The organism is Pseudomonas sp. P116, from assembly GCF_020149425.1.
Classification (GTDB): domain Bacteria; phylum Pseudomonadota; class Gammaproteobacteria; order Pseudomonadales; family Pseudomonadaceae; genus Aquipseudomonas; species Aquipseudomonas anatoliensis.
In genome coordinates, this window is the sequence record NZ_JACVHB010000002.1 from 799,713 (window position 1) to 857,383 (window position 57,671).

Here is a 57,671-nt window from a genome sequence, read left to right on the forward strand (position 1 = left end):
CCCCGAATACCTGTGATCGAACCTCGACGCTCAATCACTGTCCCTCGGGGACGCGATGTATTTTTGCCAAGGATCGATATGACCAGCCTCAACCCCCAAGACACGTTCGTCCCCGGACGCTTGCAACAGATGTCCACGCGCATCGCTTTTTTCATCGCCGGCCTCGGTATTGCCGCGTGGGCGCCACTGGTGCCTTACGCCAAGGCGCGCGCCGGGCTCAATGAGGGCACGCTGGGATTGTTGCTGTTGTGCCTCGGGGTCGGTTCGATTCTGGCGATGCCATTGGCGGGGATTCTCGCCACGCGGTTCGGTTGCCGACGCGTGGCCACCGGCGGCACGTTGCTGATCTGCGCGGCGTTGCCGTTGCTGGCCACGGTGTCTTCGGTTCCGGCGCTGATCGCCACGCTGTTCATGTTCGGCGCCGGGCTGGGCACGGTGGATTCGACGGTGAACCTGCAAGCGGTGATCGTCGAGCGCGCCAGCGGCAAGAACATGATGTCGGGTTTTCACGGCTTGTTCAGCCTCGGCGGGATTGTCGGCGCGGCGGGCGTCAGCGCCCTGCTCGGTCTCGGTCTGTCGCCGCTGGGTGCGATGCTGGTAGTGGTTGCGGTGCTGATCGGCGCATTGTTCAAATGCGTCCCGCACATGTTGCCGTATGGCAGCGAAAGCTCGGGCCCGGCATTCGCGGTGCCTCACGGCATCGTGCTGTTTATCGGCGGGATGTGCTTCATCGTGTTCCTCACCGAAGGCGCGGCGCTGGACTGGAGTGCGGTGTTCCTCGCTCAGGAACGCGGGATCGACACGGCGTATGCGGGTTTGGGTTACGCGGCATTTGCCCTGACCATGACCGCCGGCCGCTTGATGGGTGACCGGATTGTGCGCAGTGTCGGGGCGACGCGGATCATTCTGTTTGGTGGTTTGTTGGCGGCGGCAGGCTTGTTCCTGGCGACGTTCGCGCCAAGCTGGCAACTCGCTCTGGTCGGTTATGCGCTGGTCGGTGCCGGTTGTTCGAACATTGTGCCGGTGCTGTACACGGCGGTGGGCAAGCAGACGGTGATGCCGGAAAGCATTGCGGTGCCGGCGATCACTACGTTGGGTTATGCGGGGATTCTGGCGGGGCCGGCGGTGATCGGGTTTGTCGCGCACGCCAGCAGTTTGAGTTTTGCGTTTGGGCTGATGGCGGTGTTGTTGGTGGCGGTGGCGATTGGCGGGAAGGTGTTGAAAGTCTGAACCGAGTGCACCTGCCAGATCCCGAACTGTGTGGGGGTTGCTGAAGGCTGCGGTCTTTTGATTTTGTTTTTTGGGGGTTGGGTTTGGGGTTTGGGGGCATATCCGTTGGTGCGGGTGCTGCCGCTGGCGGTTTCGCCCTTACGGCGAGTCACCTTTTCCAAACGCCGAAAAGGTAACCCAAAAGGCTTTGCCCCGGCGTACGGCACTTCGCTTAGGCTCAGTGTTCCCTCGCTACGGTGTCCATCCAGGGGCAGTCGCCTGCGGTTTGCTTCGCTGCACCTCCTCTCGATGTATGCGGCTACGCCGCACGGCGCTACGCGCCTACCCCCCGGATGAACACCTTCGCTCGGCCTGCCGAAGGGGCAGAAGATCAAAAACACAAGCCAAAGCCAAAGCCAAAGCCAAAGCCAAAGCCAAAGCCAAAGCCAAGCAGATCAAAAGATCGCAGCCTTCGGCAGCTCCTACAGGTGAGTTGATTACATCTGCCTGAGATTGGTCGGCTGTCAGGCCGCCTTCGCGAGCAGGCTCGCTCCCATAATGGGATCGAGTACACCCGCCAGAGCCTGGTCGGCTGGCTGGCCGCTATCGCTGGCAAGACAGCTCCCACAATTTTGATTTGCGAACACCCCATGCGGCGAAGTCCGCCCCACTCAACACAATGAGCGTTAGCTCGAGTGCAGCTCTTGATCTCAGAGCCCGTCGGCAGGCTGAGTGGAGGGATTGATCCGGGGGTGGGAGCGCAGCGACCGTTTGGCGCAGCCAAACACATCGAGAGGAGGTGCAGCGCAGCAAACCGGAGGCGATGCCCCCGGATCAATTCCGCAGCGAAGGAACCCGAGCCACAGCGAGGGCCGAACGTCAGGGCGCAGACCTTTTGGTTACTTTTGGGGCGTTTGCCAAAAGTGACCCGCCGTAAGGGCGGAACCCTACTCAGCCATCACCCCAAAAACGGATCCGCCCCCCCAAAAACAGCCTCAAAACCCCAAACTAGCCTGCACAAAAAACGTCCGCGGCGCCCCCACATACATCCCCGAATTGTTATCACTGGAACGCGTGAAATACTGCTTGTCAAAGACGTTCTTCACCCCGGCGCCCAGCTTCAGATTCGACACCTGCGGCCCGAAGTCATAACCACCGCGCACGTTCCAGGTCACATAACCCGGAATATCACCGTACTGCCCATCCGCCGTGCCGTCAGTGATGTAGTTACCGTTAAAACTACCATCGGCATTCACACCAGTACCCGGCGAACGCTGTTTCGACTGGGCAAAACCGTCGAGATTGTAGGTCCAGCGATTAACCTCATAGCGCAAACCAACGGTCGCCACCTGACGCGAATAGAACGGCAGATCACGCCCCTTGAACCCCGGAATCTCACCTTCATAGGTCGCACGGGTATACGTAAAACCGGCATTCGCGGTCAGACCATCAAGGCGCGGGTCCAATGCCGCCATGTCGTAGTGCACCGACGCTTCAATGCCCTGATGCTTGGTCGCACCGAGGTTGGTCCAGCCCACGTCGTTGCTGATGTATTGCAGTTCGTCGTCGAAGTCGATGTAGAACAGCGTCACCTCCCCGCCCCACACGTCATCGTTGTAACGCGTACCGATCTCGTAGGTCTTGGCCTTTTCCGGTTGCAGACCGTTGGCGGTGCTATCGCCCGAGCCGCCCTGCCCCAGCTGGAAATATTGCAGGCTGCCGAACGAGGTTTCGTAGTTGGCAAACAGCTTCCACGCATCCGACAGGTGATACATCACGCTCAGTGCCGGCAGCGGTTCATTGCTTTCGATGCTGCGGTTTTTCTCTGGCACCGGTCTGCCGGCCGTGTCGAGCACGGCGCGATCGTGCCAATCCGTGCTGATGTGTTCGAAGCGAATGCCCGGCGTGATGGTCCAGTTGCCGACGTCGATTTTGTTGTCGATGTAAACCGAGTTGGCCTCGGTGCCGCCGGTACGATCCTGGAACACGTGGCCGTCGGAAGTCGGCGTGACGACAGGCTGGTTGTTGACCAGCGCCAGTCGGCTCGACTGCTCGTGCATCGCCTCTTTCAGATAGCGATAACCGACGCTGACTTCCTGGGTGGTCGGGCCGACGTCGAACACGCGCGACACACGCGGCTCGATGCCCAAGGTGTAGTAAGAGCGCGGATACGAACTGAGGGTTTTCTGGTCGCGAGCGGCGATGGTGCTGCCACGGAAACTGTCGGTGTAGTAGGTCAGCACTTCAGCCTGGGTGCGCTCGTCGATCTGGCGAATCCACTTGAACGACACGTCCTTGCGCCGACCGCTGAAGCTGTCGTAATCACGCACTGAATCGTAAGGATTGTCGTCGTACTGCTTCTGCGTAAGGCCGCCGGGCATGTCGGCGCTGGCGTCGTAGTAATGGAAATTGAGACTGAAATCGTCCTGATCGGTCGGCGCCCAGTGCGTCTTCAGGATCACGTCGTCAATGTCGTTGCCGTTGTTGCGCTCGCGGTAGCCGTGGCCGTTGACGCCCGAGTACAACAGCGCAACGCCCATGCCGTTGTCGGCGGTACCGCCGAGGAACGCCGTGTCGATGTGCTTCCAGCCACCGTACTGAGTGGTTTCCAGCGTGGTGCCGATCTCGCCAGTGGTTTTTTCCGGGATCGCGCGGGTGACGAAGTTGATTACGCCGCCGACGTTTTGCGGCCCGTAACGCACTGAACCGGCGCCACGCACCACGTCGATGCTGTCGAGGTTGCCCGAGGAGATCGGCGCCATCGACAGTTGTGGTTGACCGTACGGCGCGAACGCTGCCGGTATGCCGTCGATCAGCACGGTGGAGCGTGGCGACAGACGCGACGTCAGACCGCGCACGCCGACGTTCAGAGCAATGTCGCTGCCGCCGGTGCCGTTGGAGTCTTGCACCTGCACGCCGGGCACGCGTTTGAGCACGTCGCTGACGTTCATTGCGCCCTGCTCGACCATCGCTTCGCGGCGAATCACCGTGCGCGCGCCGGGGTGGTTTTGCACCACGGCCGCATTCGCGTCGCCGAGCCAGTCGCCGACCACTTTAATATCGGTCACGCCCAGTTCCAGCGGGCCGCCAGGGGCAGCGGAAGTCGCGGCGGGCGACAGCGTCACCGAGCCTTCGTTGATCTGATAATCCAGACCGCTGCCCTGCAGCAATTGGCGCAGCGCCTGTTCTGGCGAGAGATCACCGTCGACTGCCGGGGCTTGTTTGCCGGCGACCAGGTCCGGACTGAAAAACACTTGCAGCGAGGTTTGCTGGCCCAGTTCACTCAAGGCCTGACCCAGCGGCTGCGCGCGAATATGAATAGCTTCAGCAGCGAAAGCCAAAGGCACGGCAGCGTTGACCGCCAGCGCGAGGGCCAGCGGCAACCAAGGGGATTTTTTGTTATTGGCAATGGTGGTTTTCACGTCGAACGTAGTCCTGTGGATCGCAAGAGTGTGCGGCTGTTAATGCAAACCAGTTGCAGTTGAACAGGAAGACGATGAACTCGAAAAAAACCTGAATTTTATTTTGAAATTATTTCCTGACTGCCATCCGCGAGGGTGCGAATGGCCACCGGCAGAATGTTCGGCAAGGCCTTGAGCAAGGCGTCGGTGTTGTCGGATTTGAACACGCTGGTGAGGCGTAGATTGGCCACGCCGGGGTTGCTGACGGTCAGCGGCTTCTCGCGATAACGCGACACTTCGGCGGCCACTTCGCTGAGGCGGGCGTTGTTGAACACCAGCTTGCCGCCACGCCACGCCGTCAGCTCCGCCGGGTTGACGGCGTAGGCTGCCGCCACTTTGCCTTGCGCATCGACATGGGTGCCGAGGCCGGCGGTCAGGCTGATAAATTCGTTGTCCGGCGCATCGTGTCCCTGCACTTTCACTGTGCCCTGCTCCACCGCCACCCGTGTCTGCGTCACATCGCGGCGCACATCGAAGCGCGTACCGGTGACCGTGACCTTGCCGCTGCCGGCCTCGACTACGAACGGTCGCGAGGCGTCGTGCTCGACGCTGAACATCGCCTCGCCTTCACTCAACTCGATGAGCCGGCGATCCTTTTCATAATGCACCTGCAAGCGACTGCGGCTGTTGAGGTCGATCACCGAGCCGTCCGGCAATGCCACATGCTTGCGCTCACCGAGCACGGTAGAAAACTCGGCGCTGTAGCTTCCGGGGTGATTGAGGCCGCTGAACAGTCCCAATCCAAGCGCCACCGCCAGCACACTGGCTGCCACCGCATAACGCAGCAGCGGACGTCGCTCACGGCGCGCCGGTGGGGTTTCAGCGAGGGCTTTGAGGCGTGGCGCCGGCAGCAGGTCAGCCGCCGTCCACAGCCCTTGCAGCAGTTGGAATTCATCGCGGTGTTGCGGATGTTGATTCAGCCAGGCGTCGAAGCACTGCTGCTCGTCGGCACTCACGGCCGGCTCCTGCAAACGCACAAACCAGCGAGCCGCGTCATCGCGCACCGTCGTTTGCCCGCACGCGCAATCACGAGTATCCATCATGGAATGTCCTGTTTGGCCGGGGATGAAAAGTTGCTGCTCATGACTGCAACCCGTCCAGTCGATCACGCAGATGCCGCAGGGTGCGGATCATATACTTTTCGACCATGTTCTTGGACAGCCCCAGGCGTTCTGCGATTTCCGCCTGAGTCAGGCCTTCGATCTTCTGCCAGACAAAAATCTTCCGGCAATTGACCGGCAGCTCCGCGAGCGCTCGTTCGATGGAGTCAGCCAACTGGATCGCATGCATGTAATGCTCCGGGTCGCCGGATGACGACGCACTGTGATCGATCGCCTCCGACTCCATGGCGCCGCGCCGATCCTCCCGCCGATAGCCATCGACCGCGATATTGCGCGCGGTCTGGTGCAAATACGCCCGGGGTTGCTGCACCTCTGCCGAATCGGACTCAAGCACCCGCACAAAGGTGTCGTGCGCCAGATCCTCGGCCTGCGCGCGATTGCGCAGGCGACGAGTCCAGGTGCCGATCAACTCTTCGTAATGCTCGAAAAAGCCGGGTCTGCGGGGACGCATGGGGGTATGGATGTTGTGCTGAGGAAAGGGGCGTGAATAGTAATGGTTACTATTAAGACCGGCAAATCATTCCGATCATAAGCAAATCCCCTGTAGGAGCTGCGGCACGCTGCGATCTTTTGATCCTGGTTTTCCAAGAGCAAAAGATCGCAGCCTGCGGCAGCTCCTACACGGGAGTATGGGGATCAGCCTTTTTCGTCGATTCCGGCCTGCAGGGTTTGGGTATCGAGATGCCCGCTCAGGGTGATCGGGCCGACTTTGAGGTTGCCGTTTTCAAGGGAAACCTTTGGAGCGTTTTCCTCTGTTTTTTGTGGCAGATCGAGGCCAGCCTTGATGCCGTAATCGTGGTTGTTCAGATCGGTGCTGCTGACCTTCGAACCACCCAGCCCCACCGTGCCTTCACTCGCCGAAATCCGAGCGCCGGTCAGTTGTGTCGCGCCGCCCACATTCAGCTTTACACCTTGACTGGCGCTGATGCCGGACGCCTGCGCGACGCTGTCCTTGTGCGCGTATTCTCCCTGCGCTTTCAGCGTCGGTTTGTAGTCGGTGCCGGCGAGTTTCTCCTTGTCGTTCGGTGGGTTCTTCTTGGCGGTCAGGCCCAGATCCACGTCAACCTTGGCGCTTGTCTTCGAGTCTTGACGGCTGTCGACTGCCAGATCACCTGCGACATTCCCGCTGACCGTCTTCGCATCGATTTGCGCACCTGCCAGATGGGCATCACCCGCGCTGTTCAATACCACGCTGTCAGCCTTGATCTGGCTGTTCTGCTGCGTGGTGCCCTGCAGGTAATCCACGCCAACCTTGGCGCCGGCATTGAAACCGTGGTCGCTGCTGGCCTTCTCTTCGGCTGCTGTCGGCTTTTTGCTGCTCAGATTACCGCCGGCATTCAGCGCGACGTTCCAGTTGTTACGGCTTTCAGTGGACTGTGCCGACTCCTGAACATAGCCGCCCTTCTGTGCATCGACGTTGATGTTTGGTGCACTGACTTGCGTGCCTTGCAGATGAACAGCGTCACCGCTCAGGGTGATCCCGCTCTGGCTGTTGAGTTGGCCACCGGTCAGTGTTTGTGAGTGCTCGTTGACCCGACCGATGTTGAAATTGCCACTGAGATTGCCGCCCTGATCGCGGCTCTTCTCGCTGCTGGTTTTGCTGCCGCCGCCCTTCAAACCGCCGCCGAGTTTGCTGCCGGTGGCAGTGTGAGTGTTGGTCGCCGCTTGCAGATCGAGTTTGCCGTCAGCATGCAGATCGATGGCGCCAGCGCTGTCGATCGTCGTGCCTTGCTGGACCTGATTGCCGCCGCTGCTCAGTTGTACCGGGCCGTTGCCGGTGATGCTTGCGACGTGGGCCTGAGTGTCAGTGGTCTGCTTGGTGCTGTGATCGAGCTGGAAACCGGCGCCGAGATCGACGTTGGTGCCGTCGGTGCCCGGCAAGGTGCCAACCGTCAGCGAGCCATTGCCGCGCAGACTGGCGTCACTGCTGTTCTGGCGATCGTTGGCCTGATTCAGCGCAAGATCGCCGTCGGTTTTGACGCTGACGCCGCCGTGCCCGCCGTCGAAACGGCTGCCTTCGAACTGCGCGTCGCCACCGACCTTGATGTCCACACCCTGGCTGCCGGCATAAGTGCCGACCACCGCCGTGGAACTGTCCTTGCTCGACTGGCTGCTGCCACCCGCGCCGCTACCGGCGACATTCACGTCTTCGCCGGTTTTGGTGTAGACCCGCACGTCAACCTTGGCATCCACCGAACTGTCGGTGCTGACGTGGGAATTGCTCGCGGCATCGGCGACCAGTCTGTCGGCGCTGATGTTCACTTTACCGGCGCTGGCGTTGTACTGCGTGCCTTGGTCGTGCAGGGTTCCAGCGACGTTCACGTCCACAGTGCCGCCGTCAAAACGACTGACCACAGCGTTGCTGCCTTGCTCGGTTTTTTCGCCGCTGCCGTGACCGACCGCGACGTCGATACCGACGTTGGGCTGGCCGAGATTGGCCAGTGCATCCTTGTCCGGCACCTTGGCGTTCAGCACATCTTTAACCGCACCAGCGATAGGCCGGGCGATGTCTTTGTACTCGACGTTGGCGCCGATGTCCGCCGACCAGTTGCTTTGGTTGTGAGTGCTGCTTTCGGTGTTGCTGGCCGCGCGGTTATCGACTTCGTTGGCCGCGATGTTCAGACCGTTGCCAGCCTTCACTTGCGCGCCTTCGGTGGCGAGCTTGTCGGCGTTGATCGTCAGGCCGCCGCTGCTCTGCACGCTGGTGGTTTGCGCAGTGGTTTTGCTGCTGGTGTCTTGCGAAGTGCTGTGGGCGAAATCAACGCCGCTACCGGCGCGGTCAAGGCCGCCGGTGTAATAGAAACCGCCGCCGGTGCTGGACGTGTCGGTGGTAGTTTTGTGGCTGTCCTGTTCGGCCAGCAACGACACGTTTTTACCGCTCAACGTCGTATCGCCAGCGGTGGATTTAACGTCCGCGCCCTTGAGAGTCACGTCACCGCCCGCCTTCACTTGTACGCTGCCGCCGCTGAGGCTCGAACTTTGCTGCGTGACGTCGTTGCGGGTCACGGTTTGTTGCTTGTCTTCGTAATGAATGCCGGCGCGATATTGCTCCGGTGTTTGCTCTTTGGCGTAGGCGTCGAAGCCACGGGTTTCAGTCGTGGTGCTGCTGTCGTGGCTGTTCTGCGTGGAATGCACGTTTACATCCCCCGCCGCGTCCGCCGTCAGCGCGCCGCCCGCCTTGACGGTCGAGCCAGCCACTTCGATGTCCTTGGCGCTTTTGAGCTTGAGGTTGCTGTCGGACACCAGTTCGCTACGCACCGTGGTGCTGTCCTTGGCGTTCTGGCGCGACTCGTCTTTGCTGATACCGAAGAACTTGCTGTCCTTGTCATGATTGTTGCTGTGCGAGGTGTCCTGCACGCCGTCGACGATCAGCGAACCCTTGTCGCTGATCACGCTCGCGTCGGTGCCGCCACGGACCTGGCTGCCGCTGATACGGACGTCGTCAGCCTTGACGATCAATTTGCCCGCCGCATTGACCTTGCTGCCCTGATGCTGGGTCTGGCCCTTGTCGGCATCACCGGTTTTGCCAAAGAAACCACCGCCAACCAGATCGCCGGAATAGCGATTGTCGTTGCTGCGACTGGTTCGTGTGGCCGTGGTGATTTCCACTTGTTTGCCGGCCAGTTGCAGGTCGCCCGAGCTGTTCAACTCGGCGCCTTCGGAACGCAACAGCGCTGCGGTTTGCAGGGCGATGTTGCCAGCCTTCAACTGGCTGGTGACACTGCGCTGCTCTTCGCTGCTGGTGTTCCAGTTGGCTTTCCACAAGTGTTTGCGGTGATTGCCCTGATCGGTGTGGGTGTGGCTTTCGGTGGCGGCGGTCAGACGCAGGTCACCGCCACTTTGCACGCTGAGATTGTTCGCCGCTTCGACTTTTGCAGCGTGCAGTTGAGTGTCTTTGCCGGAGGACAATGTCGCGTCGCGGCTGGCAATGATCTGGCTGCCGTGCTGACGCGACTCGCTGTCGGTTTGGCTACGGTCGTAGGTTTCCCACGTGATGCCGATGGTGCTGTTACTCCAGTTTTCGCGCTTTTCCTGGAGCTTGCGGCTTTCTACCGTGCTCAGGGTCAGGTTGCGCTTGGCATCGACGCTAACGTCACGGCCACTGACATCGGTGGCGGCCAATGTCAGGTCCTTGCCGCTGTGCAGACCGACATCGCCCTGGCTGCTGCGGATGCCGGCGCGCGTCACGTCAAGACTGTTCGCCACGGCATCGCCGCTGACACTGAGGTCACCGGCAGAACGAATCTGCACGCCATCGCGCCCGGCCACTTGTACAGCGCCCACTCGCACACCAGCGCCTTCAGCGGTGCTGACGATATTGATGCGTCCGGCTTGCATCGCCCCGAAGAGGCTGGCGTCGATGCGTTGATCGGTGGTGTTGCCTGCCGGGTCCACAGTCTTCACCTGGCCGCTGGCGTAATCGACCTGATTGCGGCCGACGGTGAGGTTCAATTGGTCGCGGGCCTTGAGCGCGCCCTGGCTGTCGATACGCGGGGCGATCAGGTTGATCGAGCCCTCGCCGTTACGCAGGCCACCGCTCTGAATCTGCAACTGGCCGCTGGCGTCACGGGTGCTCAGGGCTTGCAGTTTGCCGTCGTTCAACTCCGGGCGACCGACCACCAGGTTGGCGTTCGGCGTGTTGATGAAACTGCCGCCATTCACCGAAATGCCGTTGGGGTTGGCCAGCACATAATCGGCGGCGCGACCGAAGATTTCTTGTGCGCCGTTGATGGCCGACGGGTTGCGGCTGATCACTTCGTTCAGGATCACGCTCGCCGCTTGCCCTTGCAATTGCGGGTTGGCTGCCAGTTGCCCAGCGAGTTGCGACTGTCCGGCCTGCAAGGCGTTGTTCAACACCAGACCCTGGCGGTCGACGTTGTAGTCGAGGAACTGGTTGTGCGACAGGCCCGAACCGTTGGGCGCGACGATATTGACGATGGGCACACCGCCCTGAGTCTGCAATTGCGCCGTGCCGCCCGGTCCGGGAGCGACGACTACACCACCGGCCAAAGCGCTCGGCAGGTGCACGGCGAAGAACAGGCTGGCGATCGCCCAGCGCAATTTGCCCCGTGGGGAAAGATGAAATGCAAAGGTATGTGCTGGCATAAAAACGTCTCCATGTAAGTACGGCATCACGTCGCGCGTTTTGGTGTTGGCCGTGGCTGTCGCGCTCAGATCCGACGGCTGTTTGTTCACTGCATTGTTCGTATCAGTCATATCTGCACCCCGACCCGCATCAGCCAGGTTTCGGGTTCATGTCGCAGACCGTTTGGGGTGTTGAGGGCGCGCTGGTAATCGACGTCCACTTGCAGGTTCTTCCAGCCCAGATTCAGGCCGACACTGGCGCCGCTCAGGCGTTGACCCTGGGCGCCGTGATCGGCCTTGATCCAGCCGTGGTCGAGGCCGACACGCGGGGTGATCTGCACCGGCCATTCGCTGCGCAGCGGCAGGCGCAAGGTGTTGCGCAAGATCGCACCGCTGGCACCGGAGGCACTGCTGACGCGATAACCGCGCACCGCCGAATCGTCGGTACCCAGCAGTTGCTCAATGGCCGGCAGCGGATCAGGGCTGTACTGCAAATTCAGTTGGCTCTGCCATTGCCAGGCTTGCGTGCCGAACTGGCCATTGCGCCATTGACTGAGGCCGGCGCGATATTTGCGAAACTGTGCTTTCGGCAGGTTGTTGATCGCCTGTCGGGAATCGTCATCGGCACCAAACCAGCGCAGGCCTTGTGCGTAGTTGACGTCGAGATTCCACACCGCGCGGTCGAGCCAGAACAGATTGAGCCCGGCTTCAGCCACGGTCAGGGTCGGGCTCTGGATGCCCAGGCGGACGTGTTGCAGGTAGCTGTCGACGTCCTTGTGCGCCAGTTGCAGGTTGGCGCTGAGCTGGCGGCTCTGGTCGCGCCACAACACGCGGTCGGCGCGCAGGCTGACCTGGTCAGTGATGCCGGTGCTGTGAAAGGTCGTGCTCGGCAATTTGAACGGCGCGCGATATTCGGCGTGGCTGGCGAACACGCTGTAGGTCCAGTAGCCGTAGGGGATCGCGTAATACAGGCTGGCGTTGCGGCTGTAGCGGTCGCCCTGATTCAACGTGTCACTGGCGCTGAGGCTCAACAGGTCGTTGAGTTCCAGCGGACTGTCGAGGCTCAGACTGAGGGTATCGCGGTCGCGCCCGGTGCTGGCGCTGCCGAGGTTGTCGATCCCTGCATTCAAGGCCCAGCGCGAGTGCCCGGTGGTGCGCGAGCGCAGGATGATCCGTGAGGCGCCGGGCTGGCTGCCGGGGGCGATGTCGGCGGTGAGGTCAACCGAGCGCAAGCGGTTCAACTGATCCAGCCCCTGCTCCAGATCGCGCAGGTTCAACGGCCCGCCGAGCATGCCCGGGAAAGCACCACCGAGGGAAACCGGCAGGCTTTGATCGGCCAGTTCGATGGACTCGATGTAGCCTTCGTCGATCCGGATATCCAGCGATTGCCCCGCCGCCGGTGCGCTCACCAGATAGGGACGGCTGGCGATGTAGCCCTTCTCGACGTAAATCGCGGTGATGGTCGCCAGCAGATGATTGATCTGGCCGACGCCCATGCACGGCGCGAGCAGCGGCTTGATGCGGGCATTGAGTTTGTCGCTGTCGATCAGCGTGACGCCGCCGATGCGCGTGCCGCTTAACGGCCAGCAGCGCTCATCGGGCGTAACGGTTTGGGGAATCGCCGGGGTGACCGGCGCCGGGCCGAACGCGCCGCGCTCCAGCTGACGTTTTCTCTGCTCAAGTTGCAGCTGTTGCAAGTCGCGCTGTTGCTGTTGCTGCTGGCGCAGCACTTCCTGGCCCGGCGCGACAGCTTCCGCCGCTTCAAGCGAGGAGGCACTTACGCTCAACACTACGACCGACCACAGCGGCCAACGCGTGACATGACGAGGAAAAACAGCGCGAATCGAATACGGCACGCAACTTCCTTGCGATCATTGAATGGCGTAATGCCACATCATCAATAATCGTGATAGTCGGAGCCCTCCTACACAAATGCAAGACGCTTCCTACAGCGCTTACACTTCTTAAACAATTGCTTTTGTTGCTCTTATTGTCAGCAGCAATGCCACGGCACTGCACCCTATCAGGGTTTCCCCGAGGGCCTGAGACCACCCGGCGAGCATCATGCCCGCGCCAATCAGCAGGTAATAAATCAGCCCCAATAACGCTCCGGCAGTGCCGAGACGATCCGAATAATCAACCAGCGCCATGCCGAGAATATTGGGAATGGCCATGCCGAACGCCAGCACGATCAGCAACATCGGCAGCACAAACGCGCCACTGTCCTGCAGCCACCAGACGCCAACGCCACCGAGCAAACCGGTGATGGCGGCGAGCCGGATCAACTGCATCGCGGCAAACCCTGCCTGCAATAAACGCTTGTTGGCCCATGCGCCAAAACCTGAGCCCAGCGCGAGGATCACGCCGCTGTAGCCAAACCATGTTGCGTCCAGGTTCAGGCGCTGAAAAATGAACGGGCCAAGGCTGTAATAACTGAACAGCGCCACATTGAACGCAGCAATCCATAACGCCGAGCGCCAGATGCCCAAGTCGCGCAACATGCGTGCGAGGGTTTCCCACAGATCGACATGGGGTGTTTGCTCAGGACGGGTTTCCGGCAAGGCGTAGCAACTCCAGAGCCACAGCGTCGCGGCCAGCAAAACCAGCGCGCCCAGCACCCCGCGATAACCGAATGCTTCGACCAGGCTGGCACCGCTGAACAAACCGATCGCCGGACTTGCCGCCAACGCGATGCCCACCAGGGAAAAAACCTGCGCCAGTTCTGCCCCTTTGAAACGGTCGCGCAGCAAAGTCTGCGTGACCACCGAGCCCACCGCCGCACCAAATGCTGCCACCCCCTGCGCCAGCAATAGACCGTTGAAACTGCTGACTCGCAAGGCGATAACCATGGCGACCGCGTAGATCGCCAATCCCACAAGCATGACCGGACGCCGGCCGATGCGATCACACAATCGCCCCCACACCACCACGCCCACGGCAAAGGCGAGGAAGTAAACCGACAAGGTCTGCGCTGCCGCCTCGGGACTGACCTTAAATACCCTGCCGATATCCCCCAGCGCCGGGCTGTACAGGGTCTGCGCAATCTGCGGAAACATCAGCAACGCAATCGCCAGCGGCAACAGATTTTTGTTGTTCATTGTTTATGACTCCTCAAGTAAACCGCCGAGGAGTTTAAGAACTGCTGATTGGCGTATTATCCGAATCCTGCCAATTTATCGCGCAAATCGGACAACCCATGGCTTGGATTGACGCCCACACACTCTTTGATGCGGACTGTTACTCGGCGCCGGTGATCGGCATCGCAGCAATACTGGGTGATCACGATTCCGGCCAACATCAGCACCTGCACGGGCAACTGCTCTACACCCGACAGGGCTGCACGCGTATCACCCTCGCGCAGCAATTGTGTCTGCTGCCACCGTCGCGAGCGGCGTGGATTCCGGCGGGTGTGAGCCATCGGGCACAGATGCAGCAAAGCGTTGATTACCGCTCCATTTACCTGGTCCCTGAATTGTGCTGCGAGTTGCCGCAACAGGTCTGTGTGATTGAAGTCAGCCCTCTGCTGCGCGCCGTGCTGGAGCCTATGGCTACGGCGGATTTCGACACTGATTGGCAACAAGGCAAATTCGCCCATTTACTGGGTTTGTGCCTGAGCGAAATTGTCGATGCGGCGCAACAACCGATGTTGTTGCCCTTGCCACGGGACAAGCGTTTGCTGCCACTGCTCGCAACCCCGGAACGATTGCCGCCGGAACTGCAAGTGCTGGAACGCCAAATAGGCGCCAGCAGCCGCACCATCGGCCGAATCTTCCAGCGCGAAACCGGCATGAGTTATCAGCAGTGGCGCCAGCAATGGCGGTTGATGCGCGCCATGGAGTTGCTCGCCACCGGACGCAGCCTCAGTTATTGCAGCTTCGAATTGGGCTTCGCCAGTGACAGCGCGTTCATCGCGTTCTTCAAAGCCATGACCGGCAGCACACCCGGTCAGTGGCTCAAATAAACATTTGAAGACCGGCTCACGCCTGCACGCAAATTGTGGTGTCGCCTCAGGCCTGAGGAGTTTTACGGAAGCCTACCGCCAAGCGGTTCCAGCTGTTGATGGTATTGATCGCGACGCTCAGATCGACCATTTCCTTCGGCGAAAACTGCTCGGCAACGACGTCGTAGTCTTCGTCCGGCGCGTGGGTCAGGCTCAGTTGGGTCAGCGATTCGGTCCACAGCAGCGCGGCGCGTTCACGGTCGCTGAAGAATGGCGCTTCACGCCATGCGGTCACCGCGAACAGGCGCCGCGGAGTTTCGCCACCCTTGATTGCATCGGCGGTGTGCATGTCGATACAGAAGGCACAGCCGTTGATCTGCGAGGCGCGCAGCTTGACCAGTTCGATCAGGTTTTTTTCCAGCGGCAGCTTGGAGACGGCTGTTTCCAGGGCGAGCATCGCTTTCAGGGCGTCCGGGGAAGCAGTGTAAAAATCGATACGAGGTTGCATGGTGGTTTTCCGGGGCAAGTGAATGTGTGACTACGTTAGTCCCGGTGCAGCGCTCGGCAAATAGCCAATATTCCTGAAGATCAGTAGGCCACTCCATCGACCGCTCGTCACTCGGTCGGCACCAAGCATGGGGCGCATCAGACCAATATCAGGTAAATCCCCTTTTTGGAGACGTACCATGATGACGCGCAAACTTACCTCGTTACTGCTCGCTGGCCTGCTGGCCACGGCATCGGCTGCCAGCTTCGCTGCCAACGACGGCGCCGATGCAACAGGCACCAAATCGGGCTCCACCAGCGGCTCGACCATGCCACCGGACAACACACCGGGCGCGCCATCGGGCGGTAACGGCTCCGACGGCACCGGCACCAACGGCGGCGCCAGCGGATCGGGCTCGGGCGCCGGCGGTGGCACCGGTTCGGCGGGTGGTGGTACCGGCGGTGCGGGCGGTGGCACGGGTGGCTGAACGAACAAGAGCCATCCGTGGTGAAAATCTTCCCACGTGCTCTCTAGGCATTCACACAATCTGTACTCACTGAAAATGCCTGTGGGAGCTGGATTACCAGCGATGGCGTCACTACAGTCAGCATCTTCTCAAGCTGACAGACCGCTATCGCTGGCAAGCCAGCTCCCACAGCTTTTTGAGGTGGTCTTTGGTTCAGCGGTCGTAGCGCATCAGCTCACCTATGCCGTCATCCGTCGACAGCACCGCCGCCCGATTGCGTCCGGCATTTTTGGCCTGATACAACGCCGCATCCGCGCGCTGGATAAACACTTCAATGCTGTCATTGCCGCTGGGGATAAACGAGTAGCAGCCCAGACTGACCGTCAGATAACCGGTGGGCGAACCACTGTGGGTGATGCGCTTGTCGATCACACCGCGCCGAATCTGCCCGGCAATCGCCAATGCGCCATTGATGTCTGTGTCGGGCAATAAAACCGCGAACTCCTCGCCTCCGTAGCGCACGACCAGATCGGACTTGCGCTGGCAGCAGGTCTTCAGCGCCTGGGCCACTTGCGTCAGGCAATGATCCCCCGCCACGTGCCCATAAGCGTCGTTGTAACGCTTGAAGAAATCGATATCGAGCATGATCAGGCTGACCGGACTGGCCTGCCGCGCGCCACGGGCAAACTCAATCTCCAGAGATCGCTCGAACAGGCGCCGATTGGTCAGCCCGGTGAGGCTGTCGTGAGTGGCGATCTGTTCCAGCGCCCGTTGCGCCTTGCGCAGGTTTTTCTCGATCCGCTCGCCGTCGCGCACTTGATGGATAAACACCCAGCCGAACAAACCGACACCCAGGATCACCAGCGCTACAATCACGCTCGACTGAAACGCGCGGTCATACCAACCCTTGAGAATCGTGTCCCGCGAAGTCGCGGCCGACACCACCAGTGGATAAGCCGACAGCTGCCGGTAGCCGTACAAACGGGTGACACCATCGACCACCGATTTGAACATCGCCGTTCCGGCAGCGGCATTGGGCAACAGCGATTGATAAATTTCGCCTTTGGCCAGTGACGTGCCAATCAGAGATTCATCGTACGGCCGGCGGGCGAGCAAAGTGCCGTCAGTCAGGCCGATAAACATGATCCCGTTATCATCGAGGCTGAAGCTTTTAAAGAACTGCTCGAAGTACGACATTTTGATCCCGGCGAGCAACACACCCTGAAAGTTGCCGGCACGATCGTTGACGCGTTTGGAGATCGGGATGATCCATTCGCCGTTCTCGCGGCTGCGAATCGCCGGGCCGATGTGCGCTACCTCCGAGACGTTCTTCTGATGAAACTTGAAATATTCGCGGTCAGCCACGCCGTTGCCACGGGGCAGATCAGGGAATGAGGTAACGACCCACTGTCCGTGGTCGTCGAACAGAAACATACCGTGCAACTGCTCCAGCTGCTGCACGCGTCGGGAGAGCGTTTTCTGCAATCGCGGCCTTAGCGCCGTACCGTAACCGTCGTCCTGAATCCAGTCGACCAGACTGGTCAGCACCAGGTCCGCCGCCAGAAACGTATCCTCTGCCTGCTGCGCCATCGCCCGGGTCAGGTTGCTCGAGGCCATTTGCGCCACCGTCAGATCCTGGCGCCGCGACTGCTCAAGTTGCAGGTACAGCAAACCAAACAGGCACAAACTCACCGCAACGATAAACAGCACCGCCGCTTTGCGCAGCGGCAGACGCTTTAGCGTGCCGGGAGCCTGATGCGGATCGTGAATGGGGATTGGCAAAAGCATGTCCTGGGCAGGTACGACAGGGGCGTTAGCCCGAAACCCTTATGAATTGTGAGCGTAGCCCACCGGGGTGCAAGGGGCAAACGCCCCGCTCCCGCCCCGTTGTATCGGCGTAATGCGCGATTGGATGACAGCCGTGGGTCGAATTATTTTTGCGGCGACTATTGCAGGTAGGGTTGGTGGAGTTTTTGCGCGGGGTGTCGAGGATGGATATGGAGAGATTCGTCTGACAGACCGAAACCTCCTGTGGTGAGGGGATTTATCCCCGATGGGCCGCGAAGAGGCCCCCAGAAATGGGACTGCTGCGCAGTCCATCGGGGATAAATCCCCTCGCCACAGGTTCAGTGCTCAGTGCTTATTGCAGGTAGGGTTGGTGGAGTTTTTGCGCGGGGTGTCGGGGATGGATATGGAGAGATTCGTCTGAGTAAACCGAAACCTCCTGTGGTGAGGGGATTTATCCCCGATGGGCCGCGAAGAGGCCCCCTGAAATGGGACCGCTGCGCAGTCCATCGGGGATAAATCCCCTCGCCACAGGTTCAGTGCTCAGTGCTCAGTGCTCAGTGCTCAGTGCTCAAACCGGATCACATCACCGCGCCGGAGGCACCCGAATATCCCCCGCCCGGCACTGTGTTTTCACACCCTTGCCACACGCGCCAAACTGCAGATCCTTGCCCATGCACACGCGCACTTCCGACAACTCCGGACCACTGCAAATCACCGCGATGCCATCAGCCGGAATCCCCGGATTGGCCTTGCGGAACAAGTCGGAAATTTCCTGCGCCTCGAAGTAATACGACGTGCTGAACGGCTGCAACTCCTGGGGAATTTTCACCGTGCCAACCGCTTTATCCGCCGCATCCAGATACCCCATCGCACCGAGGCCGCTGCAAGTGCCGTGCTTGGACCATTCGTGATCGAGCAGTTTTTTGGTTGGGAACAGCGTCATGCCCTTGCTGCTTTCCGCGGCCGACAGTGTAGTCAGCGGCGGACAGGATTGCGGCCAGCCGCCCTTGGCGTATTGCGGCCACAAGCCGTGCAGGACAAAGCCATAACCCTTGCCGGAACACTGCACGTCGTCCTTGTGCGTCAAACAGAAGGTCGGCGACCAGGACAGCGTCAGCAGGTAATAATCGAACACCCCCGCTACCGACTCCGCTTGCGCCTTGCTCGACTGCGATTGGCGCGCCGAACTCAGGCCGATGCTACCGGCCGTCAGCGCAATCACTGCCAAAATTGTAAACAGCTTTTTCATGTACCCGCTCCTTGGGACGCCTGCGTCCGTGGTTTTCGATCCTGACCAGACTGGTCAGCGCAGATTTCGACACGCTTGTGTTGCAAGCGCATGACGCACGGCAACGTTGTACCCCGTTGAAAGGTCTACGATTAATAAGCAGACACCACAAACAGGGAACCGAAATGAGTAAAGCAGACGAACTCGCCGCGAAGCTCAAGCAAACCCGGCACAGCCACGCGGACGACATCACCTGCGCCGAACTGGAGATCGATTGCTGGCCCGCTCAGGTGTACGACCTGTACCACCGCATCGAAACCTGGCTGCAACCGGTGACCGAAGTCGGGCTGAAAATTCGGCGCAATCCTACGCACATCTGCGAAACCTCTCCGGATGGCGAATCCCACGATTACGCTATCGATCAGTTGGTGATCGAAGCAAATAATCAAAGCCTGACCTTTGATCCCATCGCACGATTTACCGAAGACGGCGCGGGCCGCGTGCAAATCACCCTGCCGGACAGAAACACCTACCTGCTGCGCACCGTCGATGAACATCACGAAAGCCATTGGTGGATGCAGACCGTTGAAACCGGGCAGGAACTGGATGCCATCGCGCTGACGGAAAACAATTTGTTGTCGGTGGTTCAGGAAGGATTGGGGCTGTAGGCGCACTCTGCCGATAGGGATCAGCGCCCAGAACGTGGTTAACTTCTGGCTCCGATCCCTTTGAAGCCCGACAGCCATGATAAAAACCAAAATCTTGCTCGGTACCTTACTGGCCCTGCCCCTGACCTTCAGCGCTCAGGCAGCGGAACAACCGTCGCACCTGGACACCATCCAGCAACAAGGCCAACTGCGCGTCTGCACCACCGGCGACTACAAGCCTTACACCTTCAAACGCACCGACGGCGATTTCGAGGGCATCGACATCACCATGGCACGCTCGCTGGCCGACAGCCTCGGGGTCAAGGTCGAGTGGGTGCAGACCACCTGGAAAACCCTGATGCCGGACATGCAGGCCGGCAAATGCGACATCGGCATGGGCGGCATCTCGGTGACGCTGGAGCGGCAGAAAAAGGCCTTTTTCAGCAACACCCTCGACGTCGACGGCAAGATCCCGCTGGTGCGCTGCGCCGATCAATCCAGGTACCAGACTGTCGAGCAGATCAACCAGCCCAACGTGCGCCTGGTTGAACCGGCCGGCGGCACCAACGAAGCCTTCGTCCACGCCTTCCTGCCAAAAGCGCAACTGGCCCTGCACGACAACGTGACCATCTTCCAGCAACTGCTCGACAACAAGGCCGACGTGATGATCACCGACGCCTCGGAAGCGCTGTATCAGCAGAAGTTGAAACCGGGGTTGTGCGCGGTCAATCCGCAGCAGTTCATGCAGTACGGGGAAAAGGCCTACCTGTTGCCGCGTGATGACATCAGCTGGAAGCTGTACGTTGATCAGTGGTTGCACTTGAGCAAAGTAACCGGCAAATATCAGAAGGTCATTGGCGAGTGGCTGGCGGTTCCGCAGTAAGCATGCGGGATTGGCACTAACTGTGGAGAGAGTGGATTAATCACCTCTCCATCTGCCCAAAATTCACACTTTCAGTACCCGAGGTGCCCCATGCATGTCGACTGGCTCAACTTCACTCCGTGGTCATCCCTTGCCGGTGGCGCACTGATTGGCCTGGCGGCCAGCCTGTTGGTTGTCGGCAATGGTCGAATCGCCGGAATAAGCGGCCTGATCGGCAGTCTGCTGCAACGCAGCCGTGAAGGAGCAAGTGAGAAAGCACTGTTTCTCCTAGGCCTGCTCGTCGCGCCAGTACTTTGGGGATTGTTCACCACGTTGCCGCGCATCGAATTCCAAAGTGGCTGGTTGGGGCTGATCATCGCCGGGCTGCTGGTCGGCATTGGCACACGATACGGTTCAGGTTGCACGAGTGGTCATGGGGTTTGCGGCATATCGCGCCTTTCACCGCGATCAATGGCTGCCACTGCTTGTTTCATGTTCAGTGGGTTCATGACGGTGTTTGTCCTGCGCCATCTGCTGGGAGCATGAACATGATCAAGCTGAACGCTTTCATTGCCGGCCTTCTCTTCGGCCTGGGTCTGCTTCTGGCGGGCATGGCCAACCCGGAAAAAGTACTGGCATTTCTGGATTTGGCCGGTGCTTGGGATCCCTCTCTGGCATTGGTCATGGTGGGGGCAATTGCTGTCGCCATCGGCCCCTTGACCTGGGCCCGTCGGCAATCCCGATCCCTGCTGGGAAACCCCATGCAGTTACCCGTCAAACGTGAACTCGACCGACGATTGATTGGCGGCAGTCTGCTGTTCGGCGTTGGCTGGGGAGTTGCCGGTATCTGCCCCGGACCGGCAGTGACCATCCTGCTGACAGGCCATTGGCAAGTGATCGTGTTCGTCCTGGCGATGTTGGCGGGCATGTTGCTGTTTAGCGTACTGGAAGCCCGACGCAACGCCTGACTCTCGATCAATCGCATAGCCAGTTGTCGTGCAACATGCCGAAGCTGTACTGATTGAGACTGCTGCCGATACTGCACCGCATGCGGCGACATGCAACTTCCCTGATCAACAGCGCCGGTTCAGAATCGCTCACCCGCCAGACAAGGACATCCCCATGCAATTCCTCCCCCTCACCGACGTCAGCCCCGCCCTCCAGGCCCACGTCCGCACCCTGCGCAACCAGGAATACGTGCGCAAATTCATGTACACCTCCCATGAAATTACCGAACAGGAACATGCCAACTGGCTGGCCTCTTTGCAGGGCAATTCACGGCAGCAAGTGTTTGTGGTGATCAAGGATGAACAGGCGGTCGGGGTTGTTTCGCTGAATGCGATTAACCAACTTCACAAAACCGCTGATTGGGCTTTCTATCTGGACATCGGGTTGCAGGGTAAGGGCTTGGGTAGCGTGGTCGAGTTCTGGATGCTTGATTACGCATTTGATGTGGCGGGGTTGGAGAAGCTGAATTGCGAAGTACTGGCGATGAATTCGGCGGTGGTGAAGATGCATCAGAAGTTTGGGTTTGAGATTGAAGGTGTGAGGCGGCAGAACGTGGTCAAGGATGGGGTTCGGATTGACGTCGTTCTGTTGGGGATTACCAAGGAAGAATGGCTCAGCAAACGTCCGGCACTGGCCCCCGTAATCGAGCGGCTCAGTGCGAGCTGAGAGAGGTCATCTCTTCAGCCACGCACCCGTGGGTATCTGCGCCAGCGATTTGAAAGCAGGTTTGGCGAACCAATAACCCTGCATCAGATAAATGCCGCAATCGGCGAGAAAGTCTCTTTCCTGGGCATCTTCTATGCCCTCGGCGATTACCTCCACGCCCAACTCTCTGCACATGTTCACGACGTTACGCACGATGGTCTGGCGTACACGGTCAAGGTGAATATCGCGGACCAGCGCCATATCCAGCTTGATCAAATCCGGCTGAAAATCTGCCAACAGGTTAAGACCGGAATAGCCTGCGCCAAAGTCATCGATCGCTGTCTTGAAACCAAACTCGCGGTACTCACGCAAGATATTCGTCAGGTGGCTGTTCTTTTCAACGTACTCGCCCTCAACCGCTTCGAAGATCAAGCGATCCAGCGGAAACCCGTGAGCGCGCGCTGCTTCAAGTGTGCTGCGAATGCACAGTTCCGGACGGTAAACGGCATTCGGCAAAAAGTTGATCGACAGGTACTCGGTCATCCCTAGCTGAGCCGCCGTGGAAATCGCCCGAACTCGACACAGTTGATCGAATCGATAACGGTTTTGATCGTCCACCTGCTCCAGGACCGACAAGGCGCCCTCACCATTCACGCCGCGAACCAAGGCTTCATGGGCAAAAGTCGTTTGATCGCGCAGATCCACAATGGGCTGGAACGCGAAGGCGAAATTCATATCCGGCGCGCCTTTGTTTTTACAGCCCTGGCAGCCTCCGGGCGAGGCGGATGATTTTGAAAAGTCGGTCATGACACCCTCTGATAACGGGTTGTAACCCTCCATGGTGATAAATAAACAGCTGCTCGGGTTATGTGCCAACCAGCCATAACTGCAGCCCAACGGCGCCTGAATATTGTGAAGGTGCCGTGGGCTCATCGCTCACCGAATCAGGTGCGGAAATGCGCGGTCATTCGCTGCAGGTCCTGCCCCAGCGACGCCAGCTCAATTGTCGCGGCCGCACTCTCTTCGCTGGCAACCGCCGACTGGTCGGCCACATCACGCACGCTGACGATGCTGCGATTGATCTCGTCGGCCACTGCACTTTGCTGCTCGGCCGCGGCCGAGATCTGCAAGCTCATTTCCTGGATCGTGCCGATGGACTGATTGATCTCGGTAATCGCCAACTCGGCTTTCTGCGCCAACTCCACCGTATCGAGAGTGCGCTCGCGGCTGGAAGCCATCAGCGCAGAAGCCGCTTGCGTGCCCTGTTGCAGGGTGACGATCAGCGCTTCGATTTCCTTGGTCGAGTCCTGTGTCCGCTGGGCCAACGAACGCACTTCGTCTGCCACCACGGCGAAACCACGACCCTGCTCCCCCGCTCGCGCCGCTTCGATAGCGGCGTTCAACGCGAGCAGATTGGTCTGCTCCGCAACGGCTTTGATCACATCGATCACTTTGCCGATCTGCTCACTGTCCTGAGACAGCACGTTCATCGCACCGCCCAACTCTTCAATGGCCACCGCGAGCTCACTGATCTGCGCCGTCGCCTGCTTCACCACCGTACTGCCGTGACGCGCCTGTTGATCGGCCAAGGTCGCGGCAGCGGACGCATCGGTCGTGTTACGCGCAACTTCCTGCACGGTCGAGGCCATTTCATGCATCGCCGTGGCGACTTGATCCACTTCACTTTTCTGCTGACGCACACCCGCGCTGGTCTGCTCGCTCATGGCCGAGAGTTTTTCCGCAGAAGTGGAAATATGCGTCACACCATTGCCGATACCTTGAACCAGCGTGTTCAGGTTCTGCGCCATGTCCTGCATCGCATTTTGCAGATCGCCCAACTCATCTTTACGGTTTGATTTGGCCTGTACCGTCAGATCGCCTTTGGCAATACGCCGAGCCAGATCAACCGTCAGCGCCAGCGGCGAAGTGATCTGCCGCGAGATGACCACCGAAGCAAACAGTCCGATCACCAGCGCCAACACGGTCAATACAGCCATCTGGATAAAGGCTGAGCGCTGATCTTCACGCGCCAGGCGCTGCTGGGTGTCCATCAGGCCAGTCATGATCTTGTCCATCGCCTTGCTTTCCTGGTCGACCTGCTCGCGCATGTTCTGCTTCTGCTCAAACAGCCCGGCCACTTCCATCAATACTTCGCGATAACGACGGATGCCCGCGTGCGCTTCTTCCAGTTGACTCGACAGGGTCGCCGGCAGGCTGGAACGCGCTTTGGTGATATCGCTCAGGAACGTGTCGATGGTGTCCATCAGCACTTTTTTGTTCGCGTCGTTGGGCACCGCAATGTAACGGCGCAACATCAGGCGAAACGTGGTCATGCCGTAGCGCAAATCGGCCACCGTGCGCAGCTCCCGCACGCGTTCGCCATCGGCGGACGCCAAGGCACCGCTCGTAGTGCTTTCAAGCATGTCGCCAAAGGTCTGCGCGTACTTGTCCGACAGCGCACCCAACGGTTTCAGGGCATCCGTCGTCGACTTATCGGCATCGATCAGGCGCTTTACCTTCTGGTCATAGGTAACAATCGTGGCTTGCAACGCCTTCAAGGCTTGCTGGTTTTCAGCACGCGTCAACGTTTCCAGCGCCTTGCTCACAAGGCCCTGCAAAACATTCAGCTGCGCGTGATAAGAGTCGGCGAAAGCGGCGTCAGCGGCGGCTTCGTACTGTTTCTCGGACAGACGCATATCTTGCGTAGCGTCATTCAACGTGCCAATCAGACGCGTCGTACTCAAGCGATCAACCAGCACGCTGTTGCTGTTATAGCCAATGAAGGCAACCGCCAAAACGGCCAGCAACAGAATGCCAAAACCGGTTCCCAGCTTGCGGGAAACTTTGATGTCACCCAGGAAATTCGATGCTACTGCCATATTCAGCCTCAAACGCCCTGACGCGAAACGCCGGGCACAAAAAATAGATCTTTGGCAACCGCGGTCACCGTCCAGACATTCGGGGGGTCGTCATCCAAGGCGTAATACGGGACGCTCCAGCTGTCCCGGAAATGCAAAATGCGATGCTGTTGATGCGTCAAAGAGAAACCCGACGCGAGCATCGGCAGACAAACCCGTGACGTCGCAAACAGAGCGTCTGCACGCAAGATTTATCGATTCAGCAAAGTATCTGGAAGGGATGCTATAAACTTTAGGAAAACTTGTACAACTTTTTATTTTTGTACAGGAAGTGAACTTTTAGCCCGGCATGATGACGCATTGCCATCACGAATTGTGGCACATCGCTACTGGCGCAAAAAGACGCCGAAAATGCCAATTCAGAACCCCGCCCCTCTGCAGCAACGGCGTGCCGCATGCCACAGAGGGACACTGGTTTACGGCTTGATTTCAACCTTATCCAACGCCTGATTCACCGCCAACTCCGCCAACATCACCACCTGCGCAATGCCTAGCGCAGATTTGCGGCGCGAGTTATCCAGCGTCGCGGCAAAGTTGTTGAGCATCTCGGAGGCAGAACCCAGGGTTTCGCAGGCATTGGCCAACAGGGATTCCATGTCGTACTTCGGATTGGCGAGGTACATGCGTTCGGGCTCGTCGGTGCTGGCCATGATTTGGCTGGCGGGAAGGAGATAGTGATCGAGCGCGCGCTCGGCGGCTTCGTGGAGTTTTTTGGAATTGGGGGATTCGTAGGGGGATGCGGGATCGGTTTCTGGTGGGTTGGGTGTTGGTTTGAACATAGATGGAACTCCAGCACTTATAAAATGGGAGCCATCCACTCTCGCTACCAAACGAGGGGTGGTGGCCATACACAGGTTGGTAGACCGGAGCACTGGAACCGGCGCTTCCGAAGAAGCCCTGAGCATGGCCACCATAAATCCAGCCGCAAAAATGCAACTGCATGAGGTGACGCAATGCGTCAGTGCTGCGGGTCTACCAAACCCGATCACTGTTTTTCAGTGACCGTCAGACGATAGAACCCGCGAGCTAGACGTACAAGCCGGCGGATTCTGTCTTACGTGTAGGGGGTGGCGCAAGGTGGTGTAGGGCTCGGGTTGTGCCAGCGTGATTCATTTAAACAAGAGCAAGCATTGCTGTTTAAATTGACGAAAAATGACGCGTGCATTGTCGCCCGTCACTGACCAAAGCAAGTCTGATACAGTCGCCAGCGGTTAATTCGATGACAGGAAGTCAAACATGGCAAAGCCAGCCACGCGTATCACATTGAAACCCCGGCCCCTCATGTACGACCAGAATTCAAAGTCGTTGACGACGTTTTCGCGATGAAAACGATCAACGCTAATTTCAATCGCACAATGACTGCAAAAGATCGATATGACATCTACTGGGCATTGTCCGATGCGTTCGTCGACAATGAGGTGGACTACAAATCTATCGCCCGACAGACCGAAGATTACGACCCGCTAGAAATAAAACGAATGCTCTACGAGGAAGTCGCACCTGTCTGCCACACGAATCTTGAGACAGTGATTCCAACCATCTGGTCTGCATTTAACCGAGGGCAATTAAACTCTGACATAGCGCAAATGTTGGAAGCCCGAGCAAGTAGTCGCTTTCGACGTCAGATAGACAAACTGTTAATCCGCTGGCTTGAGTTCCGATACAAATACATTTGGAGAGAGATCTCCGCGCACTATCGAAAATGAGTAGTTTCAGGCACGATCTGGTGCAAATCACGATACTCAGCCGACCAGCGTCGGCGTGTCATCACCAAGCAATGCCACATCGATCAAAGTGCGTAAGGCTCTGCCGACCCCATTCCTGATAAACTCCCTCACCTTCGCCCCTCTGATCCAGATTCCCCCAATGCCTCTAAAACCCGCCCCACTCTCCCGCCGCTTCTCCGTCGCCCCGATGATGGATTGGACCGACCGCCATTGCCGTTTCTTCCTACGCCTCCTGTCGAAGAACGCCCTGCTCTACACCGAGATGGTCACCACCGGTGCGCTGCTCAATGGCGATCACGAACGCTTCCTCCGTCACAACGAAGCCGAACACCCGTTGGCCTTGCAGCTAGGCGGTAGCGTGCCACTCGATCTGGCCGCTTGCGCCCGCATGGCGCAGGAGCACGGTTACGACGAGGTGAATCTCAACGTCGGTTGCCCAAGCGATCGCGTGCAGAACAACATGATCGGCGCGTGCCTGATGGGTCACCCTCAATTGGTGGCGGATTGTGTGAAGGCGATGCGTGATGCGGTGTCGATTCCGGTGACGGTTAAGCATCGGATCGGGATTAATGGGCGGGACAGTTACGAGGAGCTGTGTGATTTCGTCGGGACGGTGCGGGATGCCGGGTGTACCAGTTTTACGGTGCATGCGCGGATTGCGATTCTGGAGGGGTTGTCGCCGAAGGAGAATCGCGACATTCCGCCGTTGCGCTATGACGTGGCGGCGCGGTTGAAGGCGGATTTTCCGGAGTTGGAGTTTGTGTTGAACGGCGGGATCAAGACGATGGAGGCCTGCCATGAGCATTTGCAGACGTTCGACGGTGTGATGTTGGGGCGTGAGGCTTATCACAATCCGTATCTGCTGGCGGAGGTGGATCAGCAGTTGTTCGGCAGTTCGGCGCCGGTGATCAGCCGCGCGGAAGCGCTGGCGCAGTTGCGACCTTATATAGCCGAGCATTTGCTGGCCGGTGGGTCGATGCATCACATCACGCGGCATGTGTTGGGCCTGGGCACCGGGTTTCCGGGGGCGCGCAAGTTTCGGCAGTTGTTGTCGGTGGATATCCACAAGGCCAAGGATCCGTTGGCGTTGCTGGATCAGGCCGCGGAGTTGTTGGCGGGTCGTTGATCGACGCGTTGAATGTGCGGGCAACGAATGAGCGTTGCTCGCGGTTTTGTTGTACCGACAGGATGTCTTTTGTTTATGCCCGCGTTTAGCCGTGTTTTATTCAAGCGATTCACCCTCCTCGCTTTACTCCTTACCGTCCCTGCCACCGCCTGCGCCAGTTGCGATTTTTTGAAAGGGTGCGGTGATGGGGAAGATGGCCCTTTTGAATCAACCCAAATGTCTGGCTTTCTGGTTTTCACGACGACGATGATCACGGTCGATGGGATGTCGGACATGTCCGGTCTGAAAAAACGTGTTTATTCGGTAGAGGAAATCGAAGCGTCGCGCTATTACCTCGCCAGCGACGGCATGCTGCAAGCCGCGTATTTCACCTCGGCACTGCAGCGTTTTCGTCAGGAATCCCCCGACAGCGAGTTAAACGACCTCGCCGTCGCCGCGCTGATCAGCAGCCAGTAATCAGCTCGCCGCAGCCGCCGTCCAGTTCACCCAGCCAAACATCCACGTGGCCAGAATCAACAAGCCAAACGCGATTCGATACCAGGCGAACGCGGCATAGCTGTGATTGGCGATGAACTTGAGCAAGCCGCGCACGGCGATCATGGCGAAGATGAATGCGGTGACGAAGCCCAAGGCGAAGACCGGCAGGTCGCTTTGCTGGAACAGGTCGCGGTATTTGTAGCCTGAGTACACCGCGGCACCGACCATGGTCGGCATGGCCAGGAAAAAGGAGAACTCTGTGGCTGCTTTGCGCGACAAACCGAACAACAGGCCACCGATGATGGTAGATCCGGAACGCGATGTGCCGGGAATCATCGCCAGGCACTGTACGAAACCTACCTTAAGCGCGTCAGACCAGCGCATGTCATCGACATGCTCGACGCGAATCACGTGGCTGCGCTGTTCGGCCCACAACATCACGATACCGCCGACAACCAAAGCGACGGCGACTGTGATCGGGTTAAACAGGTAGTGATGAATGGCGTCAGCGAAGAGCACACCCAGAACCACGGCCGGCAGAAAGGCGATCAACAGGTTGAGGGTGAAACGCTGAGCGTTGCGCTCGGTCGGCAGGCCTTTGACGATTTCGAAGATCTTCGGCCGGAATTCCCAGACGACGGCAAGAATGGCACCCAATTGAATAATGATGTTGAACGCCATGGCGCGTTCGCCACCGAACTCCAATAAGTCGGCAACGATAATCTGGTGACCAGTACTAGAGATCGGCAAGAACTCGGTGAGGCCTTCTACTGCACCCAAAATCAACACCTGGAAAAAGGTCCAGAAATCCATTAATCCTCCGTCAGAGCGCTCTTGGTGAGCGACTGGTCGATAACACTCAGGGATTGAGTATCTGAAATAATACAAAGATCAAAAGATCGCAGCCTTCGGCAGCGCCTACATTTGGAAAGCATTCACCTGTAGGAGCTGCCGAAGGCTGCGATCTTTTGCTCTTGTTAGCCAAGGAGATTACGTCTTATCAAAAGACACACTCAAGCCATGTTAATAAACGTCCGTGTACGAACTAATGTGAAATTATTTAGGCACTTAGTAGGAAAAATTTCATTGCGTCAATAAAATGTGATCTACCTCACATTATCGGCGGGTGGCCATACAGTGGCCAATGGACATAAACAAAGATGTCGCCATGAGTTCAAAATAGTGGCACAATTTCATATTGCCACCACTAACTCACTAGTTCACGATCCCGAGAAAATCAACTAAAAGCTTGAAAAGCTTATTTATTGTTAGAAAACTCGGGAGCCACGTCTAAAAACGGCGTAAATGTTACCAATTGTCAGTCACAGATGAGAACCGGTGCTTTAACATCCCGATGTCAGCACCTAATTTCGAGTCAATGCATGATGCTCTCAGGGAACTTGGCGACTAGAAGTCCGCGCCCGACAATCGACGTACCAGGTGTACTCACTCTGGGTCGAACCCGTGGCGTGGCGGAACATTTTAGTGCGCTACTCACAAAGCTTGTGCGAACCGATATGGCGCTTGAAGCCAACTCGTACACTGATGCCTATATGCAGAATGAAGATTCTGCCTTGTATCGAGCAATCTTCATTGTCATCGACAGCCCACAGGCACTCGAAGACAATCTTGCGCTGGTCGAAAACCTGCGCAACGACAACTTGAAACCGCTCATTTGTGCAGTAATCACAGGTCGCGGCGCTTTCAACAAGATCAAGTACTTCCTTGCCGGTGCCGACTTCTGTATCAAACTCAATACCCTCTCCGATGACGGCGCCGAGTCGCTGGGAGAGTTCTTCAGCAGTGAAGAATGGCAAAGAGACATCAATCTGACTCTTGATCCGACTCGGATCTGTCTGCTGAGCACTAACAAAAGGCTGGACATCTCGTTTGCCGAGATGAAAATCCTTGAAGCGTTTGCGCAAAGCAATAATCACATTCTCAGCCATGATGAAATCGCCAACATCATGGGGCTCAATCCCAATTTCTACGATCCTCGTGCGCTGGAGAAGTCCATCAGTCGCTTGCGTGGAAAAATCAAGGACGTGTATGGTACAAACGCGATTCAGAGCATCCGCGGCTATGGCTATCGCCTGATGCGGGGCCTGATATCGACTGCCTGAGTCTCGGGCAACCATCCCTTTTGCATACTCACGAAGGATCGTCTGATGCAACGATATATCTCTGGTTTCACTTCACGCCAACCTATAAAAAAGCGATCGAATGAGCGCAACAATATAACAATAAACCCAACAACATAGCAGCAGAACGAGTGGAACTTATCGAGGGCCAATTTCGGGCCCAGACCCTGCCTGTCGATTACTTCCAAGGAAGTCATTGCTCGCCTGCCGATTTACCTTTTAACCAATTTTGGTGCGCAGTTAAGGAGAGAGACATGGAAACTAGTACAACCCTCCCCAGAAAATATTTTGTTGTCGTGACCAACAGTACAGCGTCGCAACGTGAACTCGAGAACATCCTGTCCAGCGAGCGCTTCAATTCACTGGGCACGTCTCAGGCACAAATGTTTATTGAAGGTGCTACTTCGCCCTCTTCCGCTCCCATGTTGATGGAGTTCACTTACCCAAGCGGCACCCGAAAGCACGTTGCCCGCACGATTGAACATGACACCCAGCGTATATTGGCGACACTCGAATCCGAGTGGCGGGCAGCACAATCAAGCAATCCCTTTCGCAGCGCCCCGGCCATAACTGGCGAATCCGGCAAACTGTCTGCTGGTGTAGAAGGCGTCACGCCGTGTACCGAAACCTGGCATCTGGATAATGATCAAGGCGCATTGGTCAAAAACGATGTCGAGATCAGTCTTACCGGGCTGGAAACTGCACTGGTTAGAAAAATGCTCAATCACGAAGAGCGGGTTGTCAGTCGAGATGACTTGATCCTGAGCATCGGCCGAGAGCCGGAGCAGTATCGCGGACTGGAAATGTGCCTGAGTCGTCTGCAAGACAAATTCAAAAGCGCCAGCCAAGGTGAGCGACTGTTCCGTGCCGTAAGAAATCGCGGTTATTGCCTCATCCAGGACATCGTCGCGTAAACACAGGCGATATCTGCGAACACACAAACAGATAACAGTGCGATTACAAAAACAACAAGAGCACTCTGTTTGGTTCCATCTCCCTGATTAAAAAATCCCTGCCTCCACCGTCTAACAGTAACAAATACAACAACCACTATTCACCCCCTCCTCTGCGACCTTTTCTAACAACCGACTATTTAATTATTAAAAAGTTGGCATTGTGCCATCTTGTTAGAACTCGTCAGACACCATTCCCGACAATAAATTAGTCTATTGACTGACGACAGTTCGGCCTATCGACGTTGTTACTTTCAGAACACTCAATAGAACAAAAACAATAAATCTGACTAACAACTCGGCTTTCAACTGTTGAAACCTGAATGGACGTCTTTTGGGGATATCGTATGGATCTTTCTCTTAGTATCAATCGAAGCACGGGCCTCAAGGGACTTACCTTCTGGGGACAATGGGCGCTGGCGCAGGGCTTTATCGTAGCCCTGCTGTTTGTATTGGCGGAACAGCACACGGGAACCGTCGCGTTCTACTACCGGATGTGTGCAACGCTGGCGGTACTGGCATCAGTGCCGGCTTACACGTTCAGTGGCGTTTATCGTAAACGGGATAATTATCTGACGGGGCTGGGACGCTTGTTCATGGGCTGGTCCATGACCATGGCGGCGTTGGCTTTCATCGCGTTTTTGTGCAAGGCCGATGAGTTGTTTTCCCGACAGGTGATCCTCAGTTGGGCGGTGTACGGCTTCCTTGGCCAGGCATTGTTGTACGCGCCGTTACATGCGTTTTCGAAGTTCTACCAGCGTTCGCGTAAAAGCGAGCACAAGACCCTGATCGTCGGCACAGGTGAGCTGGCGCTGGGGCTGGCGAAGAAGCTGAGCCAAATTGAAAACCTGCCGCTGGTAGGGTTGATCAGTAACGGCGTGGTGCCTTCGCTTACGTCGGATGCACCTCGCGTGGTCGGCGCCCAGGAAGATCTGCTGGCGTTGATCGAAGCCCACGATATCCGCCGTTTGTACATCACCCTGCCGCTGTCGGAAGCGGCGAAAATCGAAGCCATGTATGTCGACTTGCTCGGCGCCAACGTGGATGTGGTCTGGGTGCCGGATCTGAACAGCCTGACGCTGCTCAATCATTCGGTGAAAGTCGTGGACGGCCTGCCGGCGATCTACCTGAACGAGAGCCCGCTGACCAGCCGCCCGACCGCTGCACTGAGCAAAAGCCTGATGGAGAAAAGCGTCGCGCTGCTGGCAATCATCATGTTGAGTCCGGTGCTGGCGATCATTGCCTTGGCCGTGAAGATCAACTCGCCGGGTCCGGTGTTCTTCAAGCAGGATCGCCACGGCTGGAATGGCAAGGTGATCAAGGTCTGGAAGTTCCGCTCAATGAGCGTGCACGATGACAAAGAGGTCAAACAGGCCAGCCGCAACGACTCGCGCATCACCGCTGTCGGACGCTTCATCCGCCGCACTTCGCTGGATGAATTGCCGCAATTGTTCAACGTGCTGCAAGGGCACATGGCGCTGGTCGGCCCACGTCCACATGCGGTTGCGCACAACAATTTCTACTCGGGAAAAATCCTCGCTTACATGGCGCGTCATCGGATTAAGCCAGGCATTACCGGCCTCGCCCAAATCAGCGGCTGCCGGGGTGAGACCGATACCATCGACAAGATGCAGCGACGCGTCGAGATTGACCTGCAGTACATCAACAGCTGGTCGCTGTGGCTGGACCTGAAGATCCTGGTGAAGACACCATTTACGTTGTTGTCGAAGGATATTTACTGAAGGTTGGCGTTACGCAATGCATGACCGCAGGGGGACGAAAGTCCCCTTTTTTGTGCCTGGGATTTTGGGGGCAGCCAACATTGCCGTTGAATGTGCCGCCGCCATCGCTGGCAAGCCAGCTCCCACAAAATCTCGGTGTGCCTGAGGTTTCGTGGTCGGGCACAGAACCCATGTAGGAGTGAGCCTGCTCGCGATGGCGGTGGGTCAGGCGACTGATGTCGGCTGATCTGACGCTATCGCGAGCAGGCTCACTCCTACAGGGGAAATAGGGTGGGAAGGGATTTGGTGGGGGACATATGACCCTGTAGGAGCTGTCGAGTAAAACGAGGTTGCGATCTTTTGATCGTAAAGATCAGGATCAAAAGATCGCAGCGTTCCGCAGCTCCTACAGGGGATTTGTGGTGGATCCGAGTTGGGGGCTGCGGCGAATGACCCTGTGGGGATGGCTTGCCAGCGATTGCGGTAGGTCAGTCAACATCAGTGCTGAATGTGCCGCCGCCATCGCTGGCAAGCCAGCCCCCACAAAATCTCGGTGTGCCTGAGGTTTCGTGGTCGGGCACAGAACCCATGTAGGAGTGAGCCTGCTCGCGATAGCGGTGGGTCAGGCGACTGATATCGGCTGGTCTGACGCTATTGCGAGCAGGCTCACTCCTACAGGGGAAATATGGCGGGACGGGATTTGGTGGGTGACATATGACCCCGTAGGAGCTGTCGAGTGAAACGAGGCTGCGATCTTTTGATCGTAAAGATCAGGATCAAAAGATCGCAGCGTTCCGCAGCTCCTACAGGGGATTTGTGGTGGATCCGAATTTGGGGCTGCGGCGAATGACCCTGTGGGGATGGCTTGCCAGCGATTGCGGTAGGTCAGTCAACATCAGTGCTGAATGTGCCGCCGCCATCGCTGGCAAGCCAGCTCCCACAAAATCTCGGCCTGCCTGAGGTTTCGTGGTCGGGCACAGAACCCATGTAGGAGTGAGCCTGCTCGCGATAGCGGTGGGTCAGGCGACTGATATCGGCTGGTCTGACGCTATCGCGAGCAGGCTCACTCCTACAGGGGAAATAGGGTGGACGGGATTTGGTGGGTGACATATGACCCCGTAGGAGCTGTCGAGTAAAACGAGGCTGCGATCTTTTGATCGTAAAGATCAGGATCAAAAGATCGCAGCGTTCCGCAGCTCCTACAGGGGATTTGTGGTGGATCCGAATCTGGGGCTGCGGCGAATGACCCTGTGGGGATGGCTTGCCAGCGATTGCGGTAGGTCAGTCAACATCAGTGCTGAATGTGCCGCTGTCATCGCTGGCAAGCCAGCTCCCACAAAATCTCGGTGTGCCTGAGGTTTCGTGGTCGGGCACAGAACCCATGTAGGAGTGAGCCTGCTCGCGATAGCGGTGGGTCAGGCGACTGATGTCGGCTGATCTGACGCTATCGCGAGCAGGCTCACTCCTACAGGGGAAATATGGCGGGACGGGATTTGGTGGGTGACATCTGATCCTGTAGCAGCTGTCGAGTGAAACGAGGCTGCGATCTTTTGATCGTAAAGATCAGGATCAAAAGATCGCAGCGTTCCGCAGCTCCTACAGGGATTTGTGGTGGATCCGAGTTGGGGGCCGCGGCGAATGACCCTGTGGGGATGGCTTGCCAGATTGCGGTAGGTCAGTCAGTCAACATCAGTGCTGAATGTGCCGCCGCCATCGCTGGCAAGCTCCCACAAAAAAGCAAAAACACACCCCCCACCGCCCTCGCTTCTAACCACTCAACACAATGAGCGTTAGCTCGAGTGCAGCTCTTGATCCAAAAGGCCCGTCGGGAGGCTGAGTGCAGGGATTCATCCGGGGAGTACATCGAAAGGAGGTGCAGCGAAGCAAACCGGAATCGATGCCCCGGATGGATCCCGGAGCGAAGGAACCCCGAGCTTTAGCGAGCGGGCCGGACGTCAGGGCAAAGCCTTTTGGGTTACCTTTTCGGCGTTTGGAAAAGGTGACCCGCCGTAAGGGCGGAACCCTGAGAAGCCGTTACCGCAGCAACGGATATGTACCCCAACCAACAAAAACATCATCAACCAAGCGGACGCCTTCGCGAGCAAGCTCGCTCCCACAGTTGAACTGAGCACACCTGCAAAAACTGGTCGGCTGGCAAGCCAGCCACACAGGTTGAGTCCTCGCAAGACCAGTCATTACTCAGTGATCTTCTCAAAGTTGCGATAGAACATATCGTCATCGCGGCTATCGGTCATCGAGTGCAGTTGATAACCGCGATTGAGCCGCGCGCCGCCGTCTCGGGTCAGCGGTGCCCAGACCAGGTTGGCGCGGCGCATGGTCGACATGCTCATCATTTCGTCGAACGGAATCGACAGATAGAGCCCCTTGTCGAAGCTACCTTCACCGTACTCGGCGCTGCTGGCCGTGGTAATGGTCGCCCAGCCTCCGAAGCGTACGCCATTGGAAAACTCGCGAGAGATGTCCAGCGTGCCGCCCCAGTCGCCAGCCAGGTAACGGCCGACACTGACAGCCGCCAGCATGTCGTACGGCAAGTCGGTATAACCGGTGACATGCCCGGTCACCACCGAGTAATCGCGCAGGCCAAAACCCTGGTCGTATTCACGCTGGCGCACGTAGTTGAGGTCCGCGCCCACCGACCAGCGCTCGCCAGTCGGGCGGAACAGCACCTCGCCCCCTACCCCGGCAAACATCGACTCCAGATAACCGCCATAAACCATGCCATACAGGTCCTTATCCAACTGCTCGGCATGGCTCACCTGGAACATCGGCATGGTCACTTCGGACTCGGTCAGGTACTGACGCATATCCGTACGCACACGCGGCAAACCGCTGGGTGCGTCGTAGGTGAATTTGTCGAAGTTGTTGATCAGGTTGGCGCTGAGCAAACCGTTCCACCAGGTGTTGCGGTTGAAGCGGTACTCGGCGTCCGCGTCGGCACTGATTTGATAGAGAAAACCATCCGGGCCGCCGACGTTTTGCTTGAAGCCCAGACCCACGCCATAACTGAAGTGCTGCGGCGCTTCGCTGTAGAGGGTTTTCTCGTTGTGCGGCATCGCCGGATTGATTTCGGTGGTGCGGTGCAACGACAGCAGCGGCTCCTCGTTGTTGATCACTTCACGGAAGGTTTCGCGCGGCACGCTGGTTTCTTCCAGCGGCAAGTCGTAGCGCTTGTTGACCACGGTGAACCAGTTGATGTCGTCGTTGACGCTGTTGTCGAGAATCCGGCTCGCCCGCCCGACCGCTTTGGACGAATGAAAATAACGCTGCTGCTCGCCATACACGATCAGCTCGGAATCACGCTGAGTGATGCGCTCGACCTTGTAGCCGGCGTTTTGCTGCAAACGTTGCGAGACGTTGGCCCAGTCGACCTGCTCCATCGACGTGGTCGGCATCTTCGCCGGCAGCGGTTCCGGGGTTGGGTCGTAGGTCTTGGCCGGAGCCTTGCGGCTGACGAAATTGGTGTGAAACGTCACGCCGAACATCGCCGTGTTGCCGCGCTCCCACGCCGCACTGATGTCGACCGAATCGGCGACCTTGAACACCGCGCCGAAGTTGATCGGCGAGTCCTGTTTGATCACGTTGTCCTTCGGCTCGTGCTTGTAGTCGTTGCCTTCGTATTCGAGTTTCAGGCTCAGGCGATCCCATGGCGTCTGATAACTCACGCCGCCGAAGAATGAAGGCTTGCCGCGAAAGTACGAACCCGAGTTGACGTCACCGGTACCTTCGAGCGCAGGCCTTGTATCGAAGCGATCACTCACATAGCCCAACGGGTTGTCGATGTCGCCGCGATTGCCCAGGTAACCCCAGGCAATGCCGGCGCTGAAATCGAAATTGTCGTAGCGCTTGTTGGCGACGAAATATTCACTGGAGAACAAACCGGTACCGCCGATATCTCGGAAGCCCAGCGCCACATCGGGCAGCCAATGGCTTTCCTGCCACAGCCGGACCTTGGCGTCGACCGCCTTATCCTTATAGCTTTGGCTGCCGCTGAGGGCCTCGGAGCCGTACGGCCGGTTGGTGATCGCGGTGTAGCGAAACGAGCCTTCGAGCCAATCCAGTGGCTGCAACGAAACGCTGTAACGGCTGTAAGGCTCGGTGCGGTTGGCGTTGACGCTCAACTCGCCGGCCGGGGCCATGCGCGCCGTCGGCGTCTGCAACAGGCCTGTGCCACCGAAGTCACTTTGAGTAATACGCGGCTCGGCATGAGCCAGACCAACGGGCAATAACAACACAGCTGCAAAACGAAAATTCAACGAACCACCTCAGCCAATTGCGTGGCAATCAATTCGGCCAACTGCTGATTCAGTTCAGGAAGAGGCGGATCAAGATCATCATTTTTGACCGGCACCAGAATCTTGCTACCGGCGACGGGAATGTGCCCGCTCTCGCGATTCCAGTGAGCGATACCGACGCGCCGCGTAACGCCGTTGGGCTGGATCAGCCACAGGTAATCGGCCTCGGCATCGCTCAGGATCGAGCAGCCTTGCAGGTAATCGCGGGCTTCCTGCAACGGCTGATAGGGCAAGTGGCACGGCTCGGCGACAGCACCGAGCACTTCAACTTCGTCGACGCGCTTGGGGTAGATCAGGCGATCACCATCGTCCAGACGAATGTTGCGCGCGAAGCCGACTTCGATCGCGACCGGATCAAGATCGGCAATCTGCCGGCCAGTCACCGGCATCTGCCGGACTTGCTCGGTCAGCCGCTGCGCCAGCGCCCCACGGCTCGGCATGTCAAAGAGCAACGCCATGCGCTGCAAGACATCCAGATCGAACAGCACGCCAGCCTTGAGCCGCGCCTGCTCCTCCAGCAACGACTGGCGCAGCAACACGCCCGCCAACCAATAACCTTCAGCATTGGGCACGGCTTCGCTGATCACATCGAACAAGCGCCCGCCCGCCGGCAATTCAATCGGCCCGGGATTGGCGACATCGCCCGTCACCGTGACAGCGGCCTGGCTCACACCGGCAATCAACATCAGGCACGCTGAAAAAAAGCCCAGACGCTTCACGGCAGATGCCTGCGATCAGGTGTCAGTTGCACGATTCTGACGCGCAGTTGCGAGGTCAGTTGCTGCTCACTCTTGAAGATGAAACCGTCACGCGGATCAACCCAATAACGATTGGTCGCACTCAGACCGATGGCCGGGGCGTCAATCTGCTCATCGACACGTAGCACGGTGTATTCCTTGTCAAGAATGTCGAGGGTTTCCGTCGAGCGGCGGGTGAAACGACTGTTGACGATCACCCCGACTTCCTGGCCCTTGTAGAGGTCGATCCAGCGCCGAGAGGTAAAGCCATCGGCGACTTGATGCAGGCCTGACTTGAACGGCGAATCATCCGCCAGACGCGTGCCGTCGAGATCGCCCTCAAGGCCCAGACCAATGCTGCGCACAGCGAGGCCATCGCGCAGCAGCAGCACTTGCTTGCCGGAGGCGACCCAGAACTGCAGGTCTTCACGCTCGCGCACCAACGCCAGCACCCCGGAGCCGGACGGCGTGGTCAATTTGAGTTGCGGGTAGTTGACCTCGGCCACCTGAGCCGGCGTCACGTCCACTTCGTCAGGGCCGATCACCGCCGATTTCAAGTTGTTCAGGGACGCGCTCATCAGCGGGTTACAGCCACACAACAACAGGGCCGCCATCAGGCAGACACCCACTTTCAACGTGTTCACAGTCGGCGGCCTTATTTGCTGTTGTTACTGTATTCGCTCCAGTTCTTCGCAGCGGAAGCCCCGGTCCCGACAATCGACGCCGACGGCACCAACTGGCTGATGAAGCGGTTCCAGCGCGTCACGTTCGCAGGCCCGACATACACGACGTCCTGCGGCTGCACTTGAAAGTGCGTGGCCAGCGCCATGGCTGTCGGCGACTCGGCGTTCAACTGGTAGATTTTCGCCGGCTCGACGTCGAGATTTTCCACGCCGCGAATGACGTAAACCGCGTTGCCGTTGGAGGTGGTCTGGCTCAAGCCGCCGACCGAACCGAGCACATCGGAGAGGTTCATCGTCGCCGTCTTGAAGCTCAATGCGCGCGGCTGGTTGACTTCACCCATGACGTAAATTCGCTTGTTGTCGTTGTACGGCAGGTACAACTGATCGCCGCCCTTGAGGTACACGCCTTGCAACTCGGAATCCTGTTGATTGAGCGAGTCGAGATTGAGCGGATACATCCGCCCGTTACGCGTCAGCAGCAGGCCGGACAAATCCGCATTGCTGGTATCGATGCCGGCCGAACCCAGCGCTTCGACCACGCTCAGCGGGTTGGTCGAAATCGCCTGCGGGCCGGCCTTCACCACCGCGCCGGTGACCACAACTTTCTGACTGGCGAAACGCAATACGGCGACGTCCACCTGCGGCTCGGCGATGAACGCCGACAGCCGTTGTTCGATGTCTGCGCGCAGTTGCTGGATGGTCCGGCCGGCGGCCTGGACTTCCTTGATGAACGGGTAATACAGCGTGCCATCCGAGCGCACCAGACGGCCGTTGGCATCGATCTGTTGCTGCGCACCTGACGGCGCTGTCAGCTCGGGGTGATCCCAGACCGTGATGTACAGGACATCGTTATTGCCGATGCGGTACTCGGCCGGGGTCGTCAACAACTCCGGCGGCAGCGACGTGCGCTTTTGCGTGGCGCGGGTTGTAGAGATCAGCTTGGGCGTGATCGGAATCAGCTCGACCCGGCTACTTTCACTGGCACCCTGGCGGGTGATGTCGCTGGTGCTCAGGTATTGGCCCGGGGAAAACATGCAACCTTGTAAAGCGAGACTTGCCAACATTAAAAGAGAAAAACTACGAGTCATAATGGCACTACGCTATTCAAGGGCGGATCTAAAAAAAGAAGTCACCCGACTTGCGTCGGGCGACCCTGTACTGCACTAACAAAAACTACTGTTAGTTATGCGTGCCGGTTGTACCGGTGGTACCCGTCGTACCGGTGGTACCGCCGTTGGCACTGCCACCGCTGTTGGACGCCGCTACTGCACTGGCGACAATTGCAGTACTGGCTGCAGGGGCTTGCGAAGCCGCTACACTACCGCCTACATTGGTCGCCGCAGTAAGCGGCGCTTCAGCTGCGGCAGCCCAGTTGCTCAACATCGTCAACAGGGCAACTGCCATCACTTTCTTCATATCAACTCCTTTCTAACATTCGACCTGTTAAAAACCGGCCGGTGCTAGAGGTGGTAGAGTTCAAGTCCGCGAAAAATGCGAACAAGATCCGTTGTTCTTTCACAGTCCTACGCAACTGATAAAAGTCGAACGGCAGGTTTATATCTACGGACTTGCAAAAGGCATTTCCAGCGTATTTTCCCGACGATATCTAACACCTGACCGAAACTAACATTGGGCATCAAAACGACATTATCGGAGATAGCCCTTCGGATGGTTCGATTGCCAGCGCCAGGTGTCGGTGACCATGTCCTGCAAGTTGCGCGTGGCTTTCCAGCCCAGCTCTTGCGCAGCTTTGGATGCGTCGGCCCAACTCTCGGCGATATCCCCCGAACGTCGCGGCATCACCCGATACGGCACGGGTTGTCCGCAGGCCTTTTCGAACGCGTGCAACACCTGCAACACGCTGTAGCCATCGCCGGTGCCGAGGTTCCAGGTATGAATGCCGCTGCGTCCGGAAATCGACTGCAAGGCTTTCAAATGCCCGTCCGCCAGGTCAACCACGTGGATGTAATCACGCACACCGGTGCCGTCGACCGTGGGGTAATCGTCGCCAAAAATCGACAACTCTTGCAGGCTACCCACCGCGACCTGGCTGATATAAGGCAGCAGGTTGTTGGGAATGCCGTTCGGGTCTTCACCCATCTGGCCGCTGTGATGCGCGCCGATCGGATTGAAGTAACGCAGCAAGGCGATGCTCCAGCGCGGCTCGGACTGGCACAGATCGCGCAAAACGTTTTCGACGATCAGCTTGGATTGCCCGTAGGGATTGGTCGGAGTACCGGTCGGAAAGTCTTCGCGGATCGGCATCTGCGCCGGCTCGCCGTAGACCGTGGCCGATGAGCTGAATACCAGGCGAAACACCCCCGCCGCCGCCATCGCCTGACACAACGTGATGCTGCCGCTGACGTTGGTCTCGTAATACTCAAGCGGCTTGCGCACGCTCTCGCCGACCGCTTTGAGACCGGCGAAATGCAGCACGCCGTCGATGGCATGCTCGTTGAATATCCGGTCAAGCAACGCCCGGTCGCAGACATCACCGCGAATCATCTGCGCACTTTTACCGCAGATGGCCTCCACCGCATGCAGTGCCGCATCGCTGCTGTTGCAAAGATTATCCAGCACGACAACTTCATAACCTGCTTCAAGCAGCGCAAGTGTGGTGTGCGAGCCGATATAGCCGGCGCCACCGGTTACCAGAATCTTCATAGCGCGGTCCGTGATTGGAGAAGTAACAAGTAGCGTGTCAAGCCTGTTGTTGTGGAGATGTGTCGCAATCCACACAAACCAGGCGACAACAACCGAAAACAAAACTAGTTCAATGACTGGCAATAAATATTTTTGCAGGTCACACTGTATTGCCCGCTACTTATTAGCACTGCAAGTGCGCTCATCACTATCAACAGATACCGACTAAAAATAACTAATAACGTGCCATCCGACATCTCATAACATTGTCGCGATTTACCGGCGCATTCAATTGCTATTAATAACCTGACTCAGGTATTAAAGCAGTCGTTCAATAACTATTGAAACTTGCACTCCTTCGTTAGTGCGCGCACCCGTTGGCTGTGTTCCATGACTGTCCAGGATACTTTTATGATTCGTAAATGTTTGTTCCCCGCTGCCGGATATGGCACGCGTTTCTTGCCAGCCACCAAAGCCATGCCGAAAGAGATGCTGCCGATCGTCAACAAGCCGTTGATCGAGTACGCCGTCGAAGAAGCACGCGATGCCGGCCTGCAACACATGGCCATCGTCACCGGCCGGGGCAAGCGTGCGCTGGAAGATCATTTCGACATCAGCTACGAACTCGAACACCAGATCCGCGGCACCGAGAAAGAGAAATTCCTTGCCGGCACCCGCGAGCTGATCGACACCTGCACCTTCTCCTACACCCGTCAGGTAGAAATGAAGGGCTTGGGCCACGCGATTCTCAGCGGTCGTCCGTTGATCGGCGACGAGCCATTCGCCGTGGTCCTGGCCGATGACCTGTGCCTGAACCTGGAAGGTGACGGCGTGCTCACGCAGATGATCCAGCTCTACAAGAAATTCCGTTGCTCGATCGTTGCGATCCAGGAAGTCCCGGCCGATCAGACGCACAAGTACGGCGTGATTGCCGGCGAGCTGATTTCCGATGGCATTTATCGGGTCAACAACATGGTCGAAAAACCGGCGCCGCAGGATGCGCCTTCGAACCTGGCGATCATCGGTCGTTACATCCTGACGCCAGACATTTTCGACCTGATCGCCGACACCCAACCGGGCAAGGGCGGCGAGATCCAGATCACCGACGCCTTGATGAAACAGGCGCAAAACGGTTGCGTGCTGGCCTACAAGTTCAAGGGGCTGCGCTTCGACTGCGGCGACGCCGAGGGTTACCTGCAAGCGACCAACTTCTGCTACGAAAACGTCTACCTCAAGGGCCGCTGAGACGGCCCACCCATCCACCGCCCACTTTTCATTTCAGGCAGGCCTCTATGAACATTGCACAACATTCGGCAGACATTGAACGTGAGGTGGGCAACCTCGGGGTAGTCAGTTGGTTGTCGCGCCATCAGCCGTTGCCCAGCGCCAACGAGTCCTGGCTGGGCAGCATTTTGCTGGTGGAGCGCATTGGCATGTTTCCGTCCTCCGGCGATATTCGCCGGCCACTGGCCGATCCCTATCCCCTGCTCGCTCACCTGAAAAAGCTCTACAGCGAGCAGGCGCTGGAAATCGATGACCGCGACGGCCTGAAAGTGATTTTCAGCGACTGGCGCTTCCGGTTGCGCATCTGCTGCAACGACCCGGCGATCATCATCAACGTGGAGACGCGTTGTGATACGCGGTTGATGCCGCAGAAGCTTGCGGAGTTGTTGAGTCAACTGGACGGCTTCGAAAAAGCGTAAGCCCCAACGCTCACCTGTTGATTTTATATCCCCGTTATCCCGGTTATCCCGGTTGCCCCGGTTTGCTCGGTTGGCTCGGTTGCCCCTGTAGGAGCTGCCGAAGGCTGCGATCTTTTGATCTTGGAAAACAAAGTCAAAAGATCGCAGCCTTCGGCAGCTCCTACAGAGGTATGCGTTTTCATGCCTTCACACGCGGGACAGAGGTATGCGTTTTCCTGCCTTCACACGCGGGACAGGGGAACGATCACAGTGGGGAAGCGGCGCAACCGTCCTTGGCGCCAGTGATCCAGCCGTAGAAATAATCGGCAATCACCTTGCCGCCCGTCGCCGGCACTGGATGAATCTTGTCCGGGCCGATCATCGCGGCCGCATAACGTTTGACGTCGCTGCCGAACGCGCATTGCAGATTGGCGTACCCCAGATGTTGGGACTGAGCCCAAGGCTGCAAAACCTGCGCATAAGCCGACATCGGATAAGCACTGGAGCGCGTGGTGTCCTGACGCATGATCAGGTTGATGCTCGCCGCTGGCTGAATCTCACGGATCATTGCCACCAGACCCTGCACGTTGTGCAAATACGTCTCGGGCTTCACGCCAAAGCCCTGATCGTTGCCACCGAGCATGATCAGATAAACGTCGGCAGGAATCTTCGACACGGCCGCTTTCCACTGTGTCTGCCACTTCGGATCGCTGTGATAGAAGTCAGCGGATGCCGCGCCTGACGCCGCCAGTTTGGACACCCGCACGCCACCCTGATCGTTGCTCATCCACAGGCCGAACAGGGTTGGCGCGCCTTTCACCACCTCCAGCCGAAACGCCCAATCCGCCGCTGTCGGCGTGTCCGGCAATGGCACCTCTTGTACGCCGGAACCGGCGAGCTTCAAAGGTTTCCAGTCTTGCGCTGGCGTCCAGCGATAGCGGACCTCACTGGACTCACCGTTGCCCAGATAAAGTAATTTCGCTTGGGTGACGGCTGTGTTGATCGCCGGTGTCGGGCTGGCATCGACCTGCAACCATGCGCCGGGCCGCCCCGTCACCGTTCGGCTATCGGGGCTGGCCTGGCCGAGGCCGGAGACCTTCCAGTCGCCGCCAAAATACTTCTCGCTGCTGCGGGTGTATTTGAAGTGTGTGCCGCCCAGCGCTGCGCCGTGGTTGAAACCGACGTAGCCAGGCCCGGCGAAACCCACCTCCCCGGCCACCCGCTGCACCAGTTTGTTCAGATAGAAATCCTGCCCGGCGCTGTAGCTGTCGCCGATCACCGAAACCGCCAGCACCTTGCCAGCCTTGCCTTCACGCCATTGCGCAAAACGCTCACGCGCGTCACCTACTTCGACCACCGACGCTGCAACGGGCTGAGCGTCATCAACTGCCAACATGCATAAATTCCTTCATTCAATAATGCCCCCTGTAGGAGCATTCGAGTGAAACGAGGCTGCGATCTTTTGATCTTGCTTTTGAAGATCAAGATCAAAAGATCGCAGCGTGCCGCAGCTCCTACAGGGATACCGCTCAGTGTGCTCGCGAAGCTTTCAGCTATTGATTGGCGCCACCGGAGTGATGATCGCTGGCGGTTTTTTCTTCGCCGCCCGCTCCCCCAGAAACAGCACCGAGGTGAAGTTGAACCGACTGAAAATCATCGACAACACCACTGGTCCAAGCAACCCGCACGCCACGCCGCCGAACACCAGCAAGCTCTCATCCTTAACGCCCAGACGTCCCAGCACAAACCGCGAAGTGGCGGCGAACAAAACATGGAACAGGAAAATCGCATAGGAATACCCGCCCAGCCACGTCAGCCCCTTCGAGCGCATATCGCTCGACAGCAGCGCGAAGCAGGACACGCACCCGACCGTCAGGCCAATCACACTACGGCGATCAACAATCAGCTCGCGATCCACTGCCGCGACATACAACAGCGTCAGCGAGATCAGCACAAACACCAACGGCCCGATCATCTTGAAGCGCTGTCTCAACGCGTCGACATTCTCTTGGCCGATCATCCCCGCCACGAAAAACGGCAGCAGGTAGATCGCGCCGTTGATGCCGAACGCATCGAAGGTGAACGGTGGCAGCAGAAATATCGCTGCGGCAAAGGCAAACAGCAGATACAGGCGCATTGGCGAGCGCAGCAGACCCCGCCACTCCAGCAAGCCGACGAACATGAAAATGATGAACACCGCCTGCAAGAACCAGAAGTGATTGATCGGCACCCAGAAAGACAACAACGCGTCGATCACACCGACATCCTTGTTCACCCCCGGGCCTACCGCCTGCAAGACCGAGAATGGCACACCCACGCAAAACAGCGGCACTATCAGGCGCCGAACCTTGCCGGTGAAGAACGTGGAAAAGTCATTCCCGCGGATTTTGTAAATCGAGTAGATGTAGCCGGAAATGAAGGTGAACAGCGGCATGCGCACGTACACCATCGAGTCGGCGAGCACTCGAAACGGTGAGCCCAGATCGATCTTCAAACCACCGCCCAGCGGGCCGATGACGTGATAGAGCACCAGCAGCAGGCACGCCAGGCCGCGCAGGGTTTCGATCTCCAGGGACTTTTTCTTGCTCGACATAAAGCACCTGCCTCAATTCAGAATTCTTGATTCGACCTGCACCGGTTTGTTCGCGCGCAGCATCAAGCCCAGGCCCACGAACAGCACTGGCACGACCATCGAGAAGTGCCGGGCGAAGGAGCCGAAGTCCGGTTCGAACAAACCCTGCACCAGCAAAAATGCCAGCGGAATCGCGATCAGTTCCTTGGGTTTGGTCTGGATCGGTGTGCCCTTGTAATCGGTTGACGTGATGACTTTGAACAGCAGCAGCGTGGTCATGATCATCAAGGCGACGAAGATCGCCTGGCCCGGACCGGACAGCAGAATCAGCTCCACGGGGAACGACAACCGGAAGAAGATGATCATCGAGTCCAGCGCTTGCGAGACGAAGTCACTGCCGCTGAGCCACGACACGATCAACGATTTCGAGCCCTCCTCCCCCGCCGTGCGCAACTCGTTGTTGCTCGCACGAATCGACGACACCGGAAACCCGAGCGCCAACTGAATCGCCGTGGCGACCGCCAGGTAGAACAGGAACAGCATGAGGAAAAAGGTCGTTCGCGAGACGTACTTTTTCATCACGCAGACTCCGACCCAGGACAGCGAAAACAGAATCCAGTACGGCCGGATCAATACGCCGTAGATCACCGCCGACAGGAAAAACCCGCCGCGATATTTGCGCGTCAACGAGCTGAGCAAAATGCTCAGCACCGCCACCGAGACGATGATTTCCTTGGTCAGGTTTTCCAGAAAAAACGAGCGGACGATGCCCCACAGACACAAGGTGCCGAAGATCGCCAGCGGCATGCGCCGGAACACTACGACCGGAATGGCCGTGAGGAAAAAATTGCAGAACATGCCGTAGGCCCAGGCGTTGGTCAGATCGATCCCGGTGGGCCGCAGCAGGAACGCCGAACACTCGTAGGACGAGCGATCCGGCGAGAACGGATTCCAGAAATTGCAGTTGTCGGCGCGTGCATAGGACGACCATAACGTCATGGCATCCGGCCCGGGCGCGCGAGGGACCAGCAGCGGCATGGCCACCGACAGAAACAGACCGGTGAAGAGGATCAGGAACGAGACGTACGAATCGAGTTTCTTGCCACGAAACTCGATGCACGGCAGCTTCAGGCCCATGACACAGCGGCCTTCTTCGCGCCGGTCACACGCGTCAACACGGCAATCACGCCAAGCTGCACGATGATCGCAAAGACGTTGCCCCACGCCGCGCCATAGATCGAATAGTGCTTGATCAGCATGTAGCTGACCGGCACCGAAACCAGCAAACAGATCGCCGCGCTGGCGAGTGACACGCGACTGTTTTTCGAGGCAATCAAACCACCCCAGACGATGTCGCCAATCGCGCGCAAGGCGAAGGAAAAGATCAGCACTGCGAGGATCGCGTTGTCCGGACGTGGCACGCTGGTCGCGACGTAATCGAGCACCACGTTGAAGAACAGATAAATCGCCACCGCCACTGCAGCGGACACCACCAGCGAGCGCATGACCCATTTGTTGACGAACAATTGCCTGACCGTGAACGCTTGCTGATCGGCCTGAAAACGCTTGGCCAGCACCGGAATGCCGACCACCGCCACCACCGCGTAGGACAACGCTTGCAGGGTGTTGGCCGCCGACCACGCGTACACGTATTTACCTAGGCTGGCGTAGGGTTCGAGGTCGATGATCAGAAAGCGTTCGGCGTACTGACTCAACGCGATCAGACCGGTGCCGAGGTAGAACGGCAATCCGGCCTTCCACACAGTCGCGGTGGCCAGCGTTCCGGCTTCTCGCCCGCGATGAACGTTCACCACAATCAGGTAGCCGGCGATGATCACCAGCACGTTGGCGACCACCCACAGCCACAACACGCTGGCAATGCCCGACACCCAGCCGAGCATCATCCCGCCCACCGCCAACAACGCCCACAGGCCGGTCTTGATGAAAAACAGCAGCGCGCCCGCTGTGGCTTTCTGCGCGGAAAACACGAACGAGTTGATTTCGAACGACAGGTGTTCGGTGAGCAACACCAGAGTCACGCAGAGGATCAGCGCCATCGGCGCCTCGACTGCCTGGAACAGTGAGTAAATCAGCACTGTCGCCACCGACAACACCAGCCCTACCGCCAGATACAGCAGCAAAACCTTTTCGACGACCCGGCGCGAACTGCCGCCGACACTGATCAGCCGATTGATTTCCGAACTGAAGCCGACGCTGTAGAACTTCGAGGCAATCAACGATGCCGCGACCACCACGCCGTAAAAGCCCAACGCCTCATAACCGAGGTAATGAGTGATAGCCAACACCAGCAAAAACTTCGCGCCCAAGGCTCCGCCGCGAAGCAGTAGCCGAAATATCATCGAACGATCCCTTTGATGATCTCGTCCATGGCCACGGTTTTTGCCTCGATCTCGCGGCAGGTGTCGGTCAGGCGTTTGCCGAAATTCGACAGCGCGTTCGGCGCGTAAACCGTGTTGATGATGGTATCGACATTGATGTCGCCGCCGTTGATCACCCAGTCCTCGACGCCCATGTCCTGATAAGCGCCGAAGCCCTTGCGCTCGTAGCTGATGTGGTACGCCGGAACACCCGAGAGCAGCGATTCGATCGCGCCGTGCAAGCGCACGGAAATCACCAGATCCGGCTGATACTTGGCAATTGTCGCCTTCAGTGACAGCAAGTCTTCGCTGATGCCCAGTTCGCGATAGAACGCGCCGTCATCGTTGCCGCGCACGGCACTTTGCACGGCGCAGACCACTTTGCTTTTGTTCTTCAGGCGTTGCAGCAACACCTTCAGATTGGCGACGTAGGCGACCTTCTTTTCCTTGCTCCACTCTGGAGGCTTGCGCAGCACGACGCACACCGTGGCCGGCGACGCGGCGCAACGGGTGAACTTGGGTTGCTGCAGAATTTTGCTGGCCAACGATTGCACCGCCAGATCCGGCGCGCGGTAGACGTTTTCACAGGCATCGAAGATCGCCGACGAACGATTGTCACGCACGAACACCGCATCGGCACTGGCGTAATGCTCGACGATTTTGCTGCTCTCGCCATGGAACGGGCCGATGCTTTGCGGCAGGTACACCGACGGCACTTTGCTGAGGATCGCGGTTTCCAGTTGCTTGGCGTGGCCGAGTTTCAACTTGATGTGCTCGAAAGCACTTTTCGAGCGCATGTAACCGCCGCCGACGCCGACGATCAGGTCGGTTTTGCGCAACAGGTCGGCGAGCCCGGCGTAGGACTGATTCAGAAACACCGCTTGTTTGACCCGGCCCAACCCTTTGGCTGCCATCACCGGCGCGTCAAAACGTGGGTGCGGCAGGTAGCTGAAGGATTGCGGATCGGACGCCACAACGCTGATCGCGGTGTCGTCACCAAAGTTGCGCTGCACCAGGGCAATGGCCAGATCGACGAGCAGGCCGTCACCGGAGTTGGACGCACTGTAGCCATGCAAAATCGTTACGTTCATAAGCTTGAGTTCTACTTAATAAGTGGGAGCGCGATACAGATCGTAGGTCTGGCGGATCATCAACGCGGCGCTGAAACGCTCGCGGACAATGCTGCGGCCCTCGTTGCCGAGGTCGAGCAAGCGCGGCTTCTGGATTTTCGCCAGCACATCGGCCAACGCCTGGTGATCACCGGTCGGGAAGACGTAACCGGACACCTCGTTGCTGACCAGCTCGGGCAGCGACGTGCAGTCACTGGCGATCACCGGCAGCCCCATGGCCATGCCTTCCAGCGGCACCATGGCAAAACCTTCCCAGCGACTCGGGACGATCAGCGCATCGGCTTGCTGATACAGCGCGTGCACTTCGCTCGGTGTCACCCACGGCAGGTATTCAACCGAATCCATCGGCGGGCACTCGACCGAGTCTTCGTTGACCGCACTGCCGACCACGGTCAGTTTCAGATCGCTGCGCTGCACCTTGGCGTAGGCCTTGAGCAACACGTCGAAGCCTTTCTGGTAGTCGAGTCGACCGACAAACAACAAATGAATCGGCTCGGGATTGGCGATTTTTGCCGCCTCGTCCCGGCGATGAATGCCGTTGTAGATAAGGCGCATGCGCTTGCGCTCGATGCCGAAACGCGCGGCTTTATCGAGTTCGTACTGACTGACGCAAATGATCACGTCGGTGACCTTCTGCAAGACGCGCTCGATCCACGCATAGACTTTCTGCTTGATCGGCGAGCTTTCCATCAGGAACGAAAACGCATGCGGGCAGTAGACGATCTTTGGCTTGCGCCAAGGTCGCAGCAGCACGCAAACGCAACGGCCGATCACCCCGGAAAAGGTGCTGTGCAGATGCACCACATCGGGTTTTTCCTTGAGCATCACCTGCGCCAGGCGCCAGGCGAAACGCAGCAGCGACGGCACGTTGCGCCCGGTCCGGGCGAAGGTGCGGATCTGCTGCGCAGCAATGCCGTGCAGCTCTTTTTCCTGATCCTGCGGGACCAGATAAACCAGCTCGTAATTGGCAACGTCGTCTTCGGGCGACGTCGAAATCGTGCGAATGACCGTCGCGACTCCACCTTTGATTGTCTCAGCTACATGCAGTATTTTTTTCACAACTCACCCACCTCATGTATGGACAATTCAGGATTTGTCGGACGCGTATTCGTAGTTGTAATAGCCGTAGCCGCCGTTGCCGTAGTAACTGGCCGCGCGCTTCTCGACGCCGTTGAACACCGCACCTTTCAACTCGATGCCGTTCTGCGCGAAGCGGCGAATGGTCAGTTCGATTTCTTTGGCAGGGTTCACCCCGAAGCGCGTGACGATCAGGCTGATGCCAGCCTCACGGCCAACAATCGCCGCATCGGTTACCGCCAGCAGCGGCGGCGTGTCGATGATCACCACGTCGTACAGCTCACTGAGCTCAGCCAGCAGCTCGCGGAAGTTGGCGTGCATCAACAGCTCGGAAGGATTGGGCGGCACCTGGCCGCGACTGATGAAGTGCAGGTCAGCGCCTTCGATTTTCTTGATCGACTGCTCAAGGCTGCAGCGCTTGACCAGCAGATCCGACAAACCATTGGCGATCGGTACGTCGAGGGTTTTGTGCAGATGCCCTTTGCGCATGTCGGCGTCGATCAGCACCACACGCTGACCGCTTTGCGCCATGACGGCGGCAAGGTTGGAAGAGACGAAAGTCTTGCCGACCTGCGGGCTCGGCCCGGAAATCATGATGCGGTTGTTGGTCGAGTCCAGGCCGGCAAAGTGCAGGCAGGTACGCAGGCTGCGGATCGACTCGATGGACAGATCCGTCGGGTTACGCAACGCCAACAGATACGCCGGTTTGTCCACGCCATCGCGAGCGCGACCTTTTTTGCCATCCTCTTCCTGCTGCAGCGCGCTGTAAGGAATCGACGCGTACACCGGCAAGCCAAGTTGCTCGATGGCTTCCGGCCCTTCCAGACCCCGGCTGAGGGATTTGCGCAGCAGCACCAACGCCACACCGACGAAGGCGCCGAGGAAGGTTGCAATAAGCACGATCAGGGCTTTTTTCGGTTTGACCGGGCTGGTCAGGTCAACGTCGGCAGTGTCGACCAAGCGCACGTTGCCGACGGCGCCGGCGCGGACGATGTCCAGTTCCTGGGATTTGTTCAGCAGTTGCGTGTAGATCTGCGAGGCCACTTCGACATCGCGGGTCAGGTTCAACAGCTCCTGTTGCGTGGCCGGCAAATCCTGAACCTTGCCTTCAAGCGACTTCTGCTGTTGCGTCAGTTCGCCGATCTGGCTCATCAGTGCGCGGTAGGCCGGATGCTGTTTGGTGAACTTGCGATCCATCTCCGCCTGCTGCATTTTCAGCTCGGAAATCCGCGTTTCGAGCGCCACTGTCTGACCGAGCACCGACTGGGTTTCCAGCGAGATGTTCACGGTCTTGCCGTGCGTCTGGTAGGCGTTGAGCGCATCACTGGCCTTGGCCAGATCGCGTTTGACCTGCGGTAGCTGGCTTTGCAGGAAAGCCAGGCTCTGCGCCGCTTCGGCAGACGTGCGACGCACATTCTGCTCGACGTACAGCGCGGCGATCTTGTTGAGGATCTTCACTGCCTCAGGCGCATCGGCGCTGGCCAGCGCGAGGCGGATGATGCCCGACTCTTTGCCCTGCTCGGAAATATCCAGCGCATCCTGATAGCTCTGGATAGTCACGATCCGTGGATTGCGCACCACCTGGAACTGCGTGCCAGGGTTGGCCGACAGATGAGCGATCAGCCCTTCTACGTCATCCTGGGCGAAGGCTTCACCCACAACACCTTCTACCAGCAAGTTGTCGTTTTCATCGAACAGTTTGAAGTGTTGCTGCTCGCCGGCAATCAGCGTGAGCTTTTTGCCCAGCAGTTCTTTGGGCAGGTTGAGCTTGGCGATCTCGACACGCTCGCCGCCCCACGCATAGCTGTTCATGCCAAACTTTGGCGGCGCGACGCTGAACTCGGTTTCGCCGCGATAACGGCGAGCGAGAAAACCGCCAATCAGCGGGAACGTATTAGGTGTGACATCGATATCCAGACGCAGGTCATCGACGGTTTTGCCGATCACCGCGCGGGACTTGATGATGCCGATTTCGGTCACCGACGGCGATTGCCCACCGAGCATGCTGTTGAGGTCGGAGAAACCGAGCATGTCGTTCTTTTTCGGTTCGACCTGCACCAGCGCGTTCGCCAGGTACACAGGCGTGGCCAACACCGCATAGGCAACGCCGGCGGCCATGAAGGCGCCGGTAAGTGCGCCGATCAACCATTTCTGGTCAATCAAACTGCCGAATATGCCGAGCAGATCAATACTGTCTTGATCATTGTCACGGTTGGCGATTACTGACGGTAACTGCATAAGTCTGTTCTTACCATTCACTGATCTGAAGAATATTCATCAACGTACAAGACGTTGTGCCCATGCGCTGACAGCATCTTCAATCAATGCATGGGCATGAATAAAAGCGGCCTTGCCTTGACGGTACGGATCTTGTACTTCTCGTTCGCTCTGCCACTTGCCGAGCAGAAAAACTTTGCCTCGCGCGTGGGAGGCAATTTTCAATACTTGATTAACGTGTTGTTTTTCCATGACCAGAATCAGGTCTGATTCATTGACGATGTCCGGGGTCAGTTGGCGCGCCTTGAACGGTTCGGCGTCGTGCCCCTGCTCTTCAAGAATCTGCCGGGCTGTGGCTTCCATCGATTCGCCGACCCGAGCGGACAGCCCTGCGGAGGACACCGAGATCGCCGAGGGCGCCAGCGCGTTACGCAGCAACAGTTCTGCGGTCGGACTTCGGCATATATTGCCGACGCAGACGACAAGGATCTTTTTAAACAAGGTTTACTTTCCTGTGTAATATCAAACTGCCAACATCTAGAGCGAACTTTAATGAACCCGCTAGATCTTCCTGCACTCAGAAAATAGATTCACCCTGTTAGTACCAGAACACTAAGTACCACAGCGCTTAAAAGCCCCCCAACCAGAATTAGCGGACTAAAAATAACTGTGATTTTCACGCGAATGATTTCCGACAAAAAATAACATTCGCGCACTTCGCGGGTTTGTTAGTTTCAAACAACAGACGTCCAGAGAACTATTCGCCGTTGTCATTCTCATTGGAGAGCAGACATGAAATCAGCCCATCTCAAACGACTCAGTGCCTCGCTGTTATTGGCGCTCAGTGCCGTACCCCAAGTTCATGCCAGTGAACTGTTTCCCAACCTTCCCGCCAAGACCGTCGGCATCCAGGTCAAGATCCAGAACTTCTCCGCCGAGGACGCCGCCCACATCAAAGCCGCAGGCTTCAGTTTTGTGCGCTTGGGCGTATGGAGCGACAGCCTCAGCGCCAAGGCTTATCAGAAGCAGGTCAGCGATGCCTTTGCAGCCGCGCAATCCGCCGGCCTGCCGGTGTTACTGACGGTGCGCGCGATCAAGCCGTTGACCCCTACACCCGATAACGTCGGTGAACTGACAAAGGCTGGCGAATCGTTCGCCACCGCACTGACAGGCCTGGAGAAAACCTACAGCTCACAACTGGTGGCGATCGAGATCTGGAACGAGCCCGACCTTGAAACCTACTGGCCAACACGCAATTTCGCTACGACGTTCGTGCCGTTCATGAGCGCCGTGTGCAAGTCGCTGCAGGCCACAGCGCAAACCACGCCAGTGGTCGGCTTCGGTTTTGCCCGGGCACCGACCGCAGGCTCTGCATCAACGGTGGCGCTTAACAGGATCGTCAGTGAGTACCCGAAATGCCTCGACGCGATTTCCTATCACCCGTACGGCATGACGGCCACACAAATCAGCACCGCACAGTCGTTTATCCAGCAAAACTTTCATCTGCCCGGGGTCATCAGTGAATGGGGCATCTCGGCGCTCAGCTCCAACGGCGGGATCGACGGGCAGGCCAGCAAAGTCAGCGCGTTTATCGCCGATGTGAAAAAGCTTAACATTCCGCTGACCTCCATCTACGAATGGCGCAACAGTGACTCGGGCAGTAACGAGCGCGAGAAGAACTTCGGCCTGGTGACCTCGGGCGGGCAACCGAAGCCGGCGAAAATGGCCGCCGCCACCCAGCTGAATACGCAGTAGGCCGCGTGCGACTGATCTGTACGCAGGTCAGTTGCTTTGAACCTGTCAGGGGTTTTGACGTCGTATTCATCGACACCGCGCCCCTCCTTTCAAACAATCGTTTTCAGGTTGTTGCCTCAGGGGCCATCGATCCACGTACGCGCCCTTGAGTGGCTGTCAGCGCTCGGGTAATGTCGTCAGACCCACAGGACAGAGCACACCCATGACTTCCAAGCTGGAACAACTCAAACAATTCACCACCGTCGTTGCCGACACCGGCGACTTCGAAGCGATCTCCCGGGTCAAACCGGTAGACGCCACCACCAACCCTTCCCTGCTGCTCAAAGCGGCGGCCATCCCTGCATACGCCGAGCTGCTGAACGCCTGTGTCAGCGACTGCAAGGGCGATGTTGGCCTGGCCAGCGACCGTTTCGGCGTTGCGGTGGGTCAGGAAATTCTCAAAGTGATCCCGGGCCGTATATCCACTGAAGTGGATGCGCGCCTGTCGTTCGACAAGGATGCCGTACTCAAGCGTGCGCATCGCCTGATCGAGCTTTACGACAAGGCCGGCATTGGCCGCGACCGCGTGCTGATCAAGATTGCATCGACCTGGGAAGGCATCCGTGCCGCCGAAGTACTGGAGAAGGAAGGCATTCAGACCAACCTGACCTTGCTGTTCTCCTTCGCCCAAGCGGCCGCCTGCGCCGATGCCGGTGTGTTCCTGATCTCGCCGTTCGTGGGCCGCATCTACGACTGGTACAAGAAGGCCAACGGCAACGACTACACCGGCGCCGATGATCCGGGCGTGCAGTCCGTTACGCGCATCTACAACTACTACAAAGCCAATGACTACAAGACCGTCGTCATGGGTGCGAGCTTCCGTAACCTCAACCAGATCGAGCAACTGGCTGGCTGCGACCGCCTGACCATCAGCCCGGACCTGATCGACAAACTGGCGGCCGACACTGGCAAGCTGGAGCGCAAACTGGCGCCAGGGCACGCGGGTGAAGCGCGCCTGAGCCTCAATGAAGCGCAGTTCCGCTGGTTGTCCAACGAAGACGCGATGGCCACCGAGAAACTGGCTGAAGGCATTCGTCAGTTTGCCCGTGACCAGGAAAAGCTCGAGGCGTTGCTGCAGGCCAAGCTGTAATCTAGTTCGGCAAATGCAAAAAGGGCGAACCCTGGTGGGTTCGCCCTTTTTTGTGGCTGCTGGATATTAGCGGCGTTCTTGCGAACGCTATCGCGAGCAGGCTCACTCCTACAGGGGATCTGCGGAGTGATCGCGATAGTGAGTTGAAATGAGGACTCTGTAGAAGTGAGCCTGCTCGCGATGGGGCCGGTCCGGCCCCCACCACTCAATGGCGCTCGAGAGCATTCACCAGATCGTGAAACGCTTCACGATTGGAATCATTCAGCCCCATGAGGATCTTGTGCGCTTCCAGCACCTTGATTCGCACCACTTCTTCCGACTGATCCTGATCCGGCAGGTCATCGAGGCACTCCGGGCACGGCACCGGGTGGTTGACGATGTTGAACACCTGCTCAAAACCCATCGATTGCAGCAGACGGGTGATGTCATCGTGGGTGGTGACGACAGTCGGCAGCAAACCAACCTTCTGCCGCGACAGGATCGACAGCTTGGCCAACAGGCCCAACGTCGTGCTGTCGATGCTGCGGGTTTCGGTCAAATCGATCACGATCGCGTTGAAATTCAGCGCGGTGAAGATTTTCTCAATAGTCGCATCCAACGCCGAACACAGGGTCAGGCGAACTTCACCGACGAACTTCAGGACGAAGGTGCCATCCTGCTCGGCGAACTGGATTCTACCGGTACTCATTAAAGATTCCTGCTCAACACCAACAGGGCGATATCATCCGGCATCTCCCCCAGCGTGGCCAATCCAAATACTTGCCGCAGACCATCCAGGCTGCCGCCCGCCGACTTCACCCGTTCAGGCAAAGCGGCTTCTTTTTCCTTGAGCGTAGGTTCTGGCAAAAGATCCAGAATGCCGTCAGACATCAGCGTCAGGCTGAACGTCGGTGGCAGCTCAAGCACGTGATCTTCGTAGGTGGCTTCGTTGAAGAGGCCCACCGGCAGACCGCGCCCTTCAAGATATCGAACACTGTCAGGCGTGTACAACACAGGCAACGGCAGATGGCCGCCGATGCTATAGGTCAACAAACCGGTCTCCTCGTCGATGACTCCACCGACCATTGTGACGTGTTTACCCAGCTTACAACTGATCAGCCCCCGGTTGATATGACCAAGGACTTCCGAAGGCTTGAATTCCGGCAAAGTGCCGTTGCGCTTGGATTCGAACAGCAAGCGCGTGGTCATGAACTTCAGCAGCACGGTGACGAAAGCTGAAGAGGCGCCATGACCCGATACATCCGCCAGATAGAACGCAACCCGGCGCTCGTCGACACGGAAATAGTCGACGAAATCACCCGACAGGTACAACGACGGGATGATCTGGTGGGCAAACTTGAACTCGTCGATGCTCCACGGGCTTTCCGGCAGCATGTTCATCTGCACTTGGCGACCGGCGTTCTGGTCTTCCTGGAGCAGGTTCAGGCTGGCTTCGAGCTCGCGGTTGGCCTTTTCGAGCTTCTCGCGGTAGCGCTGGTTTTCCAGCAGCAGGCGCGCACGATCCAGGGCCCGGCGCACAGAGTGCTCGAGCACAGCCAGATCTTCGAGAGGCTTGATCAGGTAATCCGCCGCGCCCAGGCGCAGCGCCTCGACAGCGTCGTTCATCACGCCGGCACCGGAAACCACGATCACCGGCGTTTGCGGTGACCGCTCGGTGACCTGACGGATGAGTTCGAGACCGCCCATCTGCGGCATGCGCAGATCGCAGATGACCAAGTCGGGCTTGTCTTGCTCGAATACCTGAAGACCCTGTTGGCCGTTGCTGGCCTGCAGGACGCTGAAACCACTGTCTTCCAAATAGGCCGCGAGGCTCGCGCGCACTACTTCGTCATCATCGATTATCAGCAGCGTGGCACTGGTTTTTGGCATGTGGGCAAACGGCGCCAGAATTAGGTTGGCGTAGTTGGCGGGGCAACGGCCCTGCGCAGACTACTGGATTCGCTTTCTAGCCTCTCTGCTGCACCGCTTTCGAGCGTTGGCTCCGTACACGGTTGCACCAGAGGTGCCCTTCTAAGGCGCAGACGGTACTCCCATCCGCGGGGCGTTTCAAGCATGCGCCGATGGTCGCTTGACGACTTTACTTGTCAAATCACCGAGAGTTATAAGAACTGCTCAAACCGTAACCCAATGGAAGGTCAGAACCATGAGTCAAACCGGTCGGGACTACAGCGAAAAGCGCGATTTCATCCGCATGCGTGTCGATGCCGATGTCGTGTTGATTCATGAAGGGGATCAGGTCTCGGCCGTCTGCATCGACCTCTCCAGCAGTGGCATGCAGGTTGAAGCACCGCGCAGCTTCAAGGTCGGTGATCGTTTGTACGTGAGCATTGACTCCGAGCATTCGG

48 protein-coding genes and 1 pseudogene (1 of these 49 only partly in view) are annotated in these 57,671 nt (G+C 58.1%); 19 read left to right on the forward strand and 30 right to left on the reverse strand.

Going from position 1 to position 57,671, the window contains the following annotated elements:
- Positions 1 to 78 precede the first annotated feature (78 nt).
- The gene (locus ICA15_RS09960) at positions 79 to 1,230 is read left to right on the forward strand and encodes an MFS transporter (RefSeq protein ID WP_150605330.1); all 1,152 of its coding nucleotides are present in this window, start codon (positions 79 to 81) and stop codon (positions 1,228 to 1,230) included.
- 974 nt (positions 1,231 to 2,204) lie between these two features.
- On the opposite strand, the gene ICA15_RS09965 is transcribed toward ICA15_RS09960, so the two are convergent.
- The 6 genes from ICA15_RS09965 to ICA15_RS09990 all read right to left on the reverse strand — a co-directional run bounded on the left by ICA15_RS09965 (position 2,205) and on the right by ICA15_RS09990 (position 13,974).
- Positions 2,205 to 4,631, reverse strand: coding sequence for a TonB-dependent siderophore receptor (locus ICA15_RS09965; protein WP_210553143.1), 2,427 nt, complete (start codon positions 4,629 to 4,631; stop codon positions 2,205 to 2,207).
- A gap of 98 nt (positions 4,632 to 4,729) precedes the next feature.
- Positions 4,730 to 5,713 (reverse strand): FecR family protein, encoded by a 984-nt coding sequence (locus ICA15_RS09970; protein ID WP_210553144.1) that lies wholly within the window; start codon positions 5,711 to 5,713, stop codon positions 4,730 to 4,732.
- 37 nt (positions 5,714 to 5,750) lie between these two features.
- Positions 5,751 to 6,242, reverse strand: coding sequence for a sigma-70 family RNA polymerase sigma factor (locus ICA15_RS09975; RefSeq protein ID WP_047300659.1), 492 nt, complete (start codon positions 6,240 to 6,242; stop codon positions 5,751 to 5,753).
- A 185-nt stretch (positions 6,243 to 6,427) separates the two neighbouring features.
- Positions 6,428 to 10,897, reverse strand: coding sequence for a hemagglutinin repeat-containing protein (locus ICA15_RS09980; RefSeq protein WP_210553145.1), 4,470 nt, complete (start codon positions 10,895 to 10,897; stop codon positions 6,428 to 6,430).
- A gap of 107 nt (positions 10,898 to 11,004) precedes the next feature.
- On the reverse strand, positions 11,005 to 12,732 hold the full coding sequence (locus ICA15_RS09985; RefSeq protein WP_210553146.1) for a ShlB/FhaC/HecB family hemolysin secretion/activation protein: 1,728 nt from the start codon (positions 12,730 to 12,732) through the stop codon (positions 11,005 to 11,007).
- Between the two features lie 108 nt (positions 12,733 to 12,840).
- Positions 12,841 to 13,974, reverse strand: a complete 1,134-nt coding sequence (locus ICA15_RS09990; RefSeq protein ID WP_210553147.1) for a multidrug effflux MFS transporter — start codon at positions 13,972 to 13,974, stop codon at positions 12,841 to 12,843.
- Between the two features lie 98 nt (positions 13,975 to 14,072).
- On the opposite strand from ICA15_RS09990, the gene ICA15_RS09995 reads away from it, so the two are divergent.
- Positions 14,073 to 14,837, forward strand: a complete 765-nt coding sequence (locus tag ICA15_RS09995; RefSeq protein WP_210553148.1) for an AraC family transcriptional regulator — start codon at positions 14,073 to 14,075, stop codon at positions 14,835 to 14,837.
- Positions 14,838 to 14,883: 46 nt separating this feature from the next.
- Here ICA15_RS09995 and ICA15_RS10000 read toward each other — a convergent pair whose 3' ends face one another.
- A complete protein-coding gene (locus ICA15_RS10000; RefSeq protein ID WP_150617604.1) occupies positions 14,884 to 15,324 on the reverse strand; it encodes a carboxymuconolactone decarboxylase family protein in 441 nt (146 codons plus the stop codon).
- A 178-nt stretch (positions 15,325 to 15,502) separates the two neighbouring features.
- On the opposite strand from ICA15_RS10000, the gene ICA15_RS10005 reads away from it, so the two are divergent.
- Positions 15,503 to 15,790: a hypothetical protein gene (locus ICA15_RS10005; protein WP_150617603.1), complete on the forward strand. Its 288-nt coding sequence runs from the start codon at positions 15,503 to 15,505 to the stop codon at positions 15,788 to 15,790.
- 192 nt (positions 15,791 to 15,982) lie between these two features.
- Here ICA15_RS10005 and ICA15_RS10010 read toward each other — a convergent pair whose 3' ends face one another.
- Positions 15,983 to 17,551 carry a sensor domain-containing diguanylate cyclase gene (locus tag ICA15_RS10010; RefSeq protein ID WP_210553149.1) on the reverse strand — a complete coding sequence of 523 codons (1,569 nt, stop codon included), beginning with the start codon at positions 17,549 to 17,551 and terminating at the stop codon, positions 15,983 to 15,985.
- A 589-nt stretch (positions 17,552 to 18,140) separates the two neighbouring features.
- Positions 18,141 to 18,806: a ribonuclease T2 gene (locus ICA15_RS10015; protein ID WP_150604453.1), complete on the reverse strand. Its 666-nt coding sequence runs from the start codon at positions 18,804 to 18,806 to the stop codon at positions 18,141 to 18,143.
- 164 nt (positions 18,807 to 18,970) lie between these two features.
- On the opposite strand from ICA15_RS10015, the gene ICA15_RS10020 reads away from it, so the two are divergent.
- The 5 genes from ICA15_RS10020 to pseH all read left to right on the forward strand — a co-directional run bounded on the left by ICA15_RS10020 (position 18,971) and on the right by pseH (position 21,968).
- Positions 18,971 to 19,453, forward strand: coding sequence for a hypothetical protein (locus ICA15_RS10020; protein ID WP_150617599.1), 483 nt, complete (start codon positions 18,971 to 18,973; stop codon positions 19,451 to 19,453).
- A 76-nt stretch (positions 19,454 to 19,529) separates the two neighbouring features.
- On the forward strand, positions 19,530 to 20,315 hold the full coding sequence (locus ICA15_RS10025) for a transporter substrate-binding domain-containing protein (RefSeq protein ID WP_210553150.1): 786 nt from the start codon (positions 19,530 to 19,532) through the stop codon (positions 20,313 to 20,315).
- A 90-nt stretch (positions 20,316 to 20,405) separates the two neighbouring features.
- Positions 20,406 to 20,840, forward strand: coding sequence for a YeeE/YedE family protein (locus ICA15_RS10030; protein ID WP_210553151.1), 435 nt, complete (start codon positions 20,406 to 20,408; stop codon positions 20,838 to 20,840).
- A 2-nt stretch (positions 20,841 to 20,842) separates the two neighbouring features.
- The gene (locus tag ICA15_RS10035; RefSeq protein ID WP_042560113.1) at positions 20,843 to 21,262 is read left to right on the forward strand and encodes a DUF6691 family protein; all 420 of its coding nucleotides are present in this window, start codon (positions 20,843 to 20,845) and stop codon (positions 21,260 to 21,262) included.
- Positions 21,263 to 21,416: 154 nt separating this feature from the next.
- A complete protein-coding gene (gene pseH, locus ICA15_RS10040; RefSeq protein WP_210553152.1) occupies positions 21,417 to 21,968 on the forward strand; it encodes a UDP-4-amino-4,6-dideoxy-N-acetyl-beta-L-altrosamine N-acetyltransferase in 552 nt (183 codons plus the stop codon).
- 6 nt (positions 21,969 to 21,974) lie between these two features.
- Here pseH and ICA15_RS10045 read toward each other — a convergent pair whose 3' ends face one another.
- From ICA15_RS10045 to ICA15_RS10055, 4 genes and pseudogenes are all read right to left on the reverse strand, one after another.
- Positions 21,975 to 22,754, reverse strand: a complete 780-nt coding sequence (locus tag ICA15_RS10045; protein WP_042560115.1) for an EAL domain-containing protein — start codon at positions 22,752 to 22,754, stop codon at positions 21,975 to 21,977.
- Positions 22,755 to 22,891: 137 nt separating this feature from the next.
- On the reverse strand, positions 22,892 to 23,764 hold the full coding sequence (locus tag ICA15_RS28595) for a methyl-accepting chemotaxis protein (RefSeq protein ID WP_395602944.1): 873 nt from the start codon (positions 23,762 to 23,764) through the stop codon (positions 22,892 to 22,894).
- Positions 23,750 to 24,826, reverse strand: a pseudogene (locus ICA15_RS28600) (methyl-accepting chemotaxis protein); the annotation flags it as partial. The pseudogene ICA15_RS28600 and the gene ICA15_RS28595, both read right to left, overlap by 15 nt.
- A 455-nt stretch (positions 24,827 to 25,281) precedes the next feature.
- A complete protein-coding gene (locus ICA15_RS10055) occupies positions 25,282 to 25,644 on the reverse strand; it encodes a DUF6124 family protein (protein WP_047300644.1) in 363 nt (120 codons plus the stop codon).
- A gap of 543 nt (positions 25,645 to 26,187) precedes the next feature.
- Here ICA15_RS10055 and ICA15_RS10060 point away from each other — a divergent pair.
- The 3 genes from ICA15_RS10060 (at position 26,188) to ICA15_RS10070 (ending at position 28,174) form a co-directional block, all read left to right on the forward strand.
- Complete coding sequence (locus ICA15_RS10060) at positions 26,188 to 26,571, forward strand: hypothetical protein (RefSeq protein WP_224450869.1); 384 nt, start codon at positions 26,188 to 26,190, stop codon at positions 26,569 to 26,571.
- A 160-nt stretch (positions 26,572 to 26,731) separates the two neighbouring features.
- Positions 26,732 to 27,718, forward strand: coding sequence for a tRNA dihydrouridine(20/20a) synthase DusA (dusA, locus tag ICA15_RS10065; protein WP_210553154.1), 987 nt, complete (start codon positions 26,732 to 26,734; stop codon positions 27,716 to 27,718).
- Between the two features lie 27 nt (positions 27,719 to 27,745).
- Positions 27,746 to 28,174 carry a DUF2388 domain-containing protein gene (locus ICA15_RS10070; protein WP_224450870.1) on the forward strand — a complete coding sequence of 143 codons (429 nt, stop codon included), beginning with the start codon at positions 27,746 to 27,748 and terminating at the stop codon, positions 28,172 to 28,174.
- Here the strand turns inward: ICA15_RS10070 and ICA15_RS10075 are convergent, their stop codons facing one another.
- On the reverse strand, positions 28,175 to 29,008 hold the full coding sequence (locus ICA15_RS10075; protein WP_210553155.1) for an undecaprenyl-diphosphate phosphatase: 834 nt from the start codon (positions 29,006 to 29,008) through the stop codon (positions 28,175 to 28,177). It lies immediately after the preceding gene.
- A 569-nt stretch (positions 29,009 to 29,577) separates the two neighbouring features.
- Between ICA15_RS10075 and ICA15_RS10080 the strand changes: the two genes are divergently transcribed.
- The 3 genes from ICA15_RS10080 to ICA15_RS10090 all read left to right on the forward strand — a co-directional run bounded on the left by ICA15_RS10080 (position 29,578) and on the right by ICA15_RS10090 (position 33,031).
- The gene (locus ICA15_RS10080) at positions 29,578 to 30,318 is read left to right on the forward strand and encodes a winged helix-turn-helix domain-containing protein (RefSeq protein WP_150617589.1); all 741 of its coding nucleotides are present in this window, start codon (positions 29,578 to 29,580) and stop codon (positions 30,316 to 30,318) included.
- Between the two features lie 272 nt (positions 30,319 to 30,590).
- A complete protein-coding gene (locus ICA15_RS10085; RefSeq protein ID WP_150604522.1) occupies positions 30,591 to 31,250 on the forward strand; it encodes a transcriptional regulator in 660 nt (219 codons plus the stop codon).
- 386 nt (positions 31,251 to 31,636) lie between these two features.
- Positions 31,637 to 33,031, forward strand: a complete 1,395-nt coding sequence (locus ICA15_RS10090; protein WP_210553156.1) for an undecaprenyl-phosphate glucose phosphotransferase — start codon at positions 31,637 to 31,639, stop codon at positions 33,029 to 33,031.
- 2,174 nt (positions 33,032 to 35,205) lie between these two features.
- On the opposite strand, the gene ICA15_RS10095 is transcribed toward ICA15_RS10090, so the two are convergent.
- The 6 genes from ICA15_RS10095 to galE form a co-directional block, all read right to left on the reverse strand.
- Positions 35,206 to 37,284, reverse strand: a complete 2,079-nt coding sequence (locus tag ICA15_RS10095) for a YjbH domain-containing protein (RefSeq protein WP_210553157.1) — start codon at positions 37,282 to 37,284, stop codon at positions 35,206 to 35,208.
- Positions 37,281 to 38,009 (reverse strand): capsule biosynthesis GfcC family protein, encoded by a 729-nt coding sequence (locus ICA15_RS10100; RefSeq protein WP_210553206.1) that lies wholly within the window; start codon positions 38,007 to 38,009, stop codon positions 37,281 to 37,283. The genes ICA15_RS10095 and ICA15_RS10100 overlap by 4 nt, the downstream gene beginning before the upstream one ends.
- A gap of 29 nt (positions 38,010 to 38,038) precedes the next feature.
- Positions 38,039 to 38,704: a YjbF family lipoprotein gene (locus ICA15_RS10105; RefSeq protein WP_150604473.1), complete on the reverse strand. Its 666-nt coding sequence runs from the start codon at positions 38,702 to 38,704 to the stop codon at positions 38,039 to 38,041.
- Between the two features lie 11 nt (positions 38,705 to 38,715).
- The gene (locus ICA15_RS10110) at positions 38,716 to 39,777 is read right to left on the reverse strand and encodes a polysaccharide biosynthesis/export family protein (RefSeq protein WP_224450871.1); all 1,062 of its coding nucleotides are present in this window, start codon (positions 39,775 to 39,777) and stop codon (positions 38,716 to 38,718) included.
- A gap of 145 nt (positions 39,778 to 39,922) precedes the next feature.
- Positions 39,923 to 40,159, reverse strand: coding sequence for a hypothetical protein (locus ICA15_RS10115; RefSeq protein WP_210553159.1), 237 nt, complete (start codon positions 40,157 to 40,159; stop codon positions 39,923 to 39,925).
- A gap of 231 nt (positions 40,160 to 40,390) precedes the next feature.
- The gene (galE, locus tag ICA15_RS10120) at positions 40,391 to 41,407 is read right to left on the reverse strand and encodes a UDP-glucose 4-epimerase GalE (protein ID WP_210553160.1); all 1,017 of its coding nucleotides are present in this window, start codon (positions 41,405 to 41,407) and stop codon (positions 40,391 to 40,393) included.
- Between the two features lie 390 nt (positions 41,408 to 41,797).
- Here galE and galU point away from each other — a divergent pair, with 390 nt between their 5' ends.
- Both galU and ICA15_RS10130 read left to right on the forward strand, forming a co-directional pair.
- Positions 41,798 to 42,631 (forward strand): UTP--glucose-1-phosphate uridylyltransferase GalU, encoded by an 834-nt coding sequence (gene galU / locus ICA15_RS10125; RefSeq protein ID WP_042560129.1) that lies wholly within the window; start codon positions 41,798 to 41,800, stop codon positions 42,629 to 42,631.
- Between the two features lie 47 nt (positions 42,632 to 42,678).
- The gene (locus ICA15_RS10130; protein ID WP_210553161.1) at positions 42,679 to 43,089 is read left to right on the forward strand and encodes a mannose-1-phosphate guanylyltransferase; all 411 of its coding nucleotides are present in this window, start codon (positions 42,679 to 42,681) and stop codon (positions 43,087 to 43,089) included.
- 244 nt (positions 43,090 to 43,333) lie between these two features.
- On the opposite strand, the gene ICA15_RS10135 is transcribed toward ICA15_RS10130, so the two are convergent.
- The 8 genes from ICA15_RS10135 to ICA15_RS10170 form a co-directional block, all read right to left on the reverse strand.
- Positions 43,334 to 44,464: an SGNH/GDSL hydrolase family protein gene (locus tag ICA15_RS10135; protein WP_210553162.1), complete on the reverse strand. Its 1,131-nt coding sequence runs from the start codon at positions 44,462 to 44,464 to the stop codon at positions 43,334 to 43,336.
- Between the two features lie 153 nt (positions 44,465 to 44,617).
- Entirely contained in the window at positions 44,618 to 45,661 is a 1,044-nt protein-coding gene (locus ICA15_RS10140; protein ID WP_150604479.1) for an acyltransferase family protein, read from the reverse strand.
- Positions 45,662 to 45,673: 12 nt separating this feature from the next.
- The gene (locus ICA15_RS10145) at positions 45,674 to 46,777 is read right to left on the reverse strand and encodes a hypothetical protein (protein WP_150604480.1); all 1,104 of its coding nucleotides are present in this window, start codon (positions 46,775 to 46,777) and stop codon (positions 45,674 to 45,676) included.
- The gene (locus ICA15_RS10150) at positions 46,768 to 48,000 is read right to left on the reverse strand and encodes a polysaccharide biosynthesis C-terminal domain-containing protein (protein WP_210553163.1); all 1,233 of its coding nucleotides are present in this window, start codon (positions 47,998 to 48,000) and stop codon (positions 46,768 to 46,770) included. Before ICA15_RS10150 ends, ICA15_RS10145 begins: the two co-directional genes overlap by 10 nt.
- Positions 47,997 to 49,109: a polysaccharide pyruvyl transferase family protein gene (locus ICA15_RS10155; RefSeq protein ID WP_150592508.1), complete on the reverse strand. Its 1,113-nt coding sequence runs from the start codon at positions 49,107 to 49,109 to the stop codon at positions 47,997 to 47,999. The genes ICA15_RS10150 and ICA15_RS10155 overlap by 4 nt, the downstream gene beginning before the upstream one ends.
- 15 nt (positions 49,110 to 49,124) lie before the next feature.
- Entirely contained in the window at positions 49,125 to 50,207 is a 1,083-nt protein-coding gene (locus ICA15_RS10160; RefSeq protein ID WP_210553164.1) for a glycosyltransferase, read from the reverse strand.
- Between the two features lie 27 nt (positions 50,208 to 50,234).
- The gene (locus ICA15_RS10165) at positions 50,235 to 52,463 is read right to left on the reverse strand and encodes a polysaccharide biosynthesis tyrosine autokinase (protein WP_150617581.1); all 2,229 of its coding nucleotides are present in this window, start codon (positions 52,461 to 52,463) and stop codon (positions 50,235 to 50,237) included.
- A 39-nt stretch (positions 52,464 to 52,502) separates the two neighbouring features.
- On the reverse strand, positions 52,503 to 52,943 hold the full coding sequence (locus ICA15_RS10170; protein ID WP_150604485.1) for a low molecular weight protein-tyrosine-phosphatase: 441 nt from the start codon (positions 52,941 to 52,943) through the stop codon (positions 52,503 to 52,505).
- 291 nt (positions 52,944 to 53,234) lie between these two features.
- Here ICA15_RS10170 and ICA15_RS10175 point away from each other — a divergent pair, with 291 nt between their 5' ends.
- Positions 53,235 to 54,197, forward strand: a complete 963-nt coding sequence (locus tag ICA15_RS10175; RefSeq protein WP_210553165.1) for a cellulase family glycosylhydrolase — start codon at positions 53,235 to 53,237, stop codon at positions 54,195 to 54,197.
- Positions 54,198 to 54,399: 202 nt separating this feature from the next.
- Positions 54,400 to 55,326 carry a transaldolase gene (gene tal / locus ICA15_RS10180; protein ID WP_064392803.1) on the forward strand — a complete coding sequence of 309 codons (927 nt, stop codon included), beginning with the start codon at positions 54,400 to 54,402 and terminating at the stop codon, positions 55,324 to 55,326.
- A 205-nt stretch (positions 55,327 to 55,531) separates the two neighbouring features.
- Here the strand turns inward: tal and rssC are convergent, their stop codons facing one another.
- Both rssC and rssB read right to left on the reverse strand, forming a co-directional pair.
- Positions 55,532 to 56,014 (reverse strand): anti-sigma factor antagonist RssC, encoded by a 483-nt coding sequence (gene rssC / locus ICA15_RS10185; RefSeq protein WP_042560140.1) that lies wholly within the window; start codon positions 56,012 to 56,014, stop codon positions 55,532 to 55,534.
- The gene (rssB, locus tag ICA15_RS10190; RefSeq protein ID WP_210553166.1) at positions 56,014 to 57,195 is read right to left on the reverse strand and encodes a two-component system response regulator RssB; all 1,182 of its coding nucleotides are present in this window, start codon (positions 57,193 to 57,195) and stop codon (positions 56,014 to 56,016) included. Before rssB ends, rssC begins: the two co-directional genes overlap by 1 nt.
- A gap of 274 nt (positions 57,196 to 57,469) precedes the next feature.
- Between rssB and ICA15_RS10195 the strand changes: the two genes are divergently transcribed.
- A protein-coding gene (locus tag ICA15_RS10195) for a PilZ domain-containing protein (RefSeq protein ID WP_042560142.1) crosses the window boundary here: on the forward strand, positions 57,470 to 57,671 show its 5' portion. It continues 98 nt past the right edge of the window; 202 of the gene's 300 nt are visible here — the first part of the coding sequence; its start codon is at positions 57,470 to 57,472; its stop codon lies beyond the right edge, outside the window.

What these genes read in the sequence shown, in the direction of transcription:
- ICA15_RS09960 (WP_150605330.1), top strand. Translation starts at nt 79, where the DNA reads ATGACCAGCCTCAACCCCCAAGACACGTTCGTCCCCGGACGCTTGCAA.
- ICA15_RS09970 (WP_210553144.1), bottom strand. Translation starts at nt 5,713, where the DNA reads ATGATGGATACTCGTGATTGCGCGTGCGGGCAAACGACGGTGCGCGAT.
- ICA15_RS09975 (WP_047300659.1), bottom strand. Translation starts at nt 6,242, where the DNA reads ATGCGTCCCCGCAGACCCGGCTTTTTCGAGCATTACGAAGAGTTGATC.
- ICA15_RS09980 (WP_210553145.1), bottom strand. Translation starts at nt 10,897, where the DNA reads ATGCCAGCACATACCTTTGCATTTCATCTTTCCCCACGGGGCAAATTG.
- ICA15_RS09990 (WP_210553147.1), bottom strand. Translation starts at nt 13,974, where the DNA reads ATGAACAACAAAAATCTGTTGCCGCTGGCGATTGCGTTGCTGATGTTT.
- ICA15_RS09995 (WP_210553148.1), top strand. Translation starts at nt 14,073, where the DNA reads ATGGCTTGGATTGACGCCCACACACTCTTTGATGCGGACTGTTACTCG.
- ICA15_RS10000 (WP_150617604.1), bottom strand. Translation starts at nt 15,324, where the DNA reads ATGCAACCTCGTATCGATTTTTACACTGCTTCCCCGGACGCCCTGAAA.
- ICA15_RS10005 (WP_150617603.1), top strand. Translation starts at nt 15,503, where the DNA reads ATGATGACGCGCAAACTTACCTCGTTACTGCTCGCTGGCCTGCTGGCC.
- ICA15_RS10015 (WP_150604453.1), bottom strand. Translation starts at nt 18,806, where the DNA reads ATGAAAAAGCTGTTTACAATTTTGGCAGTGATTGCGCTGACGGCCGGT.
- ICA15_RS10020 (WP_150617599.1), top strand. Translation starts at nt 18,971, where the DNA reads ATGAGTAAAGCAGACGAACTCGCCGCGAAGCTCAAGCAAACCCGGCAC.
- ICA15_RS10025 (WP_210553150.1), top strand. Translation starts at nt 19,530, where the DNA reads ATGATAAAAACCAAAATCTTGCTCGGTACCTTACTGGCCCTGCCCCTG.
- ICA15_RS10030 (WP_210553151.1), top strand. Translation starts at nt 20,406, where the DNA reads ATGCATGTCGACTGGCTCAACTTCACTCCGTGGTCATCCCTTGCCGGT.
- ICA15_RS10035 (WP_042560113.1), top strand. Translation starts at nt 20,843, where the DNA reads ATGATCAAGCTGAACGCTTTCATTGCCGGCCTTCTCTTCGGCCTGGGT.
- pseH (WP_210553152.1), top strand. Translation starts at nt 21,417, where the DNA reads ATGCAATTCCTCCCCCTCACCGACGTCAGCCCCGCCCTCCAGGCCCAC.
- ICA15_RS10045 (WP_042560115.1), bottom strand. Translation starts at nt 22,754, where the DNA reads ATGACCGACTTTTCAAAATCATCCGCCTCGCCCGGAGGCTGCCAGGGC.
- ICA15_RS28595 (WP_395602944.1), bottom strand. Translation starts at nt 23,764, where the DNA reads ATGCAGGACATGGCGCAGAACCTGAACACGCTGGTTCAAGGTATCGGC.
- ICA15_RS10055 (WP_047300644.1), bottom strand. Translation starts at nt 25,644, where the DNA reads ATGTTCAAACCAACACCCAACCCACCAGAAACCGATCCCGCATCCCCC.
- ICA15_RS10060 (WP_224450869.1), top strand. Translation starts at nt 26,188, where the DNA reads ATGAAAACGATCAACGCTAATTTCAATCGCACAATGACTGCAAAAGAT.
- dusA (WP_210553154.1), top strand. Translation starts at nt 26,732, where the DNA reads ATGCCTCTAAAACCCGCCCCACTCTCCCGCCGCTTCTCCGTCGCCCCG.
- ICA15_RS10070 (WP_224450870.1), top strand. Translation starts at nt 27,746, where the DNA reads ATGAGCGTTGCTCGCGGTTTTGTTGTACCGACAGGATGTCTTTTGTTT.
- ICA15_RS10075 (WP_210553155.1), bottom strand. Translation starts at nt 29,008, where the DNA reads ATGGATTTCTGGACCTTTTTCCAGGTGTTGATTTTGGGTGCAGTAGAA.
- ICA15_RS10080 (WP_150617589.1), top strand. Translation starts at nt 29,578, where the DNA reads ATGATGCTCTCAGGGAACTTGGCGACTAGAAGTCCGCGCCCGACAATC.
- ICA15_RS10085 (WP_150604522.1), top strand. Translation starts at nt 30,591, where the DNA reads ATGGAAACTAGTACAACCCTCCCCAGAAAATATTTTGTTGTCGTGACC.
- ICA15_RS10090 (WP_210553156.1), top strand. Translation starts at nt 31,637, where the DNA reads ATGGATCTTTCTCTTAGTATCAATCGAAGCACGGGCCTCAAGGGACTT.
- ICA15_RS10100 (WP_210553206.1), bottom strand. Translation starts at nt 38,009, where the DNA reads ATGTTGATTGCCGGTGTGAGCCAGGCCGCTGTCACGGTGACGGGCGAT.
- ICA15_RS10110 (WP_224450871.1), bottom strand. Translation starts at nt 39,777, where the DNA reads ATGTTTTCCCCGGGCCAATACCTGAGCACCAGCGACATCACCCGCCAG.
- ICA15_RS10115 (WP_210553159.1), bottom strand. Translation starts at nt 40,159, where the DNA reads ATGAAGAAAGTGATGGCAGTTGCCCTGTTGACGATGTTGAGCAACTGG.
- galE (WP_210553160.1), bottom strand. Translation starts at nt 41,407, where the DNA reads ATGAAGATTCTGGTAACCGGTGGCGCCGGCTATATCGGCTCGCACACC.
- galU (WP_042560129.1), top strand. Translation starts at nt 41,798, where the DNA reads ATGATTCGTAAATGTTTGTTCCCCGCTGCCGGATATGGCACGCGTTTC.
- ICA15_RS10130 (WP_210553161.1), top strand. Translation starts at nt 42,679, where the DNA reads ATGAACATTGCACAACATTCGGCAGACATTGAACGTGAGGTGGGCAAC.
- ICA15_RS10135 (WP_210553162.1), bottom strand. Translation starts at nt 44,464, where the DNA reads ATGTTGGCAGTTGATGACGCTCAGCCCGTTGCAGCGTCGGTGGTCGAA.
- ICA15_RS10140 (WP_150604479.1), bottom strand. Translation starts at nt 45,661, where the DNA reads ATGTCGAGCAAGAAAAAGTCCCTGGAGATCGAAACCCTGCGCGGCCTG.
- ICA15_RS10145 (WP_150604480.1), bottom strand. Translation starts at nt 46,777, where the DNA reads ATGGGCCTGAAGCTGCCGTGCATCGAGTTTCGTGGCAAGAAACTCGAT.
- ICA15_RS10150 (WP_210553163.1), bottom strand. Translation starts at nt 48,000, where the DNA reads ATGATATTTCGGCTACTGCTTCGCGGCGGAGCCTTGGGCGCGAAGTTT.
- ICA15_RS10155 (WP_150592508.1), bottom strand. Translation starts at nt 49,109, where the DNA reads ATGAACGTAACGATTTTGCATGGCTACAGTGCGTCCAACTCCGGTGAC.
- ICA15_RS10165 (WP_150617581.1), bottom strand. Translation starts at nt 52,463, where the DNA reads ATGCAGTTACCGTCAGTAATCGCCAACCGTGACAATGATCAAGACAGT.
- ICA15_RS10175 (WP_210553165.1), top strand. Translation starts at nt 53,235, where the DNA reads ATGAAATCAGCCCATCTCAAACGACTCAGTGCCTCGCTGTTATTGGCG.
- tal (WP_064392803.1), top strand. Translation starts at nt 54,400, where the DNA reads ATGACTTCCAAGCTGGAACAACTCAAACAATTCACCACCGTCGTTGCC.
- rssC (WP_042560140.1), bottom strand. Translation starts at nt 56,014, where the DNA reads ATGAGTACCGGTAGAATCCAGTTCGCCGAGCAGGATGGCACCTTCGTC.
- rssB (WP_210553166.1), bottom strand. Translation starts at nt 57,195, where the DNA reads ATGCCAAAAACCAGTGCCACGCTGCTGATAATCGATGATGACGAAGTA.